Source organism: Streptomyces sp. AM8-1-1, assembly GCF_032229325.1.
GTDB classification, from domain to species: Bacteria; Actinomycetota; Actinomycetes; order Streptomycetales; family Streptomycetaceae; genus Streptomyces; species Streptomyces achmelvichensis.
In genome coordinates this window covers 7,237,777-7,295,447 of sequence record NZ_CP135086.1, presented here as the reverse complement: position 1 = coordinate 7,295,447, position 57,671 = coordinate 7,237,777, and the positions used below count along the sequence as shown (strand labels likewise).

Sequence of the window (57,671 nt, the reverse complement as noted above, 5' to 3'; positions counted from 1 at the left end):
CTCGGCGGACACGGGCAACACCGCATCGGCACCGGACTCACCGCCGCCGGCCCCGGCCGGTTAGCGGTGAGGCCGGGGGCCCTCGGCGACGGACGGCTAGCCGAGTTCGAGTGAGGTGACCCCGAACATGCGCTCCGCCCCCACCTCCGGCGCCGGCCCGTTGTACATCCGGACGGTGACCGACCGGGGTTCGAGGCCCCGTGCCGCGGCGAGCGCGACGGCATCCTTCCGGGCTTCGGGTACGTCGAGGGCGACCACCTCGTCCGGGCCGAGGTGTGCGGTGAGGGCGTCGAAAAGTGCGCCGGCGTCCTCGGTGGTGTCGGCGAACAGCGGGCCGATGCGGTGGCCTTCGAGCGCGGGACGGATCACCCCGTAGCCCGTGACGCGGCCGTCCCGCAGCCGCGCGTACGCCCGGTGGCCGGCCGCGGTCAGCCAGCGGGAGACGAAGTCCCGCCGGTCGGCGGGGAAGCACTCCCTGTCGTACGCGGCGATCGCGTCCAGGTGCTCCGGGGCCACGGAGACCACTCCCGGTGCGGGCGTGCCCGACCGGGCGGGGCGGCCGCGGTACCGGATGTTCTCGCCCACCGCGGTGAAGCCGGCGCGCCCGTAGGTGGCTTGCTGGGCGGGTACCGCGTCCAGGCCGACGACGCGGTCGCCGGCGTGCGGGAAGGCGGCCCGCCAGGTCGCGAGGCCGAGGCCCTTCCGGCGGTGCAGCGGGTGCACGAGGTAGTAGCCGAGGAAGGCGTAGCGGTCCGAGTAGGTGACGATCGAGACCGCGGAGACGATCGTGTCGCCGATCCGGCCGACGAAGAAGCCCGCCGGGTCGGTGGGGTGGTAGCAGGCGACGTCGTCGTTGCCCGGGTTCCACCCTTCGTCGGCGGCCCAGCGGGCCACCAGGTGCCAGTCCTCCAACGACGCGCCGCTGATGGCGAGTTCACCGATGCCGGGTACCGCGCCGGGTGTGCCGCTCGGGCCCGCCGAGGACGGCTGGGTGGATTCGTCGCGAGTGTTCATGGGGTTGCGCACCTTTCGTGCCGTACTTCTGCGGATCGTGCCGACGGTGGGCCGGGCGAACGGGTGGGCCGTGCGGCCCGGCGGCGGATCGGGGCCGGGTCAGATCAGGTCCATGGCGGCCACCTCGTCCGGGCTGCCGTAGCTGACCGGGCCCTGGAAACGGCGCCGTGCGGTGGCGAACCACCAGACCGTGGCGATGAGGAGGACGACCCCGAGGGCGATCGGGGCGTAGTTGAAGGTCGTCCCCGTGATCGGGGAGACCTGCGGGAGCATGAACAGCACGCTGCTGAACACGATCCAGGTCACGGCCACCCGCGCGACCGGCTTGCCCCAGCGCCCGAGGCTCCAGGGGCCGGCCTCGAACGCGTCGCCCAGACGCAGCCGCAGGAAGATGGGCACGCCGTAGGCGAGATACAGCCCGACCACATTGACGCTCACAATCGCCGTGAACGCGGTGTGCGACCACCACGCCGGAATGATCAGGACGAGCGAACACGCGGCCGCCAGCCAAACCGCCTTGACGGGCGTGCGGGTCCGCAGGGACACCGAATGCCACAGCTGCGAGCCGGGCATCGCGCCGTCCCGGGAGAAGGCGAAAATCTGCCGCGTATTGCTGGTCATGTTGGCGAGCCCGCAGAACAGCATGGCGCCGATCACGATGAGCAGGAGCAGCTTCGCCGTGCTCGCGCCGAGTCCGTCGATGAGAATCTGCACCGGTGGCGCGGAAGCACTCGCTGTAGCCGCATAATCGCGGATCGCGTACACCAGGGCGAGCATGAGGACGAGGCCGGCGACCGCCGAGCACCCGATCGCCCGCATGATGCCCCTGGGGGTGTTGACGGTCGCCTTCACTGTCTCTTCCGACATGTGGAAACTGCCGTCGAAGCCGGTGAACGTCCAACTGGTCACCAGGAGACCGAGCATTGCGGCGTACAGACCGTTGCTGAAGCCGGTGTTGTTCACGAAATGAGTGACGAACGACGGCGACTGATGGTGCGTCGGTATGAAGGCGAGACACACCACGATGACCACCATGCCGATCAGCAGCCACCACACGGAGATCCGGTTCAGGGCGGCGACGAGTTGCACGGTGTAGGTGTTCGCCAGCGCCTGGAGCAGCACGATCAGGGTGGTGATGAGCACCGTCCGCTGGCCGGTGATCTCGTAGCCCGGCCACTGCATGACGACGAATGCCTGGATGAAGGTGGCGGCCGCGTACCCCGTGGCGGCCGTGCCGCCGACCTGCCCGACGAAGTTCAGCCAGCCGGTGTACCAGGACCAGGCACCGCGGTTCCGTTTGGCGAGCTTGCCGGCCGAGAAGTACAGCGCCCCGCTCGTCGGATACGCGGACGCGATCTCGCCCATCGCGGCGCCGACGAACAGCACCATGACGGACACGCCTATCCACCCCAGGACCAGAATCCGCGGGCCGCCGGCGCCCATGCCGAATCCGAAGGCCGAGAAGATTCCGGAGATGATGTTGATGATGGTGAAGGAAATGGCGAAATTGTCGAATGCGCGGAATCGCCGCGTGAGCTTTCGCGGATAACCCATCGCATGCAGGGTCGCGTCGTCATCCAGAGCGACGGCGCCGTCGTGGCGATGACGGTTCTTCAATCGGGGTGCGGACATACGCTCGGACACAACTGCGTCCTTTCCCTGAGGGATTGGAAGAAGGAGTCGAAAAGGCGGGATCGGCCGGGAGGATTCAGGCGGCGCTCGGGACGGGGAGCCCGCAGGTGCGTCTCGCGCGGGTCAATTGCTCGCCCGGCGCTCCGAAAACGCTCCATGGCATCCGCGACGCATAGGGCCCCATCGCGGTGAGGACTTCCCGCGCCTCGAATTCACGCTGCGCCATGTAGAGGGCGTGCGCCAGATACGACAGGTCCAGGACCGGCGTGAAGCGGTAGTCGGACGTGCGGGGGAACCAGTGGTGGTAGAGCCCCATCGAGGTGGCCAGCCACTGGGGTTGACGCCAGGTGCGGTCGGCGAGCAGGGCGGCGGGGTCGTACTCCTCGACCAGAGCGACCAGCGGCAGCAGCCGCAGCGGGGATGCGGCCGGGGCGCGGTGGCTGAGGAACGAGGCGACGTCCCAGCGCGCGCTGGCCGTGCCGCCGTGCCGGGTGAAGAAGAAGGACAGGAAGCGGTGATGGGCCTCGCGGTTCCAGGGATCGAGCCGCAGTACCCGTGAGAACAGCTGCCAGGGACCGGGCGGTGCGGTCAACAGGCCCTGCGGGGCCGGGTCGAGGGGCCGGCGGATACGGGCCAGGGCCAGCTGCGCCACCCAGGGCGTGGGGTCCTCGGGCAGCAACTGCGCAGCCCGCTCGCAGGCGCCGTTCGCGATGCCCGCCAGGGTTCCGGTGCGCCGGTCCTGCGCGTCGGCCGAGCGCAGCGCGCGAAGCATCGCCACACGCGCCCACAGCAGCGCCGACTCGGGGCCCGGCTCCTCGGCGAGCCAGCGCTCGGCGAGGTCCGAGTCGGCCGCCTCGGACGCCAGCACCAGCGAACGGTGGGCGCGTACATCGAAATCGTCGCGAGCGTCCTTGAGCACCTCGTGGGCGCTGAGATAGCGGCCGGCTTTCACGTCGACGCACGCACGGGCCAGTTGACGGTCGTCGGCCGCCGGATGCCAGACGTACTGCCCCTCGAACGAACCAGCGGCCACGATCCCCCTCCGTCCCCCGCAGACGACACAGACGTACCCTCATACACATTCCGGCCAGGCGGAATTGCGCCGGTGTACGACGCGATAGATCACCGACAGCGGGCCACACCCTACTCACCATCAAGTGACGGGGAAAACACTCGTTCGGAGGAACTGGCGTGTCGCCATTCCCACCGCGCCCCGAAGGCCCGACGGCTGGCATATGCGAAACGCACTCGACGGGTGACCCGAGGGCCGAACTTGTTGAACCCTCCATCATTCATGGGATGTCGGATGCATTCCCCGTACGCCTTCCGCGCTCAGCCGAATGACCGGTACGCCCTCGTCAGGACCGCACGGACTCGCTCGTCCGTGCGATGGTGCGACACCTCGGCCGCGGACGGTCGTTCTGTTCTGCATGATCACTGCTCGACGCGCAACGCTCATTTCATCGGTCTGTATCGCTGCCGCCCTCGCGACCGGCCTGACGCCCGGCAGCGCGAGTGCTCAATTCGCTCCCGACACCGTCACCGTGGACGGGGTCGGCCTGATCGCGGAGGACGGAACGCTCACGCTGAGCGGCACCTACCGCTGTTCGTCACTGCGCACCAGCCCGATCGTCATCAGCTCCAAGGCCACCCAGGGCGACACCCAGGTCGGCATCGGGAGCACCACGGCGATCTGCGACGGCCAGGAGCGCGAGTGGCGCAACACCGGCAACCACATGGGCCTGCTGGCGCCCGGGGCCGCACAGGGCGAGGCGTCGCTCATCGAACTGGACGCCTCGCGCGGCTTCATCCCGATCCCCGTCGTCCTCACCACCCAGCGCGGCGATCTGACCCTCCAGCAGGGCTGACATCCGGTCAATTCCCCGGCGCCCCGCGTATCGCGGTGACAGCGGACGCGGGGCCTTCGCCGTGTGACCAGGGCATTCCGGAGCGTCGCCGAAGAGCGGACAGATCAGAACGCCCCACCCTCTTGACAACGATGTCAGCCAGTGGTCCAGTCCTCCAGCATCAAGGCATTGACGAGGAGGCGGCACAGCGATGGCAGTCGGAACCACATCCGCGGCGCTCCCACCCCACCGGCGCTCCCGGGGCGCACATGCCGTCGCCCTGATGCTCTCGCTCCTCGAAGGTGCCCCGGCAGTCGCCGGCAGCCCTGGCCGAGCCGCGGCCGGTCGCGACGACCTCGCGCCGCGGCTGTTCCCGCGGCCCCGTTCGGTGCAGAAGCGTCCCGAGTCCGTCCGCCTTCCGGCGGCGGTGACCGTCGTCCGCGGGGCGTCGACCGATGCCGGCGCCCTGGCCCTCGTCGAGGAGGTGCTCCACGACGCGGGCGTCCGCGCCATCGGCCGGTCGGACGACCACGCGCCCGTACGCGACCGGTTCGTCGTCCACGTCGGCGGCCACCGGGAGAACGGGGCGACGGCCGATGCGCTGAGCGCGCTCGGGATCCAGGGTGCCGAGACCATGGCCGCCGAGGGGTACGTCCTCGCCGTCGGCGCGGGCCGGGACGGTCGCCGTCATATCGTGCTGAGCGGCGCGGACCCCACGGGCACGTACTACGCGGCCCGGACGCTGCGCCGGCTGGTGCACGGGCCGAAGCTGCGGGGGACGGTGATCCGCGACTGGCCCTCGTTATCGCGGCGCGGAGTCGTCGACGTCTCGCGGAGCTCACCGTGGTCGCATCAGCGCCGCCTCGCCGACCTGGAGTGGCTGGGCGGGCACAAGGTGAACGCGTACTACTACGCGCCCGCGGACGCCCCCTGCCGGGGACCCGAGGGGCGCTCGCTGTTTCCACCGGGTGAACTCGCCCGTATCGCGGAGCTGGTGGGGCACGCCTGCGCCCACCACGTGGAGTTCGGTTACGTCCTCTCCCCCGGCCGGCCGGGGCAGTACGCCCTGGGTGAGCTGACCGCGAAGGTCGCGGCCCTGAGGAACATCGGTGTCCGCAGCTTTGTCGTCGCCTTCGAGGACCTCGGTGGCGGTCGGCGCGACGGCGCGGCGGGCACGGAGCCCAGGGCCCTGGCGCACGCTCAGGCGCGTCTGGCCAATGCCCTCCACGCGGAATGCCCAGGGCACCCCGGAGTGGCACCCCTGCAGATCGCGCCCACCGCGTGCGCAGGCCCGGGGCAGAACGACTACCTACGACGGCTCGCGCAGGAGCTCGATCCCGGCATCGCCGTCCAGTGGAGTGCCGGGAGCCCGGCGTCCCGAGGCCAACGGGCCACCGCACGCCGGGCCTTCGGCCGCCGACTGCTGGTACGGGACCCCGGACCGGAGGGCGGCACACCGGGCAGACTGTCGCTCGGGCCCTACGCCGGACACGGCCCGGGGCTCGCCGAGGAGGTGCTCGGACTGGTCACCGTCCCGCCGCCCCGGGCCTCGCGGATCGCCCTGTCCGGATTCGCCGACTACGCCTGGAACGACGGCGACTACGACCCCGAACGGTCCTGGTCGGCCGCGCTCGACGAACTGACCGGCGGGGACGAGGCCGCCACCGACGCCCTGCGCGCCTTCGCCGACGTCCACCGCACCGGGGGGACGGCCGGTCGTCAGGGCGGTGAACTCGCCGCCCTTGTCTCGGAGTTCCGCCGCGACGGCCACGCGGCTCCGCTGCGCAAAGCGCTCCGCGCGGTCCACGAAGCGCCCGCGGTGCTCCGCGGCCGCCTGCGGGACCCCGCCTTCCTCGCCGACACCGGCCCGTGGCTCGACGCCGCCGAGGCCTGCGGCGAAGCCGCTCTCGCGGCACTGGAGTCGACGACAGCGCACAGCACCCACCGCCGTGCCGGCGCCGGAGAGCCGCACCCTTCACCCGTCCCGCTCGTCGACCGTGCCCGGTCCTCCACCGAGCCGGATTCGCCCGGCGCTGTGCCGGCCGAATGCGGCCCGGTCCTCGCGGAGTTCGTGCTCGCCGCGCTGGAGAGGACCGCCCACCGTCCGGCCCCCGGCCGCACCTCCACCGAGGCCCGCCGCCCGCGTCCGGGCCGGACCGGCGAGACCCGGCCGCTCACCGACGGCGGGGTGTGAACGGGCCATTGACAGGTTTCGGACGACCATGAAAGCTTTCCCGGACCCGAATCGGACAACGTTGTCAGCAAGGGGCGCCCAGATGCGAGAGTCGGCCGTTCGGATGCGCACGAGAACCGCCCGGTTGCTGGCGGCCGTCCTGCTGGCCGGTGGGCTGTCCGGTCCGGCGGGCTCGGCCGTGGCCGCCGGGGCACCGGCCGTCGCGGACGACCCGGCCGCGCTCGTCAACCCCTTCGTGGGCACCCAGAACTTCGGCAACACCTTTCCCGGCGCGAGCGCGCCGTTCGGCATGGTGCAGGTCAGTCCGGACACCGGCGGCCAGGGCGGCTACGACTACCAGCAGAACAAGATCCACGGGTTCAGCCAGACCCATCTGTCGGGCGTGGGCTGCGGGGTGGCGGGTGAGCTGCCGATCATGCCGACCACGGGCGCTGTCGGCAGCGTGAACCCCGATGAGTACCGCTCGGAGTACTCGCACGACGACGAGCAGGCGGAGCCTGGCTACTACCGGGTGAACCTCACGTCGTACGGGATCGACGCGGAGCTCACCGCCACACAGCGGACCGGCTGGCAGCGTTATACGTTCCCGTCCACGGGCGATGCCAACGTGCTGTTCAACACCGGCAGGGCCAACCAGAAGGTGTACGACTCCGAGGTCCATGTGATCGGCGACCGGACGGTCGAGGGCCGCGTCGACGCGGGCAACTTCTGCGCGGGCAAGGACCGTCACACCGTCTACTTCACCGCCACCTTCGACCGCCCGTTCAGGGCGCAGGGCACCTGGCGCGGGTCGACCCCCACGCCGGGCGGCAGGGATGCCGCGGGCGAGGGGGGCAACGGCGCCTGGGTGACCTTCGATGCGAGCGCCGACAAGGACGTCGTGGTGAAGGTCGGCCTGTCGTACACCGGAATCGAGGGTGCCCGGAAGAACCTGGCCGCGGAGACGAAGGACTCGTACGACTTCGACGCCACGCGCGCCGCCCTGCACAGCACCTGGCAGAAGCAGCTGGGGTCTGTCCGGATCGGTGGCGGCTCGCGCGAGCGGCAGAGCGCCTTCTACACCGCGCTCTACCACGCGCAGTTGCACCCGAACGTGGCCGGCGACGTGGACGGCCGGTATGTGGGCTTCGACCGCAAGGCCCATACGGCGGAGGGCTACACGCCTTATCAGAACTTCTCCCTGTGGGACACCTACCGGCCGCAGAACCAGCTGCTGGAGCTGCTCCAACCCGGGGTGGCCCGCGATGTCGCCCTGTCCGTCGTCGCGATCGGCAGGGACGGCGGCTGGCTCCCGCGGTGGGCGCTCGCCAACAGCGAGACCAACATCATGACCGGCGATCCGGTGACACCGTTCCTCGTCGAGGCCTGGTCCAAGGGGCTCCTCGCCGGCCACGAGAAGGAGGCGTACGCGCTGTTGCGGAAGAACGCCACCACCACCCCGCCCGCCGGTTCCCCCTACAACGGCCGCTCGGGCGTGGACTTCTACGGCGAACGCGGCTACATCCCGTCCGGCCTCGGACTCGGCAAGGACTGCGCGGACAAGGGCGGCGACAACGACTGCAACCACCCCGCGTCGGCCACGCTCGAATACGCGGCGGCGGACGCCTCACTGGCCCTGATGGCGAAGGGTCTCGGACACGCCGCCGACGCGCGGATGTTCGCCGGGCGGGGGCAGTGGTACCGCAATCTGTGGGACTCCTCCATCGGCCAGTTCCGCCCCCGGACTTCGCAGGGCACCTGGGTGACCCCCTACGATCCGGTGGAAGCGGGCCATCAGTTCCACGAGGGCGGTGCCTATCAGTACCAGTGGCTGGTGCCCCAGGACCCGGCCGGGCTGATCGGGCTCATGGGCGGCAGGAAGGCCACGGAGAAGCGTCTGGACGCCTTCTTCGTCCATGACAAGCTGCTGACCGACCCGGCCGGGACCGCCCGCAGGGACTGGATCTCGCAGCCGTACGACTACTACGGCAAGCCGACCTACAACCCCAACAACGAGCCGGATCTGCACGCCCCGTACATGTATCTGTGGGCGGGCGCGCCCGCGAAGACGGCGACCGTCACCCGGGCGGCGATGACGCTGTTCACGACCGGGCCCGACGGTATGACGGGCAACGACGACCTGGGCACCATGTCGGCCTGGTACGTGTTCTCGTCGCTCGGGCTGTATCCGGTGATGAGCGGCGCCGATCATCTGGCCCTGTCCAGCCCGCAGTTCGAGTCGGCGGTGGTGACGGTCGGCCGGCACGGCCGGCGTCAGGGCGGCACGCTGAAGATCACCGCTCCGGGCGCGAGCGACGAACGCCGGTATGTGCAGACCGTGACTCTCGACGGCGCGCCGGTCAACCGGACCTGGCTGGACTGGGACGCCGTCGCGGACGGCGGCCGTCTCGACCACCGGCTCGGCACGACACCGTCCGCGTGGGGCACCACCCCGGGCGCCGAACCGCCGTCCGTCAACGCCGGGGGCGGCGCGGACCGACGCCGCCAACTGGACGCCTCGCTGCCCACCGCCGCCGATGTCGTACCGGCCGGCGGCAGCGGGCAGACGGCGCATCTGGCGGTGGACGTCCTCGCACAGTCCCCGGGCGAGGTCCGGGCGACCGTCGGTGTCCGGGCTCCCGCCGGGTGGTCCGTGAAGGGGGCATCTCGCCTCACGCTGAACTCGCGTCATCTGCCGGTGCAGAAGACGGTCCCCATCGCGGTCGGCGTACCCGCCGGAACGGCGACGGGCTCGTATCCCGTACGGATCACGGTCACCGCGCCGGGCATGGCCGCGGTCGTCCGCAGCGCCACGGTCGAGGTGCGTCCGGCCGCGTCCTGCGCGGCTGAGGGCGGGTCCACCTGCGCGGTGGATCTGACGGGGGCGCTGAACCACGACGGCACGGCGACGACGGACCAGTCCGGCCAGGGTGACTTCGACGGGGGCGGCTGGAGCTACGACGCCGGGCTGCTGCCCCCTGCCGGGCCGGTCACCTGGAGCGGCACGACCTATCGTGCGCCCGACCCGTCGGGGACCGCGCCGAACTTCGTCGAGGCCCGTGGCCAGACGCTGTTGCTGCCCTCCGGTGCCCGGTCGTCTCTGCGGCTGGTGGCCGCCTCCCACAACGGTCCGGTCACCACCTCGCTGACCGTGCGCTACACCGACGGCACTGCGGCACAACTGCCGGTGACGATCGGCGACTGGGCGGGTTCCGCGCCGGCCGGCAGCACCGTGGTCCTCGACATGCCGCACCGGATCAAGGCGGGACAGGGCGTCGACGGGCCGCCGGTACGGCTGTTCGGCGACTCGGCGGCGCTCGACAGCACCAGGTCGCCGCGCTCGGTGACGCTCCCCGACGATGCGCGGGTCGAGGTGTACGCGATCACCTTGACGTGAGCCGCGCCCCTGCCCTGTCCTCCCGCCCCCGACCCCGCACCACCGGCGTCGCCCCCCACCTCGCACCACCCGGACCGACTTCCGAGGTAGAGCACATGAGCAGCAGAGCAGCAGCGGCGGACACCGGCCGTCCCGTGCCCCCGGTTGAAGCGCCGGGCAGGCGCAGGTTCCTCGGGACCGTGGTGGCCGCGGCGGTCACCACCGCCTTACCGGCGACCGCTCACGCCGCACCCCGCGGGCCGCGCCGTCTCTTTCTGGGCACCTACACCTCCGTCGCCGGTGGTGGCGCCGGCATCGGTCTGGCGGCGTACGACGACACGACCGGGCACATCACCGCCACCGGCACCGTCACCGGCGTCGGCGACCCGTCGTTCCTGGCACTCCACCCCTCCGGCAGCACGCTCTACACGGTGAACGAGCGGCAGGACGGCGCGGTGACCGCGGTCCGGCTCTCCTCGGACGGCCGGCACCAGGTCCTCGGCAGCCGCGCCACGGGCGGCGCGGGCCCGTGCCATCTGTCCGTGCATCCGGGCGGCAACTGGCTGCTGAGCGCCAACTACACGTCCGGCAGCGTCGCCGTGCATCCGATCGAGGCGTCCGGCGCGCTGGGGGCACGCACGGCCCTCGTGACGCATTCCGCACCGCCGCCCGGCCCCGGCCAGGGGGGACCGCACGCGCACCAGATCATCACCAGCCCGGACGGCGGTCATGTCCTCGCCGTCGATCTGGGCACCGACACCGTCTACACCTATCGGCTCGACACCGCGCGCGGCACGCTCACCGCGGTGTCGCGGGCGACGGTCCGACCGGGCGCCGGGCCGCGTCACCTCACCTTCCATCCCTCGGGCCGCTACGCGTTCCTGGCCAACGAGCTGGACAACACGGTGGCGGTCTGCGGCTACGACCCGGCCACGGGCAGGCTGACCCCGGGCGCGCCGCAACCCACCGGGGCGGGCCCGGGAACGAGCTATCCGGCGCGGCTCGCGGTGACCCGCGACGGCCGGTTCGCGTTTCTCGCCAACCGTGGGCACAACAGCCTGACGCGCTATGCCGTGGAGGACGGCGGAGCGCGGCTGCGGCTGCTCGGCACCGTCCCGGTCGGCGGCGACCACCCCCGGCACATCGCCCTGTCGCCGTCGCAGAATCTGTTGTTCGCCGCCAACCAGCGCTCCAGCACGGTGTCCGTGTTCCACGTCGATCGGACGACCGGAGAACTGCGGCCTGCGGGGGGCCCCTTTCGCTTTCCGGTAGCGGTCTGCGCGCTACCGCTGTAACCCCATGCGGCAGCACGCCCCGCGCTCGCGGCGTGGGGCGTGCTGCCGCATCTGTCGCGGGTCAGTCCTGCGGGCGGGCCAGCCGGAGGGTGACGAGCTCGAAGGGGCGCAGGCTCAACCGGACTGCTCCATCGGTGAGTTCGGGCTGCGGAACGCCGGCCAGAGGCCGCTCCAGCAGATCGGTCGTGACCGCGCCGAGTGCCTCGAACTCCGTCGCGAGGCGCACGCGGACGCGACCGCCGCGCGATTCGTAGAGCCGCACGATCACATCGCCGCTGCCGTCGTCGGCCAGCTTCACCGCACTGACGACCACCCCGTCCTGATCGACCGTCACCAACGGGGCCACCGCACCCTCACCGGTGACCGTGCGCTCGGGGAGGTTGATACGGAAGCCTTCGCGGACCGCGTCAGCGATCTGCGCACCGGGCACGAGTGCGTGCCGGAACCGGTGGACGCCCTGGTCGGTCTCGGGGTCGGGGAAGCGCGGTGCCCGGAGCAGGGAGACCCGGAGCGTGGTCGTCGTGCCGCTGTCGGTGTCGGTGTCTGTGTCGCGCACGGTGCGGGTGACGTCGTGGCCGTACGTCGAGTCGTTGACGACCGCGACACCCCAGCCGGGCTCCTCCAGATGCACGAAACGGTGGTTGCACGCCTCGAACTTGGCCGCCTCCCAGCTGGTGTTGGTGTGGGTGGCCCGGTGGAAGTGCCCGAACTGCGTCTCGGAGGCGTAGCGCTCGGCATGGATGTCGAGCGGGAAGGACATCTTGAGGAACTTCTCCGTCTCGTGCCAGTCGACCTCGGTCTCGATGTCCAGGCGCTTGGCTCCGGCGGGGAGCGTCAGCACCTGGGTGACCTTCGAGTCGCCGAAGCTGCGGACGACGCGTACGGCGGCCGCGTTCTCGGAGGTCACGGCCGTGACCTCGTCGGCGCCCGTGAGATCGGTGACGGTGTTGCGGTAGAACTCGTCGACGTCCCACGCGTCCCACATGTTCGGGAAGTCGGGGTGGATCTGCAGGAGGCCGGCGGCGGTGCCCGGTGCGACCGTCTCGCGCTCGGCCCCGCTGTCGTAGGCGGAGACCACCAGGCCGCGGCCGTCGATCTCCACTTCCAGCAGGCCGTTGTGGAGGACGAAGCCGCCGTCCTCGCGCGGGGTGAGCGAGGCGCCGCCGCCGTCGGTGGGGGCGGACGCGCCTCCCGCGGGCACGCCGTGCCGCTCGTGCGGTGCGCCGTTGAAGACCAGCCGGGTGCCGGAGGCGGGATCGCCGGCGAGCGCACGCTGCGCCGCGTCGATGATGCCGTTCAGCTCATCCGCGACGGTGGCGTACGTCCGGGCGGCCTCGCGGTGCACCCAGGCGATGGAGGAGCCGGGCAGGATGTCGTGGAACTGGTGCAGCAGCACCGTCTTCCACAGCCGGTCCAACTCCTCGTAGGGGTAGGGGAAGCCGGTCCGTACGGCAGCGGTCGCGGCCCACAGCTCGGCCTCCCGCAGCAGGTGCTCACTGCGGCGGTTGCCCTGCTTGGTCTTCGCCTGGCTGGTCAGGGTGGCCCGGTGGAGCTCCAGATAGAGCTCGCCGACCCAGACCGGCGCCTGCGGATACTCCGCCTCGGCCTTGGCGAAGAACTCGGCCGGCCTTTCCCAGCTCACGGTCGCCGACCCTTCGAGACTGCGCAGCCGGGCGGCCTTGGCGACCATCTCGCGGGTGGTACCGCCGCCTCCGTCGCCCCATCCTGTCGGGGCGAGCGAGTGGTGTGCGACTCCCTTGTCCTTGAAGTTGCGCGCCGCGTGGGCGATCTCGCTGCCCTTCATGGAGCAGTTGTAGGTGTCGACCGGCGGGAAGTGCGTGAAGATGCGGGTGCCGTCGATGCCCTCCCACTGGAAGGTGTGGTGGGGGAACTTGTTCGTCTGCGACCACGAGATCTTCTGGGTGAGCAGCCACTTGGAACCGGCGGCCTTGATGATCTGCGGCAGTCCGGCGGCGAAGCCGAACGTGTCGGGGAGCCACGCCTCGTCGTTCTCGATGCCGAACTCGTCGAGGAAGAAGCGCTTTCCGTGCACGAACTGCCGGGCCATCGCCTCCGAGCCGGGCATGTTGGTGTCGGACTCCACCCACATACCGCCGGCGGGCACGAAGCGCCCGTCGGCGACGGCCGCCTTGACCTTGGCGTAGACCTCGGGGCGGTGTTCCTTGATCCAGGCGAACTGCTGTGCCTGGGACATCGCGAAGACGAAGTCGGGCTCGTCCTCCAGCAGTGCCGTCATGTTGGACGTCGTCCGGGCGACCTTGCGCACGGTCTCGCGCAGCGGCCACAGCCAGGCCGAGTCGATGTGGGCGTGCCCGACCGCGCTGATGCGGTGGGCGGACGGCTCGGCGGGCGTGGACAGGACCTCTTCGAGGCAGGCCCGTGCCTCTGCCGCCGTGCCGTTGACGTCCTGGAGGTCGACGGCGTCCAGGGCCCGGCCGACCGCGCGCAGGATCGCGTGCCGGCGCTGGCTGTCGGCGGACAGTTCCTGCATCAGCTCACCGAGGACCTCCAGGTCCAGGACGAGGTTCCACACGGTCTCGTCGAAGACGGCGAGGTCCATGCGCGCGAGCCGGTACTGCGGCTCGCTGCCCGCGGTCTCCTTGTCGCCGAGCTGCGTCGGCAGGAAGGGGTGGTAGTCGAGGATCACGGGGTTGGACGCGGCCTCGATGTGCAGCAGCACCTCCTCACCGCCCTGGACCGGCGCGCCGATACGGACCCACTGGTTGCGCGGGTTGAGGCCCTTCACCGGAGTGCCGTCGGCCCGGTAGACCAGGCCCTCGCACTGGAAGCCCGGCATGTTCTCGTCGAATCCGAGGTCGAGCAGTGCCTCGACGGTCCGTCCTGCCCACTCCTGGGGAACGGTGCCGGTCACCCGGAACCAGCTGGTCCCCCAGGGAGCACCCCACATGTCGCCGGCCTTGATCGGCACCGGTTCGGCCGCGAGTCCTTCGGCGACCGGGACGGGCTCGCCGGGTGCGTTCCACACCGCGATGTCCAGCGGAACGGACCTGGGGTGGACGGCAGGGCGTATGCGTTCGTCGAGGACCCTCCTGAGGCGGGATTCGACGAGGCTGCGGTCGTCATGCATGTGGGGTGGCTCCGAGGGTTGCGGTGGTGGTTACCAGGGGTGGGTGGCGGTCACGGGAGTCGACGCGGTGTAGAGCTCCCCCACGGCGCGCAGTTCGAACCGCGCCGCACTCTCGCCCTGTTCGGGCCGCAGGCCCGGGACGAAGTAGGCCCGCTGACAGGTGGCGCCGAGGAAGCGCCGTGTCCCGTCCGGCAGTACCCGGTGGAGGGTGTGGTGGCGTACGGCTCCGGGGGCGGGCTGCCAGGCGAAGCGCAGATCGCCGCCCGCCGCTGCGGTGATCCGCAGACCGGCGGGGGCCGACGGGTTCTGTGCCGCCTTGTCGCGTACGGCCAGGGAGCCGAGGCGCCAGGTCACCGGGCCTCCGGCGCCGGTCAGCCGGACACCCAGCGCGCGGACCTTCCCGGACAGACCGGTCAGCCGCACGGTGGTGGTCGTCCAGCCGCGGCCCGGGGCGGCGAGCGGCACATAGGTGTACGGATGCGGCTGTCCGGGTCCGGCGGGCTCGGCCGTGGCGATGGCCAGTTCGACGGTGACCCCGGCGCTCTCGCTGCGGTGGACGAGTTCGACGACGGTGTCGGCGGTGAGAGGCAGCCGGCACGCGTACAGGTCGAGGGTGGTGGGAGCGGTGAGGGCGCCGCCGACGAGGAGGCTGCTGCCGCCGTGCCAGGCGTCGCCGAAGTCGTAGGCCACCGTGGGCCGTTGTCCGGTGGTGCGCACGACCCACTGGCGCGAGGGCATGCGGTCCTGGACTCCGAGGTGGTTCCACGGCGCGTCGGACGTCACCTTGCCGCTCTCGTACCAGCGCAGTCCGTGGCCGGTGTTGAAGACGGTCGCGAACGGCAGGGTGTCGACGGTGGAGCGGTCGGCGACGGCGAGCGCCGGGGCCCGCCAGGGGTCCCCGGGTGCCGGCCGCGACGGGTCGAGGGACTGCCCGCTCCAGAACCGGTCGTCGGCGGCGTGGAACTGTGCGGGGGTGCGGCCCGCGGGCAGGTGGTTTCGGGTCCACTCCGGCCGGTAGAAGCCCAGCGAGACGACGTCCGGTGTGTTCACCGGGATGATGGCGTCCCAGTCGACGGACCGGTTCCAGCCGTTCGCCTCGACGTCGACACCGGCCCACAACGCGTAGCGGCTGCGCCCCAGTTGCTCGGCGGTGCGACCCGAGGCGGCCAGCGTGGAGCGCGACCAGCGGAAGTCGACGAACATGGAGTCGGCCGCCTGGAAAAAGGGCTTGTTGCGGTCGTTCAGCGCCCCCTGCCAGCTGACCGATCCGCTCACGGTCATCGAGTCGTACCAGCACACCCGCAGGCCCTTCGGCCTGCCGAGCGCGGTGAGTTCCTTCAGGAAGCCGGTCATGTCGGCGGCGAGCGCCCCGTCCCCGCCACCGGTCTCGGCGTTGATGAACCAGCCGTCGAAGCCGTACGCCGCCGCGACCGCGACGAGGCGCTCCGCGAGCGGGAAGCGGCCGAAGGAGTCCTTCTGGACCAGGTCCCGGGTCCAGCGCAGATCCCCGCCGTAGGCGACGGGCGGGAGGAACACGCTGCCGAGCACGGGGACACCGTGGCGGTGTGCGGCGTCCACGACGGGCGCGTTGGGCGCGAGGACCAGGCCCTCGCCGGACGAGCCGCCCCAGAAGACGAGTTCGTCGAGGTAGGACCAGTGGGTCAGGGCGTAGTGGTCGGCGGTGGCGGAGCCCTGGGAGGGGTTGCCGGCGGTGGGGGCGAAGGAGACCAGGGACTGGATGCGCGCCTGGCCGGCGCGGGCCGTGGTGTTCACCGGGACCGGCGTGAAGCGCCTCGCCAGGGGCACGGTCGCGGAGTTGAACGCCAGATCCGCGTCGTCCTCGGCGCGCCAGGCCTTGAGGCTGCGCCAGGTGATGCCGGGGCCGGGGGTCCCGGCGGGAAAGGAGTCCGGGTACCAGTAGGCGGCGTACGGCGCGCCGGAGGCGGCCTTGGTCGCGGCGGAGGCCGCACCGGGCAGGACCGCCGGCGCCACGGCCGCGGCGGCGGAGGCCAGGAGGAGGGTTCGTCTGCTGAGGTGGGGGGTCATGGTGTGCTCCGTGTCGTTGGGGGACGGCTTACGGTGCTGTGGTGGTGGCGGACCGGGTCATGAGCCGGCCTGTTCGGGGGTGACGACTTCGGTGATGCCGCGCGCGGCGAGATGGTCCCTGTCGTCGCTGCGGCTCGCGAGAACGGTGGTGGGGCGCGCACCCTGGGCGGTCAGCCGGGCGAAGGCCTCGAACACGGCGCCGCCGGGTGCGCAGACGGAGCGCCGGGGCCCGGTCTCGTCGTCACCCGCGTCGACGACGAGGGCGAGGGTCCGCGGCTCGGGCGGCTTCTTCCGGTCGCGCCGTTCCTCGACGATCCGCGCGATGGCCTGCCCGGCGGGCTTGACCTCCCGGTCGTTGGTCAACAAACCGAGGCTGTACTCGAGTTCGGGGAAGTCGGCGAGCGAACGCGACACGTCGTGGGAGCACCACCAGGTCACGCCCCAGACGTCCGGGCAGTCCAGCGCGTTCGCCACGGTGGCCTCCGTGAAGGCGGCGGCGTCGGCGGCGGGGACGAGGGGGGCGGGCGCGCCGACCTCCTGGAGCCAGACAGGGCGGTCCGGGGACGGTGCCCACGCCTTGGAGAGTTCGATCATGTAGGCGGCGTGGTGCTCGGTGGCGGTGCCGGTGGTGCCGTGGCGCTGTGCCGTGCCGTTGAAGACCCACGAGTGCACGGCGGTCATGGCGCCGAGGCGGGCGGAGTGTGCGGGGGTGAACGGGTGGTCGTCGCGGTACCAGGCCGCGTCGTACTCGGCGTGCAGATGGAGCCTGCCGGGTGCGCCCGCCTCGCACGCGTCCAGCAGCCGGGCGAGCCAACTGCCCGCCTCCGCCGGTGAGATGCGGTCGGGGTCGGGGTGCGGCCCGCCGGAGAACTGGTTGATCTCGTTGCCGATGGTCATGCCGATGAAGTTCGGCCGGTCGGCGAGCGCGGCCGCGAGGGTGCGCAGGTACTCCGCCTGCCCCGAGACGACGTCCGGATCGGTGAAGATGTTGCGCCGGTGCCAGGTCTGGGTCCAGGCGGGCAGGAAGTCGAAGCTCGACAGATGGCCCTGGAGTCCGTCCACGTTGACGTCGAGCCCGCGCTCGGCCGCCGCGTCGGCGAGCTGGACGAGCTGCTCGACGGCGCGCGGGCGGATCAGCGTGCGGTTGGGCTGGAACAGCGGCCAGAGCGGGAAGACGCGGATATGGTCCAGGCCGAGGCCGGCGATGGAGTCGAGATCGGCGCGCACGGCGTCGAGGTCGAAGTCCAGCCAGTGGTGGAACCAGCCCTGGCTGGGCGTGTAGTTGGCGCCGAAGCGCGGCACGGAAGAGCTCATACGGGAGGGGTGTCCTCGTTCTGTGGTGCGACGGCGATGGGGGGCCGGGCGGTCAGCCCTTGACGGCCCCCTCACCGACACCGCGGAAGAAGAAGCGCTGCAGACAGGCGAAAAGGATGATCAGGGGCAGCACGGCGATGATCGTTCCGGCGGCGACGAGGCGTTCGTCGTTGGCGAAGGTGCCGTGCAGATAGTTCAGGCCGATGGTGAGCGTGAAGTTCTGCGGATCGCTCAGGACGATGAGCGGCCACAGGAAGTCGTCCCAGGCGCCCATGAAGGAGAAGATCGCGACCACGGCGAGGGTGCCCTTGACCGAGGGCAGGGCGATACGCAGGAATCGCTGCCACACGTTCGCGCCGTCGACGTAGGCCGCCTCCTCCACCTCCTGCGGGAGGCCCAGGAAGGCGTTGCGCATCAGCAGGACGTTGAGCGCTCCGATGCAGCCCGGCAACAGGACGGCGACCAGGGTGTTGTTCAGCCCGAGGTCCCGCATGGTGGTGAACTGGGCGATGATGATGCCCTCGACGGGGACGAGCATCGCGAGGACGAAGGCGAGCGTCGCGGCCCGGCGTCCGCGGTAGCGCATCCGGGCGAGCGCGTAGCCCGCGAGTGCCGCGCCGACGCAGTTGGTGACTACGTTGGTCGCTGCGACCTTCAGGGAGTTGAGCGCGTAGTCCCACACCGGGATGGTGTTGGCGACGCGTGTGTAGTTGTCGAGGGTCGGGTCGCTGGGGAAGAACTTCGGCGGGGAACTGAAGATGTCCTCGTGCGGTCCCTTGAGCGAGGTGGACAACTGCCACAGGAAGGGCCCGACGGTCAGGGCCAGTACGGCGAGCAGCAGGAGGTAGCGCAGCACGAGCTGCCAGCCCGGGATCCGCCGGCCTTCGGCGTCCGTCACGCTGATCGCTTTCACGCGTCCTCCCGGCGGTCGGCGCGGAGCACGAGCAGCATCAGGGCGACGGTGACGACGAAGACGACCACCGAGATGGCGGAGGCGTAGCCGACGCGTCCGGACAGTCCGGTGCCGACGCGCTGGACGAGCATCACGAGTGTGGTGTCCTCGCCCGCGGGCCCTCCGCTGGGGCCGGCCATCAGATAGACCTCGGAGAAGACCTTGAAGGCGGCGACCGAGGAGAGGGCTCCGACGAGGACCATGGTGGAGCGGACGGCGGGGACGGTGACGGTGACGAAGCGCCGGACGGGGCCCGCCCCGTCGACCGCCGCGGCCTCGTGGAGTTCGCGGGGCACGTTCGCCAGCGCGGCCAGATAAATGATCATGTAGTAGCCGAGGCCCTTCCAGACCGTCACCGCCATGGCGCTGCCGAGCAGCAGCCACTGGTCGCTGAGGAAGCCGACCTTGCCGACGCCCACCGCCTCCAGGACGGCGTTGATCAGCCCGCGGTCGTCCAGCATCCACACCCAGATCAGACCGACGACCACGATGGAGGCGACCACCGGTGTGTAGAAGGCCGACCGGAAGAAGGTGATACCGGGGATGTGGCGCTGCACAAGCATCGCGAGCAGCAGCGGCAGGATCACCAGCGCGGGCACCACGCCGAGGACGTACAGGGTGCTGTTGCGCAGTCCGATCCAGAACATGTCGTCGTGGAGGAGTTCCTCGAAGTTGGCGAGGCCCACGAACTGTCCGGAGATCAGGGTGCGGCGGTCGGTGAAGGCGTTCACCAGCGTGCTGATGAAGGGATACAGACTGAAGGCCCCGACGATCAGCAGACCGGGTAGGGCGAACAGCCAGGGGCTGGTAGGTAGTTGGCGCCTGATCGGGCTGCCGGGACGGCCGCCGCCGGAGCGGGCCGCCCTCTTCGGCTCGACGCGCTCCGGCGGGCTCGCCGCGGCGGAGGAAACGGTGGAGGTGGTCATCGCGGTTCCGGCTCAGCTCTGCTGGAGCAGCCGGTCGCAGGCCTTGACAGCGTTGTCAAGCGCTTCCTCGGGGCTCTCCTTGCCCTGGAGCGCCCGCGCCACCGCGTTGCGCAGCTCGGTCTTCATCTGCTCGCTGAACAGCACCGGTGTGTAATTGACGGCCGTCTTCAGGGACTTGGCGGCCGCGACCCGGACGCGGGTCTCGTCGCTGCCGTCCTCCTTGGTGAAGTACGGGTCATCCAGGGAGCCCGCGGTGCTCGGGAAGATGGCGACCTTCTTGGCGAACTCCATCTGGCGGGTCGCGTCGGTCACGAAGTGCGCGAAGGCGACGGCGGCGGGCTTCTGCTGCGACCGGGAGTTCACCATCACGCCCATGACGTACATGTTGGCGTGGCCGGTGCTGCTGACCTGGTCGGTGATCCCGATGTTCTTGTACAGGCCGGGCGCCTGCTTCTTGAAGTTCCCGAGGTCCAGTGCGCTGCCCGGGTTCATGGCCACCGACTCGGTCAGGAACTTGTGGCCCGCGGACTCGGGCGTGGCCGTGAGTGCCTGCGGATCCAGCGCCTTGGCGTCGTACAACTCCTTGTACTTGGTGAGGAGTTCCACGCCCTTCGCGTCGTTGAAGGCGAAGCCGGTGCCCTCCTTGTTCATCAGCGGGACGTCGTAGCGGCCGAAGTCCTCGATGGTGGGCACATTGGCCAGGGTGGCGATCTTCCCCTTGCTCTTCTGGGCCAGCTGGAGCCCGGCGGCGAAGACCTGGTCGTACGTCTTCGGCGGCTGCGCGGCGTCGAGCCCCGCCTCGGTGAGGAGCCGCTTGTTGTAGAAGAGCGGGCCGGTGTTGAGGTACCAGGGGAAGGCGAAGGTGCCCTCCATGCCGGGTATCCGATGGCTCTGCCAGGCGCCTTCCAGATACTCCTTGCGGTACTGGGAGGCGGCCTTGTCCAGATCGAGGGCGAGCCCGGCCTTGGCGAGGGGGGCGACCAGGTCCGGCGAGACGTTGACGACGTCGGGCAGGGTGCCTCCGGCGGCATCCGCGCTGATCTTGTCGGCGTAGCCCTCGGCCGGCCGGTCGACCCACTTCACGTCGGTACCGGGGTGCTGCTTCTCGAAGTCGGCGATCAGGCCGTTGAAGTAGTCCTTGAAGTTGGCCTGGAGGTTCCAGGTCTGGAAGGTGATCCGGCCCTCGACCTTGCCGGAGGCGTCGGACGAACCGGTGTCCGATGCGCCGCCGCAGGCACTCAGCGGCAGGACGACGGCGATGACGGCGGCAGCGGCGAATGCCCTGCGGTTGATGCGCACGGTGAACGGCTCCTTTGCTCGGACCAGACGTGCGGACGCCGGAGCTGCGGCCACCGGCTGTTTCACTGCGACCAGACCCTGCAAGTGAACTGGCCTTGAAGTCAAGACATTCGCGCCAACTAATGCGTTCCGCTCTGCATTAGTCCAGGTCAGAGCCGTGCGAGCAAGCACTTGCGCGGATCAACTAAAGCGCTTTAGGGTATGCGTGCTCAAGCGCTTTAGTACGCAGTGTGAAAGGGGCCCCAGTGGCAGCGGAAACACCGCCGGGGGCGGCGGGTCCACCGTCCAGGCGGGCACCGGTACGCCGCCCCACGATGAAGGACATCGCCCGCCGTGCCGGTGTGTCGGAGAGCGCCGTGTCCTTCGCGCTGAACGACCGGCCGGGGGTCTCGGAGATCACCCGCGACCGGGTGCGCCGGGTCGCCGAGCAGCTGGGCTGGCGGCCGAGCACGGCCGCCCGTGCCCTGTCCGGCGAAGGTGCGGCGACGGTCGGGCTCGTCGTGGCACGGCCCGCGACGACGCTCGGCGTGGACTCCTTCTTCCTCCAGTTGATCTCCGGCATCCAGGAAGTGCTGGCGGAGCGTCACCTCGGTCTGCTGTTCCAGGTGGTGGAGGACGTGGCGGACGAGTGCGCCGTCTATCGCCGCTGGTGGGCCGAGCACCGCGTGGACGGTGTGCTGGTGGTGGATCCGCGGACGGACGACCCGCGCCCGGCGCTGCTGGACGAACTGGGACTGCCCGGGGTCGTCATCGGCGGGCTGCCCGACGGACACCCGAATCTCTCCCAGGTGCGGGCCGACGACACCGGCGCCATGGCGGTGATCGTCGGCCGGCTGCACGAGCTCGGCCACCGGCGGATCGTGCACATCGCGGGTCTGTCCTCGCTCGCCCACACCGACCGGCGCATCCGCTCGCTGCGTGTGGAGGCCGAGCGGCGCCATCTCGCCGAGGCCCGTTCGGTGACCACCGACTACTCCGACACCGAAGGTGCCGCGGTGACCCGGCGGGTGCTGACAGGCGAGGCGCCGCCCACCGCCCTCGTCTACGACAACGACGTAATGGCCGCCGCGGGCGCCGCCGTGACGATCGGTCTCGGACTCAACGTCCCCGGCGACGTCTCGATCGTCTCGTGGGAGGACTCCGTGCTGTGCCGGATGGCCCATCCCTGGCTGACCGCACTGTCCCGGGACACGGTCGCCTTCGGACGGCTCGCCGCCGAGGAGCTGACGGCCCTGCTGGACGGTGGCGCGGCACGGACGGTGCGGGTACCGCTCCCCCGGCTCCTCGAACGGGAGAGCACGGCGACCGCGCCGGGCGCGGGCTGAGACCTCTAGCGCGGAAGGTGACCCGGCCGGCGGGTCGCTACACCCAGCGGGTGGCGAGCAGCAGCGCGATGTCGTCGGGCCGGTCCGCCGCCTGACCGGCCTCCCGGATCAGCCGGTCCGCCGTCTCGGCCAGGGTCAGCGATCCGCATTCGGCGAACGTGGCGCACAGCCGGTCGATACCGACGTCGATGTCGCGCCCCGGCTCCTCGACCAGACCGTCGGTGAACAACGCCAGCACCGCGCCGGGTTCCAGACGCAGTTCGGTGACCGGATAGGTGGCAGCGGGGTCGACGCCGAGCACGACTCCGCCCGCCAGGTTGAGCACGTCGGTCCTGCCGTCGGGGTGCCGCAGCAGCGGCTGCGGATGACCGGCCCTTACGGCCCGCGTGATGCCGGTCGCCGGATCGACGACGATGTAGCAGCAACTGGCGAACTGGCCCGGGTCGAGGTCTATGAGCAGCCGGTTGGTACCGGTCACCACTTCCTGCGGATCGTGGCCCGCCAGCGCGAACGCCCGCAGCGCGGTGCGCAGTTGCCCCATCGTGGCCGCCGCGGACACCCCGTGCCCCTGGACGTCGCCGATGACCAGGGCGATCTTGTCACCTTGCTCGACGACGTCGTACCAGTCCCCGCCGACCTCCATGCCCTGGGTGCCGGGGAGATAGCGGCCCACGGTCGCGGCATTGCTCAGGACGGGCAGCCGGTGCGGCAGCAGAGCGTCCTGCAGTCCGCGGGCGAGCGCCGCCTCGCTGTCGTAGCGCTGGGCGCGCTCCAGCGCCTGCGCGATGAGTCCGGCGAGCGCGGTCAGGACCGTACGTTCCTCCGGGCTGAATCCGCGCGGCTGGTCGAAGCCGAGAATGCAGGAGCCCACCGGCCGGCCGGAGGCGATCAGCGGCAGGAAGGCCCGCGCGCCCACGTGGGCGTCGAGCGGAATGCCGGGATAGGCGGTCGCCAGATGCTCCATCGACTCGAAGAAGATCGGGCGGCCGGAGGTCAGGGTTTCGACTCCGGGCAGCCGCGCGTCGAGCGCCACGCCGTCGAAGCGGTCCAGGAACCCCTGCGGGAAGCCGGTCTCCCAGGCCAGGTAGAGGTGTCTTTCGTTGAGCAGATAGATCGCCAGCTGCCTGCCACCGAAGGCCGGGAGCAGTTCCTCGGTGACGACGGCGGATACCTGACGTGCCGTGACGGCCTCGGTCAGGGCGATGGCCAGCGCGACCGGACGGTAGAGCGCCGAGGCGCGGTCGGCCGGTGAGCCGAGGCCGGTGCCGGGGGTGATCACCGAACCCGGGGCGTACGACGGCTCGTCCGCGGGCATGAGGCTCGCGGTCAGACCGTCATGGCCGGGGAAGAGGGAGACGGACAGCCACTCGTCCTCGGTCCGCCGGGCCATGAAGTGCACGGCGGTGTGGGACATCATCGCGGCCCGGTAGTGGTCCTCGTAGGCGGGGTTGCCGAGCCAGGGCACCACATCCCACAGGATGCGCCCGGTCAGTTCGGGCGCGCCGCGCTCGAACATCCTCTCGGCGCGCTGGTTGAGGTAGGTGATCCGGCCGAGCCGGTCGAGCGAGAAGATCCCGCGGGGCAGCCGCTCCGTCGCCTCGGAGATGATCGGCCCGGTGCCGAGGTCCACCAGGAATCCGGTCAGACGGTCCCCCTGTCCGGCTTCCGGCGGGTCGGCGCGGCGGCCCGTGAGCTCGAGCAGGTGCGGCCGGCCGTCGGGTCCGCGCAGCCGCATTCGCCGGGCCACCGGCCGGCTGGAGTCGAGCGCCTGCCGCGCGACGGCCCACAGGCCGAACATGTCCTCCGGCGACAGCCGTTCGGTCAGCGCCTCGATCGTGCCCGGGAACCCCTTCGGATCAGCGCCGAGGATCGTGCACATGTCCTCGTCCGCCGTGACGGTGCCGCTGCTCAGCTCCCACTCGAAGTGGCCGATGCGTACGGGGGGTGTGGTGAGGGCAGGCAGCTGGACGGGGACGGGCTCGCCCTCCCAGGCGACGGGCGAGCCCCGGGCGCTCAGTGCGGCGAGCGCGGCTCCGAGCCGCCGGGCGGCGTTGTGGATCCGGTGGCGGTCGCTGTTGTCGACGGGCTGCCCGACGGTGGCCCGCCGCAGGACCACCAGAACGCCGAATCTTTCGCTGTCGGCGACGACGGGAACGTAGAGCGATCCGAAGGGGAAGGGCAGGCCCGCCATGAGCTGCGGGAAGCGGCGCATCGCTTCCTCGGCGTCCGCCAAGTGGACGGCACGTCCCGATCTGTAGGCCTCGGCGACGGGGAACGGCCTGTTCACATGCATGCGCCACCAGGGCCGGAACAGGCGCTGCGGCAGCCCGGCGAGCACGGCCAGCCTCAGGAGTCCCTCGGATTCGGACCGCAGATAGACGCCACCGGCGAACCCCCCGACCGCTTCGATGGCGCTCACGGAGGCTTGAGCGAGTACGAGCTCCAGTTCGTCGGGAACTCGGCCGTCGCTCTTCCCTGTCCCGGCCGTGACCCCGCGCCGATCCTGCGGAGTGTGCCCGGCCGCGGCGTACCAGGTCACACAGTAAGAATGCCCTCCCCCAGCCGTATCGCGCATCTCTGTCGACACAGATCGTGCGCCCCGGCGACTGCCGGGCGTCCCGGCGCGCGTCTCAGAATCCGAGCTCCGAGAGTCCGGGATGGTCGTCGGGGCGGCGGCCGAGCGGCCAGTGGTAGGCGCGGTCGGACTCCTGGATCGGTGCGTCGTTGATGCTCGCGTGCCGCACCCGCATCAGACCGCTCTCGTCGAACTCCCAGTTCTCGTTGCCGTACGAGCGGTACCACTGGCCGGAGTCGTCGTGCCATTCGTAGGCGAAGCGCACGGCGATACGGTCACCGCCGTACGCCCACAGCTCCTTGATCAGGCGATAGTCCAGCTCCCTGGCCCACTTGCGGGTCAGGAAGGCGACGATCCGGTCGCGTCCGGCGAACCGTTCGGCGCGGTTGCGCCAGCGGGAGTCCTCCGTATAGGCGAGGGCGACCTTTTCGGGGGTGCGGCTGTTCCAGCCGTCCTCGGCGAGGCGGACCTTGTCGACGGCGCTCTCGCGGGTGAAGGGCGGGACGGGAGGACGGAACGACATGACGTCTCCTTCGGTGCCGGAGGTGACTCCCCTTGCGGGCTCCACCAGCGGAGAACGAGCGTTCTCCGCATGGCGATGTAGGTTAGGAGAACGATGATTCTCGCGCAACTGGAGCACCGGTGGACCTGACGGAAGCGCGTATGAAACTGCTCGACGCGGCCGAGGAGCTGTTCTACGAACGAGGCGTCCAGGCCGTCGGCATGGACGAGATCCGTTCCGCGTCCGGCGTCTCCCTCAAGCGCCTCTACCAGGTCTTCCCCTCCAAGGCGGAGCTGCTGCGGGCCTACCTCGAACGGCGCGACATCCGCTGGCGCACGCAGGTCATGGAGTACGCCGACAGCCGGGCGGACGGGGAGGAACGCATCCTCGCCGTCTACGACTGGCTCCGGGACTGGTTCGCGCAGCCGGACTTCCGGGGCTGCGCCTTCATCAACTCCTACGGCGAGCTCGGCGCCGTCGACCCGGCAGTCGCCGAGGCGGCCCGCCACCACAAGAGCGCCTTCGGGGCCTACGTGGCGAGCCTGGTGAAGGACGCGGGCCGCCCCGCGGAACTCGCCGGCCCGCTCGTCCTGCTCGCCGAGGGCGCGATGGCCACGGCGGCCATCACCCGCTCCGCCGACGCGGCCGGGCAGGCACGGCAGGGCGCCTCGATGCTGCTGCGGGCAACGGAGCCGGCGTCCACGCGAGCATCCGGAATATGAGACGACGGGTCCCACACCTGCCGGAAGTCTCCCTGCCGACCCGGGCGACTGAGCTATCTTGAGCGAAAGTGGGACGAGAAGGAGTGACACCGGTGCCATCAGGGCAGCAGGCACGCGCACAGGCGTCTGCGATCACGCCGGGGAGACTTTCTCCCGACGCGGAGCCGGCCCCAACAGACAGGGTTCTCGCCCTTTTCGGCGGCCATCGGCTCTCGCCGGGACAGCGGCGGATCGCGCAGTACATCACCGACCACCTCACCGAGGCGGCGTTCCTGTCGATCACGGATCTCGCGGAGCGGGTGGGGGTCAGCCAGCCCTCGGTGACCCGGTTCGCCTCGTCGGTCGGCTTCAGCGGCTATCCCGCGCTCCGCGAGGCGCTTCAGCCCATCGCGCTCAGCGCCGTCGCGGGCTCGCCCGACTCGCGCGAACAGATCCGCCGCAACGAACTGCAGGCCGCCGTGGACGCCGAGATCGAGAACCTCGAGAATCTGCGCCGGGTGCTGGCCGACACCGACCAGGTGCTGGACGTCGGCCGTGAACTCGCCCGGTCGGTTCCGCTCACCGTTCTCGGACTGCGGATCTCCGTCTCGCTCGCGGAGTACTTCGCCTATGCCGCGCGCCGGATCCATCCCGATGTGCGCACGGTGACCCGCGGCGGCAGCGTCGCGTACGACGCACTCCTTCAGTCACGGGCCGCCGGCGGCACCTGGGTGCTGGCGTTCGCGATGCCACGGCATGCGAACGAGACCCTCGCGGCGATGCGCGCGGCCCGCAGCACGGGGCTGCGCGTCGCGCTGATCACCGACCTGTCACTCGGCCCCATCGTGGACGAGGCCGATGTGGCCCTGACCGCCGCCACCGGGTCACGGCTCGTCTTCGACTCCTACGCGGCGCCGGGCGTCCTGTCCGCCGCGCTGCTCCAGGCGATGGCCGACGCCGATCCGCAGCGCACGCAGAGCCGGCTCGAAAGCTACGAGCAGGCCGCCGAACAGCACGATTTCTTCCTCGAGGACTGATCCGCGGGCGCATCACCGGTGGAATCGATCGGGACGTTTCATGCCTCATCGTGCATGAAATTTTTCATACCCTTGCGTACTCAACGGTATATATATTTACTGCCCTGGTGGCCCCGGTTCCTCCGGATCCCAGGCCGGCCCGCACCGTCGCCCAGGAAAGTCGGCACCGCCCCATGCACACCTCGCCACGCCCCGCCGCACACGGCGCACTCCGCAGAGATCCGCCGGGGCCGAAACGGCTCACGGGTGTCATCGGTGCGGGCGACCACGGCGATCCGGTACGAGCCCCCTAGCACGGACACCGAGGTATGACGCTCTCCTCCTCGCGTCCCGCCCCTCGGTGTTCCGTCCGGGCACCCTCCGCCCCCTGCGGATGTGCCCACCCGGCGGCCCCGGTCAACCCCTGGGCCGGGGCCGCCAGAGACTCCCCAGGCCAGCGACCCTGTGCCGATCCGCCCCATCCGGAAGCGACGACGATGTCCCAGACCTTCACCCCGATCGACTCGGACTGGCCGGTACAGGTCAAGACCCCCGGCAGCCACGACTGGGAGCGCACGGCGGCGCGCTGGTTGCGCGATCTCCTGCCGGCCCGCTACGCCGGCTACTCGACGCTGACCCGTCATCACATCCTGCTGGCCCGCCATGCGCAGTTGCAGCTCCAGCACGAAATGCGGACCGTACGCGTCGCCCTGCAGACCTGCCGGGCCGAACTCCCCACGCTGGGCGTCTCCGACCAGATCATCGAGAGCACGATCCGGCTCTACGCCGTCGAGTTGGAGCAGCTGAACCGGCTGGCGCGGGGCGTGCGGCTCATCACGGAGGCGCTTCTCGCGGGCAGTCACGCCCAGCGCAGGCGCTCCGCCGTGTAGGACGTCGTGGTGCGCGCCATGCGCCGGCTCTCAGGCGCGCGTCTCAATCCTGCCGGCGGGCGACGATGATCGCCGCCACGGCGTCGGCGATATGGCCCTCTGCCGCGGCCTTGTCGACGCCGGCCGTGGTGAGCACGCCCGCGCCGTCCTCGAACTCCAGCAGGGCAAGCACCATGTGCTCGGTGCCGATGTAGTTGTGGCCCAGGCGCAGCGCCTCACGGAAGGTCAGTTCCAGGACCTTGCGCGACGACGCGTCGTACGGGACCAGGTCGGGCACCTCGTCGGCCGCGGGCGGCAATGCCGCGGTCGCGGCCCGGCGGACGGTGTCCAGCGGCACACCCTGCGCGACGATCGCACGGGCGGCGAGCGCGTCCGGCTCGGCGAGCAGCCCGAGAACGAGATGCGCCGGCCCGATCGTGGTGTTCCGTGCGGTGTGGGCCTCGTTGTGCGCCGCCATCAGGCAGTTCCTGGCCCGCTCGGTGAACCTGCTGAAACCCTGGCTGGGGTCGAGATCCGACTCGGCGCTGCCCTTGGGGACGAATCGCTTCTGAGCCGCCTGGCGGGTGACGCCCATGCTCTTGCCGATCTCCGTCCACGAGGCACCGGAACGCCGGGCCTGGTCCACGAAGTGACCGATCAGATGGTCGGCCACGTCCCCGAGGTGATCGGCGGCGATGACCGCGTCCGACAGCTGGTCGAGTTCGTTGGAATGGACCTTCTTGATGGCCTCGATGAGGTCGTCGAGCCGTACGGGATGGGTCATGCGGCCGGGATTCTCCATGCGTCAACCGTAGGTTGACACCTCGAGGGTGTCAACCTTGGGTTGTCAATGCCTCCTGCCGGCCCGGCCTCCGTCGGACTCGGTCCACGCCGCCCGGCGGCGCGGTGAACCGTGGGCCGCCCTCCCACGTATGGAAGGAGGGCTCCTGGTGTCCGGGTGCCCTCGGCGTTCGGAGCGGCGTCGCGCAACGACCAAGGGGCCAGGGATGACGCACGCACGACGCAGACTGCAGCGGATCGCACGGCTTGCCGCCGTGGGAGGACTGCTCTGCGGAGGGCTGATGGTCACGGACGCCGTGGCAGGTGAGACCCCCGGAGCGGGCGGGACACCGGCCAATGACGTGGGCACCCGGCTCGTGTCGGAGCTCGGCACGTCGCGCACCGCGGGCACCTGGATGGGCGACGACGGGCGCGAGGTCGTGGCGGTGACCGACGAGCAGGCGGCCGAGGAGGTCGAGCGTGCGGGCGCGCGCGCCAAGGTCGTGCGGTACAGCATGAGCCAACTGCGGTCGGCGACTGATGCGTTGGGCCAGGCTCCGCGGGTGCCGGGCACCGCGTGGTCACTGGACTATGCGACCAACACGGTGTCGGTGCAGGCCGACAGCACGGTGTCGGCGGCCGACTGGGACCGGCTGTCCGCCGTCGCCGAGAAGATCGGCGCGTCCGTACGGATGGAACGCACGGCCGGGTCGTTCACCACCAGGATCAACGGCGCCGAGCCGATTCTCGCCGGCGAGGGCCGCTGTTCCGCCGGTTTCAACGTCACCGACGGCCGGGCCAACTTCGTCCTCACGGCGGGCCATTGCGGACCCGCGGGCACCACCTGGTTCCAGGACAACAGCGGCAGCAAGCCGGTGGGCAACATGACAGTGAGCAGGTTCCCCGGCAACGACTTCGCGCTCGTGCAGTACCAGAACGGCGAGATCCCCGGTGGGCCCAATGTGGTGAACATCGGGGGAGGCCAGGCCGTCCAGATCAACGGGGCCGCCGAACCCTTCGTCGGCCAGCAGGTGTTCCGCAGCGGCAGTACGACCGGGCTGCGCACCGGACAGGTCACCGGACTGAACGCGACCGTGAACTACCCCGAGGGCACGGTCGTCGGCCTCATCAAGACGACGGTGTGCGCCGAACCCGGTGACAGCGGGGGCCCGTTGTTCGCGGAGGGTCTGGCGCTCGGCGTGACGTCGGGCGGCAACGGCGACTGCACCAGGGGCGGCGTCACCTACTTCCAGCCGGCGACCAAGGCGATGGCGGCCCTCGGCGTACGTCTCACCGGTGGCGGCGCCGCCGCGAACGGCGCGGCCCAGGCACCGCTCAACCCCGACCTCCCGCCGCCGAACACCGCGGGCGGCAACGCCCCCCTCAACCCGGGCGGGGGCGAGGGACGGACGGTCACCAACATCCTCGGTCCCGAGGCTGTCGCTCCGGGGCTGATCGTCATCACGGTGAGTCTGCTCGGGCTGATCGCCACCCGGTCGATCTGGTCGGCGCAGGACCGCCGGGACTTCCGCAGCCACTACACGCAGAGCTGGGGCTGACGCCGCTCCCGGCAGCTACGGGCTGTCGGGGTTGTCGGCGCCGGCACCGCAAGGGCGTTCAGTACCGCTGGGCCTTGGCCACCGTGGGCGTGAGGTTCAGATCGGCGGGCTTCCTGCTGATGGCCAGCGGCTGGGCGCTTTTGCCCGGCGCGAGGTCCTGAGCGCCGACCACGCGGCTCTCCACGACCTTGCCGGAGGAGTCCCTGAAGTCGACCTGCACGGCGTACGAAGCCTCTTCGTCCGTGCTGTTGGTGATGTTCACGATGACGGCCCGCAGACCACCGGTCTCGGCCACGGGCTTGCCCCGGAGCGTGACGTCGGCCCGGGCGTTGCCGCCCCCCTTCACGTCCTTCAGCTCCTCGGCGGCTTCCTGGTTCGCCCGCCCCACCTCGGCCGAGATCGACGACTCGAGGGCGGAGGCCGCGGCGGACGCCGACGACGCGGCGGCCGAGGCGGCCGCACGGGCCGAGGCCGCGTCGGAGGCCAGGGCGGACGGCACGTCACCGGAGAAGGAGGCGGTCTCCGGGGGTGTGGGGCGGGGACTGGGATACGAACTGCTCGTGGAGCCGTTGTAGTCGCCGCCGCACGAGACGAGCCCGGTAACGCCCACCGCCACCATGACCACGGTCGCCGCCGCGGCAACGGGCCGCCGCATACTCGACCGGCGTGGGGATGCTGCGCTCATCGGAGATCCTTTCCTGCTCACCGCGCTCAGTAGCGCAGGGAACTCGCGATTCCGCCGACGTCGGCCAGCGTGCCGTCGGGGACGAACCGCACCTCGGCGCCGGTGTCCAGCGACCGTTCGACGATGTCGTCGACGATGTCGTCGAGGGCGTCCAGATCGCCCGGTTCCGCGGGATTGAGGTGCTCTCCCGTGTCCCGCACGGTCTCCCGGTAGTTCTCCTCGACCGCGAGAAGTGCCACTCGGCCCGTCGCGACGTTCTGCCGGATCTCGTCCACGCCGGCGGCGAACGCCCGGCGCCCGCGGGCCCGGTCCAGCTCCGCCAGCACATCGGCGACGTCCTGCTCGGCGCCGGCCTCGGCGAACGGCCGCACGGCCTGCCACACCGCGTCGGCGGGTCCCCTGGCGAGGCCTCCGTGCGGAATGCGGGCCGCGGCCTTCGCGGCCACGCTGCCGACGTCGCCGAGAAGGGCGAGCGCCGCCGCTTCCCCGGCCACGTACAGCGGCCGGGGGTGGGACGCCAGGACGGCGTTCATCGCGGAGTCCGCGTCGCGCAGGAACTGACGGGTGAGTTCGTCGCTGAAGGTGCTGGGCAGATCGCCGATCCGCTCCTTGCGCTCTGCGTCAGGGTCCTCGAGGCTGCGAGTCAGCGGGAACGACCCGGCCTCCTCCTCGGTGACGCGGTCCGTCGTGCCGCTCCACAGACTGGCGCGGTCGGCAGAGACGGCCAGCACCCAGAACGGCCGCTCGGCAGCATGCGCCGAGACGAGATTGCGGGTCAGGAAGGTGTCCGAGAGCACCACCCGTTCGGGAACGGTCCGGCCGAGCGACCAGACCTGGTGCTCCCCCGGCGCGGCGAAGACCACGAGCCCGTCCTCGGCATGTGCCAGGTCGACTTCGGCCAGTGCGCGGTCCAGCTGTTCGGTGACCTCGCTACGGGTCTCCCGGGTGACAGCGGGATCGGCCTGGAGCTGTTCCTTCGCCGCGGCCATGAGATTGCGCAGCCGGACGGGATCCTGCGCGTTGTCCGGTTCGCGACGGTGCGTGGGCATCAGGACCGTAACTGCCGGATAGGGACGCTGCTGACGCAGCTGGGCCAGGGCAGCAGAGCTGAGTGCGGGGCGCATGTGAACCCTTTCCAGGCTTGTCGCCACATCAACAGATGAACCATATGTCCGTTTGCAGCGACCGGCAGAAGATGGACCGCGACCCTGCGGAAACGCGGGCTTCGGCGACGGTCGAGCGCTGGCGCATGGGGGGTCCACTCACCACCGGCGACTGAAGTATGGTGTCCCACCACATGTGCCGGTGACCTGCGTGTTTCTACGGTGTGGCGACATCGCAACGTCCCCGTCCCCCGCCCGGAAGTGGTGACCATGGCTGCCTCGGCAACCGCTCCCCCAGCTCCAGCCCGTCTGCGCCGCATCGTCGCCGCGAGCCTCATCGGCACCACCATCGAGTGGTACGACTTCTTCCTCTACGGATCCGCCGCCGCGCTCGTCTTCAACAAGCTGTTCTTCCCGGGCTCCGACCCGCTCGTCGGCACCCTGCTCTCCTTCCTCACCTACGCCGTCGGCTTCGCTGCCCGTCCTCTCGGGGCGCTGGTCTTCGGCCACTACGGTGACCGGCTCGGCCGCAAGAAGCTGCTGGTGCTGAGCCTGCTGCTGATGGGTGGTGCGACCTTCGCGATCGGACTGCTGCCGACGCACGCCACCATCGGCACGGCGGCGCCCGTACTGCTCACCGTGCTGAGGCTCGTGCAGGGCTTCGCGCTCGGCGGTGAGTGGGGCGGGGCCGTGCTGCTGGTCTCCGAACACGGCGACGCCCGACGCCGCGGTTTCTGGGCGTCCTGGCCGCAAACGGGCGCGCCCGCGGGCCAGTTGCTGGCCACCGGTGTGCTGTCCGCGCTCACGGCGCTGCTGTCGGACGCGGCGTTCACGTCGTGGGGCTGGCGCATTCCCTTCCTGCTCTCCGGGGTCCTGGTGATCGTCGGCTTGTGGATTCGTCTCTCTGTCGATGAATCCCCGGTGTTCAAGGCCGCGTTGGCCCATGCCGAGCAGCGCAAGGCGAGTGCCGCGGGAGCCGAGAAGATGCCGCTCGTCGCCGTGCTGCGGCACCACTGGCGGGACGTGCTGGTGGCGATGGGCGCGCGCATGGCCGAGAACATCAGCTACTACGTGATCACCGCCTTCATCCTGGTGTATGCCACGACAGCGGTGGACCTGAGCAAACAGACCGCGCTCAACGCCGTACTCATCGCCTCCGCCGTGCACTTCGCGGTGATCCCCCTGTGGGGCGCGCTGTCGGACCGCATCGGGCGCAGGCCCGTCTATCTGATCGGCGCGATCGGGGTCGGGGCGTGGATGTTCCCGTTCTTCGCGCTCATCGACACGGCGAGCTTCGGGGCCCTGCTGCTCGCCGTCACCGTGGGGCTGGTGTTCCACGGCGCGATGTACGCACCCCAGGCGGCCTTCTTCTCCGAGATGTTCGCGACACGTATGCGCTACTCCGGGGCCTCGATCGGCGCGCAGTTCTCCTCGGTGGCCGCCGGTGCGCCCGCCCCGCTCATCGCGACCGCGCTGCTCGCCGACTTCGACTCGTCGACACCGATCGCCCTGTATGTGATCGCCGCCGCGCTGATCACTGTCGTGGCCATCGCCTGCGCCCAGGAGACCCGGCACCGGGACCTGGCGGACGTCGACGCGGCGCGGCCCGGGGGCAGCGGCACCGGCATCAAGGAGTCGGGCGGGGCGGTCGAGGCTCCCGCCGATGGCACCCCGGCGGACGCGCGGACCACTGCCTGACACGCATCCGCAGGCCGGCAACTCCGGCCCTGCGCCGCCGCGCGGGCTCCCTCCCCGGAGCCCGCGCGGCGGCACGTTCGGCGGGCAGCGGTGGTGCGGTACGGGTGGTGGCGCTTTCGCCGGGCGACAGTGCCGGAGTACGGGTGGTCGCGTGTTCACCCGGCAGCGGTGCCGGAGCACGAGGACGCACCCGGCGGACAGCAGGCAACCGCGCCGGCTCCCGTCCCGCGGGCGCCCCTGGCAGGCAGCGACCTCTGAGCCCACGCCGTAGGCGCATGCAGCGCAAGCAACGGCCTCCGGATCACGCGCCGGACGCACCCAGCGGGCTGCAGGGCACGGCGCCGAGACCGTCCCGCGGGCGCCACCTCGCCGGGCAACGGCCTCGGAGCCCCCGCCGTAGGCGCACGCGGCAGGCAACGGCCTGCGGATCACGCGTCGGACGCACCCAGCGAGCAGCAGGGCACGGCGCCGAGACCGTCCCGCGGGCGCCACCTCGCCGGGCAACGGCCAGCCATGCCGCAGGGCCCGGCCCCCCGCCTCCGCCCCGACCAGGACGACGAAGTCCGCGCGGCAGCGCGTCTAGCGCGCCACCGCCTCCGACATCGCGTGCAGCCGCAGCGCCAGTTGGATCTCCAGCGCTCTGCCGGGCGACTGCCAGTCGGGACCGAGGAGCCGGCCGATGCGCTCCAAACGTTGGGCCACCGTGTTCACATGGACATGCAGCTCGTCCTTCGTCCGGGCCGGGCTCATCCCGCTCGCGAAGTACGCGTCCATGGTCCGCACCAGATCGGTGCCCCGTCGGCGGTCGTAGGCGACGACCTCGCCCATCGTGCGCCCGACGAAGCCGTCGATGTCCCCGGGATCGGCGAGGAGCAGTCCGAGGAAGCCGAGGTCCTGCGCCGCGGCACCCTGGCCGGCCCGGCCGAGCAGCCGCAGTGCGTCCAGGCAGCGCCGCGCCTGGTCGTACGCCCCGGCTATCGGACTCGGGGCGTCCGCCGGCACGGCGACCGAAGCGGACGCCCCGACGGTGACCGACTCCCGCAGTGCGCCGCCCAGTTGACGGGCGGTGCGGCGGGCCAGCTCGGAGGCGTCGTCGTCGGGGCCGAGCGGCAGGAGCAGGACCGCGCCCCCGTCCCGTGCAGCGGCCAGGCCCGAGCGGGTCGCCGCCAGATGCGAGGCGGCTGCCCACAGCCGCTGGCGGTCGGCGCTCTCGCGCTCCACCGCGGTGCCCGCACCCCGTCCGCCGGCGCCCCGGGCACTCGCGCCGCGGCCCGCGCTCTCCTGTTCGGGCACGCCGGAGTCCGGCCCCTCCATCCGCGCGGCCAGCACCACATGGGGAACGTCGAGATCCGCCCCCAGCCGGGCCGCACGCTCCCGCAGCAGTCGGGGGTCGCGGTCCGGGGCATCGAGGAGGTCGTCGAGCAGTTCGCCCCGTACGCGCTGTTCGGCCTCGTGGGCCGAGCGGCGGGCGAGCAGCAGCAGGGAGGTCACCATCGCACCGCGCTCCAGGGTGCGCCGGTCGACGGGATCGAGGTCGGCATGGCCGGCCAGCACCAGGGCGCCGAGGTCCTCACCGCCGGCCGAGACGGCCGCCACCCACTCCTGCTCCCGTCGTACCGCGCGCCCGTCCGCGCCGGGTGCGTCGGGGTGGCTGTCGGTGAACCGGACGGTGCCGTCGAGGACTTCGGAGAGGGCGGCGGCCACATCGTCGACGCCGCCGCCGCGCAGCACCACCTCGGTCAGCCGGTCATGCACCTCGGACGCGCGCTCGATGACGCCGCTGCGGTCCCGGATGATCTCGTTGGCCTTCTCCAGTTCGGCGAGAGCCGAGCGGGTCTCGGCGAGCAGGTTCGCGGTGTCGATGGCGACGGCCGCATGGGCGGCGAAGGAGGCCAGCAGCGCGACCTGTTCCCGCTCGAAGACTCGCGCCCGGCGGTCGGCGGCGAACAGCACGCCGATGACCTGGCTGCCGAGCATCAGCGGCACACCGAGGATCGCGACGAGGCCTTCGTCCCGTACGGCCGTGTCGATGGACGGTGTGTGCTCGAAGCGGGCGTCGTCGAAGTAGCTGTCGGTGACATAGGGGCGGGCGGTCTGGGCGACGAGACCGCCGAGGCCCTCTCCCATACCGAGCCGCACCTGCTGGAAGCGGGCCGAGACCGACCCCTCGGTGACCCGCATATAGGTGTCTCCGGCCGACGGGTCGTTGAGACTGAGATAGGCCACTTCCGTGCCGAGCAGCGAGCGGGCCCGCTGCACGATCGCGCGGAGCACGGCGTCGAGGTCGCGCAGTCCGGCGAGGTCGTGCGCGGTTTCGAACAGCGCCGAGAGCTCGGCCTCGCGTCGGCGCCGGCCCTCCAGCTCGGCGCGCACCCGCAGCGCGAGCTGCTTGGCGTGTTCGAGGGCGGCGAGCTTCTCCGGTCCGGCGCCGCTCGCACGGGCGAGCAGTGCCGGCCGGTCGTACGCCTCCGCGGCGGCGCCGCGTGCGAGGAGCTCCAGGTAGTCGGCTTGATCGTGGGACATGGACACAGGATTACCTGCCGTACGGGAGGTGGCACCAGCCCTGTGGACGAGCGGGCCGTTGGGGACAACCGGGTCACCCGTCAGTGCGCGGTCCAGCCGCCGTCGAGGGCGATCGAGGTGCCGGTGATGAACGCGGCCTGCGGCGTGCAGAGATACAGCACCGCCTCGGCCACTTCCTCGGGCTCCACCAGGCGCTTGACGGCGGAGTCCTTGAGCAGGACGTCGGCGAGCACCTGATCCTCGGGCAGGGAGTGGGCCGCCGCCTGATCGGCGATCTGCCGCTCGACGAGCGGGGTGCGCACATAGCCGGGGTTCACACAGACCGATGTCACACCATGGGGGGCGCCTTCCAGGGCCGCCGTTTTGGAGAGCCCTTCGAGACCGTGTTTCGCGGCCACATACGCGGACTTGAAGGCGGAGGCGCGCAGCCCGTGCACGGAGGAGATGTTGACGATGCGCCCCCAGCCCTGCGCGTACATGTGCGGCAGGGCGCCCCTGATCAGGCGGAACGGCGCCTCCAGCATCACGGTGAGCACCGTGTGGAAGACGTCCGGCGGAAAGGCCTCGATGGGCCGGACCAGCTGGAGACCGGCGTTGTTGACCAGGATGTCGGCGCCCGCGGCCGCCGCCTCCGCCGCGTCGAGGTCGGTGAGATCCAGGACCTGGGGCTCCACGGCTCCGCCGGCTTCCGTGCCGAGCGCGGCGAGCGTCTCCAGTCCGTCGGCGTCCCGGTCGACGGCCCTGACCTTCGCCCCCGCGGCCGCGAGCCGCAGCGCGCAGGCGCGGCCGATGCCGCTCGCTGCCCCGGTGACAAGTGCGGTGCGGCCGCCGAGATCGAGGTCGACCACGGTAGGAGGAACGCCAGGTGTGGTGGGGGACGTCATGCTGCGAACCCTAGGCAGCGATCATTCCCCGACCGATGTGGTCACCACCCATACTTCACTGCTCGTGCATAGGCTGGAACCATGCCGGTCCCTCGGCCAGGGCCTGCTTGATCCGGAAGTGCGCGAATTCCTTGAGCTCCGGCAGCGCATCCACGGTGAACCAGCCGACCTCGAGCGACTCGTCGTCGTTGACACAGGCCACGCCGCCCACCGCCCGGCAGCGGAAGGTGATGTCCATGAACTGGCACCGGTCCCCGTTGGGATAGGTGACCGGCTCCGGCAGCGCCTGGACGAGCACGACCCGTTCGGCGACACAGCGCACCGCGGTCTCCTCGTACACCTCGCGCACGGCGGTCGCGGCCGGCTCCTCGCCGGGCTCGGGGATCCCGCCGATCACGGACCACCGGCCGTTGTCCGCGCGCCGTCCCAGCAGCACACGCCCCTCGTCGTCGAAGACGATCGCGCTGACGCCGGGCAGAAGGAGCAGCTGGTTCCCGGCGGTGGCCCGGATGTCGCGGATGAAGTCGGGGGTAGCCATGGCTTCGACCTTACGGCCCGCCGGGCCGCAGCTCGGTCTATCCGGCGTCGCCGGTGCCCGGTGCGACCGGCTCGCCCGGCGTCGCCCGCTCACGCCGCCGCCGTACGCCCCGCACGGACACCACGCCGACGCCGCCTGCCGCGATCAGCAGCAGCGCGATCTCGGGCCAGGTCCCGAGACGCGTCGCCGGGGTGAGCGAGGAACGCAGCGGCACCTCCGCGACCAGAGCGTCCGGTGTGAACATCTCCGTCCGCTGGACGATCTTTCCGTCCGGCATGATGACGGCGCTGACGCCGCTGGTCACGGGGACGACGACGGAGCGACCGTGCTCGACGGCCCGCACGCGCGACATGGCCAGCTGCTGATACGTCATCTCGCTGCGGCCGAAGGTCGCGTTGTTGCTGGGCACGGAGATGAGCTGGGCGCCGTGCGTCACGGTGTCCCGTGCCGCGTCGTCGAACGCGGCCTCGAAGCAGGTGACGAGACCGACCTTCGTGCCGGCCAGGTCGAAGACACCGACCTTGTCGCCGGGGCCGAAGTCGCGGCGGACCCGGTCCACGTCCGAACTGAACAGCCGCACGACGGAGCGCATCGGGATGTACTCGCCGAACGGCTGCACATGGCGCTTGTCGTAGGTGTTCACCGGACCGCGGACGGGATCCCACTCGATCAGGGTGTTACGGAGCTTTCCGGTGTCCGGGGTGACCACCGCTCCGACGACCGTCGGCACCCCGATGGCCTTCACGGCCTCGTCGATGACGAGACGTGCGTCGGCGTTGCGGTACGGGTCGAGATCCGAGGAGTTCTCGGGCCACAGCACGAAGTCCGGCTTGGCCACCTTCCCCGCCTTGACCTCCGCGGCGAGCTCCTCGGTACGGCGCACATGGTTGTCGAGCACCGCGCGCCGCTGGGAGTTGAAGTCGAGTCCGAGGCGGGGCACATTGCCCTGGATCGCGGCCACGGTGGCGGTGCCGTCCTCGGCCGTGTCGTCGACGAGCGGCAGCGCCGCGAGCGCCGCCGTCACCGGGACCAGCACGGTGAGCAGTGCGGCGGCCAGGGGACCGCGCGGCAGCACGCCGGTACGCCGGAAGTCGATCACCCGCCTGACCGTCTCGTACAGCCCGAGGCCGCACAGCGCCACCGCGAAGCCGAGCAGCGGTGTGCCGCCCACCGCGGCGAGCGGCAGGAAGACGCTGTCCGCCTGGCCGAACGCGATCTTGCCCCAGGGGAAGCCGCCGAACGGCACCCTGGCGCGAGCCGCCTCACCGGCGATCCACACCGCCGCGCCCCACACGGGCCAGGCCGGAAGCCGGCTGACCGCGGCCATGCCCATACAGGCGACCGCGACGAAGACCGCCTCGATCGCCGCCAGCGCGATCCACGGCAGGGGGCCCACCTCTTCGCCGGTCCAGCTGAGCAACGGCAGCAGGAAGCCGAGACCGGTCAGATAGCCGAGACCGAACGCGGGCCGCAGCCGGCGCCCGTACAGGGACCAGCCGAGCAGGGCGAAGGCGGGAAGCGCCAGCCACCACAGGGGCCTGGGCGGGAAGCTCAGGAAGAGCAGCACTCCGGCCAGAGCCGCGGCCCCGGGCCGGACGAACCGGCGCAGCAGCGGCCGGAGCCCGGAGGGGGCGGACGGTGGAGTGTCGAGGGCGGTGACGGTGGCGCTCACCTGGCGGAGTCTACGGCGGCAGGCGGTGCGGGCGGCATTCCGGTCCGGCGACCGCCCGTGGCAGCGGAAGCAACGTTCCTGCGCAAGCCATCCACAAAACCGTGTCTCTGCCGTTACCGTGTGCGCCAGCCGTGCCGCCGGACGCGGTCGGCTGCTGCGGCGGGGGCTGCCACGGGTCCGGGGGGTCGGCGGAATGCATGCACCGTACGACCGGTCGGCGACGCGCCAACGCGGCGTCGCGACCGATGTCGCCGGTGTCGTCGTCCTCGGCGCGTGCGCGGCCTGGTCACTGATCAGCGCGACCGGCCGGGAGGCCAGACCGGAAGGCGTGCTGCTGGCGGTGTTCGCCGTCGCCGCCGGATACGCCTTCGGCCGCATCTGCGGCACGCTGCTGCCGGTCGCCGCGGCTTCGGCCGTCTCCCTCGCCGCCCTCGGACTGGCGATGGCCTCACCGGAGGGCGTACCCGGCGCGGGCGCGGGCGACCCCCTTCAGCCCGGGCACACCGGAGCGGCCGCCGCCCTGCTGGTCCTGGCCGCGGGCGCCGCCTCCTGCGGAGCCTGCGCAGCCCGGCCTCCGGTGCTGCGGCTGGCGCTTCGGGGACTGGCGCTGGCGGTCGCGTGCACCGCGCTGTGGCTCGGATCGGTGGCCGGATTCGCTGCCGCGACCGCTGTGCTGCTCTGCTCGCTGGCGGCCGCGCGTATGCACCGCCGGACAGCACCTCTCGGAGCGCTTGCCCTGGTGACGGGCCTGTTGGTCGCCACATCGTGGGGAGTCGCCGAGGACGCCCTGCCGGACGGGCTCACGGTGTCCCTGGAGGGGCAGCTGACGCAGAACCGGGTCGCGCTCTGGCACGACGCGGTCGAGCTCGCCGAGGACGATCCCCTGCGCGGAGTCGGACCGGACCGCTTCGGCCTGCTCAGTCCCACGGCACAGCAGGTGGCGGGCTCGGACGGCAAACCGCACTCCGCCTCGCTGCAACAGGCCGCCGAGCAGGGCGTGGTGGGCGTGGTGCTGCTGGGCGCGGCCTTCGGCTGGATGCTGTACGGGCTGTGGCGTTCACCCCGCTCCACCCCGGTGGTCCTGAGCGCGGGTGCGGCGCTCACGGCCCTCGCGGCGCTGGCGAGCCTGGGCAACGCACTGAGCTTCGCGCCGGTCACGGTCGGTGCGGGGCTGCTGGCGGGCCTGGCGACCGCGCGGGTGGCCGGCGGTGATCCGGCGGAGACGGGCGACGACCCGGCCCCGGCGGCAGTGCGCGCACGCTGACGGACGCGCGCTGACGGTCAAGGACATGTCGGAGGCCGGTCGGAGCGGGACGGCACCCGCACATCACGCGCACCTCGGCCGAGCGACGGGCGGAGCGTCAGGCCTTGGCCGCCGTGCCCGTGCCCCTGCGCAGCCCGTCGCGAATGGCCAGGACGGCGGCTTCCGCATCATCGACCGTCACCGTGAACACTCTGCCGTCGCCCAGAGTGACGACGATGCCCTCACCGCGCCGTACGACGACCGCGGTGCCCTTCTCCGGGCGCCAGCGGTAACCCCAGCCGCCCCACTGCCTCGGGGTGACCTTGGCGGCGACTTCCGCGCCGACGACGTGCGACAGCGGAATCCGCCGGCGCGGCAGGCCCATGTGACCGCAGCGCACCTCGACGGCGTCGCTGTCCACCTTCACCGCCACATGGACGAACGCGAGGGTGCCGTACAGGATCAGCAGACCGGCGGCGACACAGCCGATCACCGACATCAGCAGAGGGGCGATACCGGAGGTCCACTGGGAGGCAACCGCCAGCTCCACACCCAGTGCGACAAAGGCGGCACCCGCCGCGGCGAGCAGCCACTGCATACGGTTCGTCGCTCGGCCGGTCCACACAGCGGGGGCGGGCTCCGCGGACGCATAAGAATCTCGGGCGAGGTCCTTCATGGAAGGAGAGTACCCAGCAACTGCCGCCGCAGCATGGGGTCCGTCACGAGGATCACGCCGACGTGCCGCACCAGCAGGCGGGGCTCACCGTCGGTACGCGGATCTCACGTTCAGTGCGCGGAGCTCACTGTCCGCAGCAGCCGGCCCTCCGCGTAGTGCGCCGCCTGGGCCGGCAGGACCTCGTCGCGGCCGCTGAGCAGCACCGTCAGCCGGCTGCTCGGGGCGGCGTCGGGGGCCGGGAGCTCGCCGAGGCGCCGGAGCGCCTGCGCGGCGACCGCGTCGGCCGAGCCGTGCAGGGTCACGGGCCGTCCCACGGCCGCGCGGATGCGCTCAGCGACCAGTTCGTAGTGCGTGCAGCCGAGGACGACGGCGCGGACATCGCGTGGCGTGAGAGCGGCCGCCGCGGCCACCGCCCGGTCGATGGCATCCTCGTCGGCCTGCTGCACCGCGTCGGCGAGTCCGGGACACGGGACCTCCGTGACCGCGACGGAGTCGGCGAAGTCCCGGATGAGCGCGCGCTGGTAAGGGCTGCCGGTGGTGGCCGGCGTCGCCCAGATCGCGACCGGTCCCCCGCCCGCCGACGCGGGCTTGATGGCCGGGACCGTACCGATGACGGGGATCGCCGGCTCCAGCTCGGCGCGCAGCGCCGGGAGTGCGTGCACGGACGCGGTGTTGCAGGCGATGATCAGGGCGTCCGGTGCATGGGCGACGGCCGCCCGGGCGACCGTGAGCGCCCGTTGGGTCACATCGTCCGGTGTGCGCGGCCCCCATGGCATGTTGTCGGGGTCCGAGGAGAGGACGAGATCCGCGTCCGGCCTCAGCCGGCGCACCGCGGCGGCCGCCGGGAGGAGGCCGATTCCGGAGTCCATGAGCGCGATCTTCACCCGGTCACCATAGTCGACCACCCTTGCGGGGCCGGTCCGGTGGGGCAGACTGCGGCACATGAGCGCCGTTGCCTGGATCGCCCTCGGATCGCTGGCCGCCTGGGGATGGCTCCTGCTGGGCCAGGGCTTCTTCTGGGTCACGGACCAGCGGTTGCCGCGCCGCGAGGACCTCGCGGCCTGGCCGGATGTCGCCGTCGTCGTGCCCGCGCGCGACGAGGCCGGGTCCCTTCCCGCGAGCCTGCCCTCCCTGCTGGCCCAGGACTACCCGGGACGGGCGCAGATCGTTCTGGTCGACGACGGAAGCACGGACGGCACCGGAGAGGTGGCGCTCGCTCTGGCCGAGCGGTACGGCGGGCTGCCGCTGCGCGTCGTGACCCCCGGCGAACCGGAGCCCGGCTGGACGGGGAAGCTGTGGGCCCTGCGGCACGGCATCGCCCTGGCGAAGGAGCACGAGCCGGAGTATCTGCTGCTCACCGACGCCGACATCGCCCACGCGCCGGACAGTCTGCGGGAGTTGGTGGCCGCGGCCCGCACCGGCGGACTCGATCTCGTCTCCCAGATGGCACGTCTGCGGATCGCGACCGGCTGGGAACGCCTCGTGGTGCCCGCCTTCGTCTACTTCTTCTCCCAGCTCTATCCGTTCCGGTGGGTCAACCGGCCGGGTGCGCGCACCGCGGCAGCGGCCGGCGGCTGTGTGCTCCTGCGCACCGAGGCCGCCGAGCGCGCGGGCGTACCGGTCACGATCCGGCATGCGGTGATCGATGACGTGTCCCTGGCGCGCGCGGTGCAGCGGTCCGGCGGGCGCATCTGGCTGGGGCTCGCCGAGAAGGTGGACAGTGTACGGCCCTATCCGCGCCTGGCGGATCTGTGGCGGATGGTGTCGCGCAGCGCGTACGCCCAACTCCTGCACAGTCCCCTGCTGCTGGCGGGCACGGTCGTCGGGCTCACGCTGGTGTACCTCGTGCCGCCCGTCGCGCTGTGCGCCGGGATCCTCCGGCACGACCCCGCGGCCGGCTGGGCCGGGGGTCTGGCCTGGGCGGTGATGGCGGCGACGTATCTGCCGATGCTGCGCTACTACCGGCAGACGCCGCTGCTCGCCGCGGCGCTGCCCTTCACCGCGCTGCTCTATCTGCTGATGACGGTCGATTCGGCGGTGCAGCACTACCGTGGCCGGGGTGCGGCGTGGAAGGGGCGTACCTACGCTCGCCCCAGTGCCACACCGGAGTCCTGACCGCCGAACCGGCCGGCGCCCGTCACTTCCGGCCGGGCGTCCAGTTCATGCCCCACCCGTAGGTGTAGTCGACGGTGCGCTGCGGGCTGACGCCGCGCTCCGGGACGAGGAAGCGGGCCTCGCGCTGGACGACGAGGTCCGAGCCCGTGTTGGTGATCAGCGCGAGCGAGCAGACGGTGGAGGGAACGGTGCACTCACCGAGCGAGAAGTCGATGGGTGCTCCGTGCTGCGGCTGGAGCGTGACCGTCGCGTCGAGGTCGGCGAAGCTGCGGGCGCCTTCGTAGATGGTCACGAAGATGACGACGCGGCGGATCTGGTCCTTGTGGTCCAGGTTGATGGTGAGGTTCTCGCCGGACGTGCCGCCGGTGCGGTCGTCGCCGTCGAGGTGGATGAACGGAGGCTGGTGCAGCGCGCCGAAGGCGTTGCCGAGGGCCTGTACGACTCCCTTGCGCCCGTCGGTGAGTTCGTAGAGCGCGCACAGGTCGAGGTCGAGGTCTCCGTGCATGGCGACGGCACGGCCGAGCTTGGCTCCCCACCCCTTGAACTGCTTACGCACCTGCCAGCTGAGGTTGACCCGCATGGCGCCCGATGTGCCGCCCTGCTTGGTGAGCGAGACGGACGGAGCGTCCTTCGTCAGCGTGACCTTGGTCAGCCGTACGGGAGCCGGGGCCTGCGGGGCGGCCGGCGGGGTGGGCGGCGCGACGGGCGCGGGTGCGACAGGAGCGGGAGGAGGCGTGAGTGGGGCGGGAGCCGGCGGGACCGGCGCCGCCTGCGGCTCGTCGACCGAGATGCCGAAGTCCGTGGCCAGACCCGCGAGTCCGGTGCTGTAGCCCTGACCGACCGCGCGGAACTTCCACGCCCCTTGGCGCCGGTAGAACTCACCGAGCACGAAGGCCGTCTCGACGGACGCGTCCTGGCTGTCGTAGCGCGCGATCTCCGCGCCGCTGGACGCGTCCACCACCCGGATGTAGAGCCCGGGGACCTGGCCGAAGCTGCCGCCGTCCGCGGAGGCCGCCAGCACGATCTTCTCGATCGCCCCCTCCACCTGCCCCAGGTCCACCCACATCAGGTCCGTCACACCGCCGGACCCGTTCTGCTTCCCTTCGTGGCGTACCGCCCCCGAGGCGTGCGAGGCCTGGTTGTAGAAGACGAAGTCCGCGTCGGAGCGGACCTTGCCCGAGCCGGTGGCAAGAAGCAGCGCCGAGGCGTCGACATCCGGTACGCCAGGACTTGAACGCCAACCCAATTCGACGCGCACCTGCTGCGCCGCCACCGGAGTATTGGCTCCTTTAAGCATGGACATGCTCGCCCCCATCGCGAGTCGGAGTGTCCGGAAAAGTTCACTGGGCGCCAACCTAATCCTCACAGGGCCTCCAGCGCCCGTGCCGACCCGTGGGTAACCCGCTCTCAGCTTGCCCTTTACAAGGCCGATGCTCTGCCGCGCGACCGATTTTCCCGGGTTCGCTCGCATTGGGGATCCGTGGCCACTCGCATCTCCCGAAACAACCCTCTTATCGGACTCCCCAACCAGCACATCGTGGGCTTAACTTATGGCCATGACCTCCCCCCGCTCCACCTACGGCGGCGGTTACTACTCCGCTCCGTCGTTCCCCGACACCCCCATCTACGACTCCCTCGTCGCAGAGCGGGGCACGCCTCAGATCGCCCCGATCCGAGTGCCCTCCGCGTACGACGGTCCGAGCAGCTATCTGCCGGCCCTCCCCTCGGCGCTGCCCGCCCTCCCGGCGGCTCCGTCCCCGTCTCCGTCCTACGGTTATCCGCAGCAGATGCAGCAGCCGATGCCTCTGCAGCAGGCGACCGCGTACATCCCCCAGCAGCCGTCCGTGCCGCGCGGCTACCCGGGACCGCAGCAGCCCCAGCAGCAGCGTCCGGTGCCGAGCGGGTACGAGGCGATGCGCCCGGCCGCGGCCAGGCCCGTGCAGGCCCAGCCGGTCTACAACGACCCGTACAACCGCCCGTACCAGGGCGGCGGGTACTGATCGCGCCGTAGTCCTCACGTCCACCCCGGTCACATCGGTGGCGGGGTCCACACCCGGCGAGGCGGCCATCGCGCCGCAGGGGCTCGCCGGGGACCGTCGGTGGATGCACCACCCTGTCCGGTCCTCGGCTCTTCTGTACTGAAGAGCCGTTCTATGGGAACCCTGTGCCGTGGCACGCGCGTTGAGCGGTCGACGGGAGCGCCGCGGCGAAGGGGTGATGTTCCTCTCTCTTCGCGCATCCCGTGCGTATGCCGTGCCGTTGGTGGCTATCACGGACGCGGAAGGGGGTGCAGGTCATGCGATCAGCCACGGGAGTCTGGCGTTGGCGGCGCAATACCCTGCGCCGGGCGACCGACCTCGCCGAGGCATGGGTGGCGTTGATCGCCGCCCTCCTTCTCCTCACCGCGACCCCGGTGGTCGGCTGGATCGCGGGGTCCCTCGCCGACACGTCGTTGAGGCAGTCGGCGCGCACGCAGCTCGAGAACCGCCACCAGGTCACCGCGACGGTGCTCCGTGACGCCCCGCCGGCCAGGGCGTCGGCCTACGACCCCGAGTCCGCCGCCCGCGACAAGGGCCGGGCGGTCGTGGCCCGCTGGACCGCGGCGGACGGCAGCAAGCACACGGGCCGGATATCCACCGTGCTCCCCGACCCGAGGCCGGGCGACGCGCTCACCATCTGGACCGACGAGCGGGGTCAGCCGGCCGGCCGTCCCCTGGACGCGGAGACGGCCCAGGTGCACGCCGTACTGGCGGGCGTGGTCGGGGCGTTCGCCTGCGTGGGAGTGATCGAATCCGCCAGACGACTGATCACCTGGCGGCTCCTGCGGCGCCGGTACGACCGGCTCGACCGGGCCTGGGCCGTCGTCGGTCCCGACTGGGGCCGCGCCGGAGCGGGCAGCTGACCTCCCGACTCGTCAACTCCGGCCCGTCCCGCGCGCTACGGTGGTGCGACCCCCTCGCGGGGTCCGGGGGGCGCCCCCCTCTTCAGGGCGCGGCGGAGCAATGTCACGAGGTGGGGGCAGAGCAGCACCATGGCACAGGGCACGGTCCAGGTGACGCACACCGGCACATCACGGTGGCGGCGCCGCACGGGTGAGTACGCCTCTCTCGCCGCGGCCCTGGAGGCCGCGGGGGACGGCGACATCCTCACCGTGGCCCCGGGGACGTACCGCGAGAATCTCGTGCTCCAGCGGGCGGTCACCCTGCGCGGTGCCGAAGGAGCGGTCGGCTCGGTGCGCATCGCGCCCGCCGACGGAGTGCCGCTGACCGTGCGCGCCTCGGCGACGGTCCAGGATCTGCACGTCGAGGGGCAGGATTCGGCTGCGCCCGCGCTGCTGGTGGAGGACGGCACACCCGAGCTGATCGATCTGCGGATCGTCACACGCTCGGCGGCGGGCCTGGAGGTGCGCGGCGCGGCCCGTCCCACCGTCCGCCGGTGCACGGTGGACAATCCCGCCGGTATCGGTATCGCCGTACTGGAGGGCGCGGGCGGGGTGTTCGAGGAGTGCGAGGTCGTGGCGGCCGGGCAGTCGGGCGTCTCCGTCCGTGGCGGCGCGCATCCGCGCCTGGAGCGCTGCCGCATCCATCACGCCTCGGGCGCGGGCCTGAGCGTCACAGGCGAGGGCACCGGTCTGGAGGCACTCGGCTGCGAGATCTACGAGATCAAGGGCAGCGGTGTGCAGGTCGCCTCACGCGCCACGGCCCATCTCACGGACTCCAGCGTGCACCGCACCTCGGCCGACGGGATCACGCTGGACACCGACGCCGTACTCACGCTCTCCGACTGCGACATCCACGACATTCCGGAGAACGCGGTCGATCTGCGGTCCCGCTCGGTGCTGACCCTGACCCGTTCCACGGTGCGCCGCTTCGGGCGCAACGGGCTGTCGGTCTGGGACCCGGGCACCCGGGTGGACGCCAACCAGTGCGAGATACACGACAGTACGGGCGACTATCCGGCCGTATGGGTCAGCGACGGGGCCACGGCCGTCCTCGAATCGTGCCGCGTCCACGACGTGCCGGACGCTCTGTTCGTCCTGGACCGCGGTTCGCGGGTGGACGTCGTCGACAGCGATCTCACACAGGTGCGGAACACCGCGGTGTCGGTGAGCGACGGGGCGAGCGCGCAGCTCGACGACTGCCGGATCCGCGAGGTGTCGACCGGGGCGTGGTTCCGCGACCACGGCAGCGGGGGCACGCTCAGCGGCTGCACCATCGACGCCGCGCAGACCGGGGTGATCGTCACCAAGGGCGCCGATCCGCTGATCGAGCGGTGCACGGTCACCTCGCCCGCCGAGGCGGGGTTCTATGTCTCGGCGGAGGGCCGGGGCACTTTCCGCGGCTGCCGGGTGACGGGCAGCGGAGGGTACGGCTTCCATGTGATGGACGGCTGCCGCACGACGCTGAACCGCTGCCGCACGGAGCGGTGTGCCCGCGGAGGCTACGAGTTCGCGGAGCCGGACGGTCCGGTCGTCGAGGACTGCACGAGCGACGAGAGCGCGGTGCGGCCGCAGACGGAGCCGACTCCCGCCGTGGTGACGGCGACCCAGACGGCCGGTCTGCTCGGGGCGGTCCCCGCACAGCCCGCCCAGCCGACGGAGCCCGCGCCGCCGGCCGAGCCGGTGCGCACCTCGGGTGCCGTGCTCGGCGAACTGGACGGGCTGGTCGGCCTGGACAGTGTCAAGCGCGAGGTCCGCACGCTCACCAACATGATCGAGGTGGGCAGGCGCCGCCAGGAGGCGGGGCTGAAGGCCGCCTCGGTGCGCCGGCATCTGGTGTTCACCGGCTCCCCCGGCACCGGCAAGACGACCGTGGCCCGGCTGTACGGGGAGATCCTGGCCTCGCTGGGTGTGCTGGAGCGCGGTCATCTCGTCGAGGTGTCCCGGGTGGACCTGGTCGGTGAGCACATCGGCTCCACGGCGATCCGTACGCAGGAGGCGTTCGACCGGGCTCGCGGCGGGGTGCTGTTCATCGACGAGGCCTACGCCCTGTCGCCCGAGGACTCGGGGCGTGACTTCGGCAAGGAGGCCATCGACACCCTGGTGAAGCTGATGGAGGACCACCGGGAGGCGGTGGTGGTCATCGTCGCGGGCTACACCGCGGAGATGGAGCGCTTCCTGTCGGTCAACCCCGGTGTGGCGTCCCGTTTCTCACGGACCATCACCTTCCAGGACTACGAGGCCGACGAGCTCCTGCGGATCGTGGAGCAGCAGGCAGAGGACCACGAGTACCGGCTCGCGGAGGGCACGGACGACGCGCTGCTGAAGTACTTCACGGCGCTGCCCAAGGGGCCCGCGTTCGGCAACGGCCGTACCGCGCGGCAGACGTTCGAGTCGATGGTGGAGCGGCACGCGGGCCGGGTCGCCGAGCTCACCGAGATGAACACCGACGACCTGACCCTGCTCTACCCGGACGACCTGCCCGAACTGCCCTGAGCCTGGCGGGGGACGGCCGCGCCGATCCGGTCGAGCAGTTCCTGGCGCTCGGTGCGGAAAGCCGGATCGGCCTGGTAGTCGGAGTGGCCCAGAATCGGTTCGGGCAACGGGTGCCGGCGTGAACGGCCGTATATCAGCGGGTCCTTGAGCGCCGCCCGGTCGACATCGGGGTGGTCGCCCCCGGCCGGCACGCGGACGGGCCCGCCGATCGGGTCGGTGACCCGCCAGAGGTTGCGCCAGCAGTCCAGTTCGCCGCGCAGCTCGCGCAGCGCCGTGGGTCCGAAGTAGGCGGGGAACCAGCGGCCGTAGAGCCGCTCCAGCGGGGATCCGTACGTCAGCAGGGCGACCCGGCGGCGGGTCTCCGGCGGGAGCTGCCAGACGGCCGAGGCCGCCAGCACACTGCCCTGGGAGTGGCCGGAGATGACGAGCCGTCCGCCGGTCCGTTCGGTCCAGGTGCACATGCGCCAGGTGAGGTCGGGAACGGCTCGCTCCGCGTAGCACGGTGGCGCGAAGGGGTGTGCGGCGCGCGGCCAGAAGGTGCCGACGTCCCACAGGATGCCGATGGTGCGCCGGGCGGAGGCGTCGCGGTAGGCACGGCGGCCCCAGGTCACGAACAGTATGAAACCGAAGCCGATCAGCCAGGAGCCCAGGGACTGCGCGGTGTCGGCGACGGACTCGACGAACCCGCCGCTGCCGGCGAACGCCTCTCCCGGCACGGCTCCCCCGGCCCACGCTCCGGCGACGGCCCCGGCACCGAGCAGCAGGGTGGCGCCGGAGACGATGCCGACGAGCCAGGGGGCGTCGTCGGTCAGGCCCGCCCGGGCCCGGGTGCCGGCGATCCGCCGCGTCCGTACGGCGTCGGGGCGCTCCGCGTCGTACTCCGACTCGACGCCCTCGGCGATGCGGCGGCCGGTCAGCCAGGTCCGGACGCCGAGGACGGCCGCCGGGACGAGGAGGAGCACCAGCAGCACGGGGATGACGGACGCCTGCCAGCTGAGCAGCACGGGCGGTCCGGGGATGGTGCCCTCGCCGTCCATGCCGGGGGTGCCCGGGCCGTCCAGCCAGTCGGCGACCCGCTGGGCGACGCCTCCGGTCATCACCCCGCCGAGCGCGCAGGCGAGCATCGCGACGGCGGGGCCGCCGAGACCGTGCAGGACGGTCCGGGCGTCGCGCGCGTGCCGGTGGAGCGCCCGGGCCGCGACGGCGAGGGCGACGACCAGTGCGCCCTGGGCGACGGTGATGACCCCGAAGGTGACATCGCCGGGGAGGGTGCCGCTCGACCTCCACCCGGGCCGGGACCAGCAGGCGTACAGCAGGGATAGCGCGAACAGGGCGAGTGCGGCGCCGGGCAGCACGCTGACGGTGACGCGGTCCAGCCGGGCGTCCATCCGGCGCTCGCTGCGGCCCCGGCGGAAGACGACCCGCAGCACGGCCAGGAGCCCGACGGCGAGTGCGGCCTCGATCAGCCATCCGCAGACCGCGAGCGGGGTGCTGCCGGCTCCCCGGTCGTGCCGGGCGGCGGCTCCGGCGACGGCGGCGGAGACGGTGAGGAAACCGGCCGCGGTGTGCGCGGCACGCAGCCGGGCGACGAGCCGTCGGCCGTACCAGAAGCCGGGCCTGCCGAGCGCGGGACGCAGGGCCGGGCCTTTGGTGTGTCCCTCGTCGTCCTTCGGCCCGGCCTCGCCCTCCGGCACGTCCTGGCCGCTCGGCGGCCGCTGCGACTCGTACGCGCTCCAGGTGCGGTTGGACAGATACCAGAGCAGGCCCACCAGCGCGGCCGGGAGCAGGGAGGCGAGCGCGAGCCGGCGGCCGGGCTGCGACCACCAGCCGCCCTGGGCGCTCGAGATGAATCCGAGCCACGACCGGTCGGCTGCGCAGGCGGCCGAGCCCGCGCACTGCCAGGCGACGAGGTCGAGTGCCACCTCGCAGGCGGCGGCGGTGAGCAGCACGGTGAGGCTGAGGGCGAGGAGCCGCACCAGGACCCCGTAGGTCCGGGTCGTCCGCCGGCGGCCCCGGGCGCGCGGCCGCATCCAGTGCGCGAGGTTGACGACCATGAACGGCAGCAGGAGGAGCCACAGGGCCCGTGCGCTGTTGCCCGAGGTGAGGTTGGACCAGCAGTACGCCTCGGGGATGGGCCGGTCGGCGTACAGCTCGGGCCGGTGTTCCGCCTCCTCGTCCTCGGTACGGCGGAAGACGGCGGCCTTCTCGTCGCCGGAGACCCGCACCGTGCGGGGGTCGCCGAGCATGTCCTGCGGGGTCGCACCGCCGACGCCGTGGACCAGCAGCTCGAGCGCGGGCCCTCCGTACTGCGGTACCGGAGTGGCAGGGGACACTTCTGTGACTCGCTCTCTCGGTGGGAGGATCGATCCGTGCGCGACCGCGCAGTGTTCATGCCCCAGAATCCGGGATCTCAGCTGTTCACCGCACCGCTCTCACCGAATCTCCGCGAGCCCGGGGCGTGCGGGCCGTGCGAGGATGAGAAACCTTGACCTCGGACGCTCACGACGACGTGAAAGGACCGGCCCCGGCAGTGACGGACAACCAGAACCTGCTCGCGGAGCAGCGGCGTGCTCTGATCCTCGACGAGGTACGCAGGCGCGGCGGGGTTCGGGTCAACGAACTCACCCGCAAGCTCAATGTCTCCGACATGACCGTGCGCCGGGACCTGGATGCGCTGGCCCGCCAGGGAGTCGTGGAGAAGGTCCACGGCGGTGCGGTGCCGGTGGTCGAGGCGAGCACCCACGAGCCGGGGTTCGAGGCCAAGTCGGCGCTGGAGCTGAGCGCCAAGGAGGACATCGCGCGGGCTGCGGCGCAGATGGCGGTGCCCGGCAGCGCGATCGCCCTGTCCGGCGGGACCACCACGTACGCGCTCGCGCATCATCTGCTGGATGTGCCGGATCTGACGGTGGTGACCAACTCGGTGCGGGTGGCGGACGTGTTCCACGCCGCGCAGCGCGCGGGAGCGACCGCCGGTCCGCGGCCGGGCGGCGCGACGGTGGTCCTGACCGGTGGTGTGCGTACGCCGTCGGACTCGCTGGTGGGTCCCGTCGCCGACCAGGCGATCCGCTCGCTCCACTTCGATGTGCTGTTCCTCGGGGTGCACGGGATCTCGGTGGAAGCGGGGCTGTCCACGCCGAACCTGGCGGAGGCGGAGACGAACCGCCGCTTCGTACAGGCCGCGCGGCGGGTGGTGGTGGTCGCCGACCACACCAAGTGGGGGACGGTGGGCCTGAGTTCGTTTGCCGCCCTTGCGGAGATCGACACGCTGGTCACGGACGCCGGGCTGTCCGCGGAGGCGCGCGAGGAGATCGCGGAGCATCTGCCGGGTCTGGTGGTGGCGGGCGGTCCGGAGAGTTCCGGGCAGGACGGACAGGAGGGCTGACCCCGGTGACGGCGTTCCGGCTGACGCGAGCGGTGACACTGACCGCGGACGAGGCGTGGAGCCGGGTCACCGACTGGCGCTCCCATGCGGCGCAGGTGCCGCTCACTCGGCTGTCCTCGGTCTCCGGGGTGCCCACCGGCGAGGGCACGCTGTTCGTCGTGCGCTCAGGGGTGGGACGGGTCGGCTTCGACGATCCGATGGAGGTCGTGCGCTGGGTCCCGCCGGATGGGGATGGCACGGCCCGCTGCCGGCTGGAGAAGCGGGGCCGGGTGATCACCGGTTGGGCGGAGATCGAGGTGGAGCCGCAGGGCGCGGGGGCGGTGGTGGTGTGGACCGAGGAGCTGCGGATCCGGCTGCTGCCGCGGGTCCTGGATCCGCTGGTCGTCCGCGTGGGGCGGGTGGTGTTCGGCCGGGCGCTGGACGGGCTGTTGCGGGGACGCGAGCGCTGAACGGGGCCGGGCCCGCGGGAGCGGGCGCCGCACGGGCAGTTGCGGGTCGCGGCCACTGAGCGGGACCGGGCCCGTAGGAACGAGCGCGCTGGACGGACTGTTGCGGAGGCACGGACACTGAGCGAGGCCCGGCCCGCAGGAGCAGGCGCCGGACGGGCAGTTGCGGGTCGCGGCCACTGAGCGGGACCGGCCCCAAAGGAACGAGCGCTGGACGGGCAGTTGCCGGTCGCGGCCACTGAGCGATTGCCGCGCCGGGACCGGGCCGGCGTCTCCACTACACCGAGCCGGCCGCCTCGAAAGCACCCGGGCGGCGCAGCCCGAACGCACCCGGGCGGCGCAGCCCGAACGCACCCCCTCCGGGAGTCCCGAGCAGGCCCGTGCGTGCCCTCGCGACACGCCGCCTGTGTGACCGTCGCACGATTTTGTCGTTTGACGTGGCGAATGAGAGCGCACCGCACATCCGGAAGGCCCAGCACCGATGCCGACACGCCAACAGCCGCCCGCAGGCGCCGTAGCTGCCGGGCTTCCCGGGATCGACGAGGCGGAAGCAACCCTCATCGAGCACTATCCCCGGCTCGTCCGTCTCGCCTATCTGACACTGCCCGCGTCGCTGGGCCGCCACCGGCGGGTTCTCGCCGCGCACTCCACGGTCCAGCGGGCACTGCCCCGCGCCCACCGCTCGCAGCGCACGCCGCGGCTCCCCGCTCAGCGCGGCACGGAGGCGTCCACCTATCTCTGGGTGCGTGCCCGGGTGCTGCGGGCCGCCCTGCGCCACGAGCGGCGGCCGCGCTGGTGGCCCGCCCGCGCCGCGGGTTCCACGCTGCGGTGGCCCGGACTGCCCCTCGTGGTGGGTCTGCGCCTGTTTCCGAGCGCCGGCGGGGCCGAGGAACTCGCCCTCGACCAGGCGCTGTCGGCGCTGGCCGCACCCGCGCGAGCGGCGTTCGCGCTGACCGTGCTGGAGGGCCTGTCCGAGCAGGAGGTCCTGGCACTGCTGAAGGAGGCGGGGGCGGCCGATCCGGAGGAGGCGCTGTGGTCCGCCGCACGGCTGCGGCGTGCCGGCAACGGCCGTACCGAATCGCTCCTGCGCAGCGCGGAGTTCGATCCCTGCGCCGTCCAGACGCGCCCCACGGATCTGCTCCGCCGCCGGCAGCGTGCCCGTTCGGTCGCCGCCGGCGCGGCGTTCGTCGTGATCGCCGCCGCGGTGGTGGCGGTGTCCGACGAGGCGAACCGCGATGCCGGCCCGGTGTCGGCCATGGACGCGCGGGAGGTGGCCCTGGCCCGGGCGCTTGACCCGGAGTTGCTCGAACACGCCCCGCGCGACGAGTGGGCGGACACCTCCCGGATCGACTTCTCGGTCTGGCCGGCCCGCGGGGACCGGGTGAACGACACGGCGCTGCTGGAACGGGCTCTGCGCGCGTGGGCCCGGCCGGACGCGGAGCTGAAGGTCTCGGCCACCGCGGACACGGCCAAGGTCCCTCCGGCGAAACCACCCCGGCTGCTGTTCGCGGGCGACTGGGACGGAGCGGCCGTGGTACTGCTCCACGAGGGCGAGCGGGTCGTGCGCTATGCCGAGCCGGTGTTCGGCGACGGCCCCGCGGCGCTCGACTTCGCCCGTACGGACAACGCCGATGTGACGACCGCCGCCGCATTGGTCGTGAGCCGTACCGCGTCCGGTGCCCGCTATCTGCTGGCGCCGTGGATCGCGCAGACCACCACGCGTGATCTGCTGGCGCCCGACAGCCCCGCACGGGATCTCGGCGTCTCCGCCGACGGGGTCACCGCGATGGTGCCGAGCCCGGCGCCCGGCGGCTCGTGTTCCTCGTGGCCCGTGCTGCAACTGCGGTCGTCGGAGCGGATCGTGGAGAACCACGCGTTCCTGGTGACCGACCTCGGGGATCTCGCTCCGGTCCATCTCACCCACACCCCGCCGCCGTCGTCCGGCGCTCCGGCGCGGCAGCCGCGCGAGGCGACCGGTGGTCCCGCGCTGACCGGCTGGGCGCGTGGCGCCTGTCTGCTCGCCACGCTGCGCGGGTCCGGCGTACGGGCCGTCAACAACTGGACGTACGCAGAGCAGGAGTTGCCCGACAAGGGCGGACGGGCGGCCTGGGTGTGCACCCGTGCCGACACCTGGCGCGGGCGCGGCCGGGTGCTGGTGCAGTTCCAGCCGCCGGCCGGGTCGGCGACCGCGCCGGGGGTCGTGGTGGCCGAGGCGAAGGACTCGGCGGCCTGCAGCAGGTTCGGGCAGCATGTGCTGGCGGGCACGCACTGGCGGTCTCCGTCGGGCAGATGGTTCCTGCTGGCGGCCGGCAGTCGGGCGGTCACGCGGATCTCCGCGTCCGGAGCAGTGACGGCCGGAGCCGCGGGTCCGACGATGGCCGTGCCCGCGCCCCGGGACGCTCGGGTGACGCTGTCGGGCCGGATGCGGGGCGGGGAGAGCCTCTCCGCGCTCGGGGGCTGACGCCGACCGCTCTGTGGGGGCGGACAATTGACAAGTTGTCAGTTACGGTGTGGGCCCCGCTCCCTGCACCGGAGGTACGGTCCATGCCCCGCCGACTCCACCCCGTGGAACTCGACTTCCCCGAGTCCGCCCCCGTACGTCTGGTCTTCACCGGCGACGTCTCCGCCTCCCCGGAGGCGGTGTACCGGGCGCTCGCCGAGGACGTGACGGACTGGCCGGCCTGGTTCGACGCGGTGTCCTCGGCCGTCCCCACCCGCGACGGCGCGGGCCGGGACGTGAAGCTCAAGGGCGGCGTCTTCTTCAGCGAGACGGTCATGGCGACGGACCCCCATGAGCGTTACGCGTACCGGGTGGACACGACCAACGCACCTGGTCTGCGGGCCCTGTTGGAGGAATGGGTGATCACTCCGACGGCACAGGGCAGCCGCGTGCGGTGGACCTTCGCCGTGGACGGTCCGGCGCCGGTGCGCGCCCTGCTGCGGCTGAGCCGAGCGGGCCTCGGCACGTCCTTCCGGCGTGCGATACGCCGGCTGGACCGCAGGCTCGCCCGGTCCGCCACATCCTGACCGCCCACTTGGGGCCGCGTCAGTCGGGCCAGACGCCCGTCGACAGGAAGCGCTCCAGGGTCGCGGTGTACGGAGCGATGTCCAGACCCTGTCCTGCCAGCCACGCGTCGGAGTAGTACTTGTCCAGATAGCGGTCGCCCGGGTCGCAGAGCAGGGTGACGACACTCCCCCGCTGTCCGTCCGCCACCATCTCCGCGATGATCCTCAGCGCGCTCCACAGACCGGTGCCGGTGGAGCCGCCCGCCTTGCGCCCGATGGCCGCGTCCAGTGCCCTTACGGCCGCGACGCTGGCCGCGTCGGGCACCTTCATCATCCGGTCGATGGCTCCGGGCACGAAGCTCGGCTCCATGCGCGGCCGGCCGATGCCTTCGATACGGGAACCGCAGTCGGTGCTGGCCTGCGGGTCGCTCTGGGTCCACCCCTCGAAGAAACAGGAGTTCTCCGGGTCTGGGACACAGATGCGGGTGTCGTACTGCATGTAGTGCACATAGCGGGCCACGGTCGCGGAGGTGCCGCCCGTGCCGGCCGTGGCGACGATCCACGTGGGGCAGGGGTACCGCTCGAGCCGCAGTTGCTGGTAGATCGACTCTGCGATGTTGTTGTTGCCGCGCCAGTCGGTGGCTCGCTCGGCGTAGGTGAACTGGTCCATGTAATGGCCGCCGGTCCGCTCGGCGAGTGCCGCCGACTCCTCGTACATCCTGCGGGAGTCGTCCACGAAGTGGCACCGGCCGCCGTGGAACTCGATCAGCCGGATCTTTTCGGTACTGGTGGTGCGCGGCATCACCGCGACGAAGGGGACGCCGATCAGCTTGGCGAAGTACGCCTCGGAGACGGCCGTGGAGCCGCTGGACGCCTCGATGACGGGCTTGCCAGGCCGGATCCAGCCATTACAGAGGCCGTAGAGGAAGAGGGAACGGGCCAGCCGGTGCTTGAGGCTGCCGGTGGGGTGGGTGGACTCGTCCTTGAGGTAGAGGTCGATGCCCCACTCCTCGGGCAACGGGAATCTGAGCAGGTGCGTGTCCGCCGAACGATTGGCGTCCGCCTGGACCTTGCGGACCGCCTCCTTCAGCCAGGCCCGGTACTGCGGGTCGCTTCGGTCGACGTCGGCGGTCGCCGTCGCCCCGTCCGTCACACGCTTCTCGTCCGTGCTCATGAGCGTCGCCCCTCGCCTTGGCCAGTACTGCATCCCTCCTGCCACAGTAAGCCCCTCACCTGCACAAACGTTGACTTTGGGCATCCATAGGAGTCGCTTGTGGGCCGGGACGTGCGCTACCTGCGGACACGTACTGGTGCACGCGGCCGGAGTTGTGCAGACTGCCAGGAGATGACCTGACGAAGGGGGCGGTGGGCCGATGGCGATGGCGGAGCCCGAGTTCCGGGCCACGGGCGTACGGATCGAACGATGGCCGCGCTCACTCACCAAGGCCGGACAGGTATTGATCAAGGACGGCAAGGTGGCCTTGCTGACGAGTTACGGCCGGGTGATCGACAGCGCCCCCGTCCGCGCGGTCAGCGCGGGCCGGCCCTGGTTCGCCGACGAGGCGAGCACGGCGGTCACGGTGAACGGCAAGCGGTACCGGCTGACCATGGGTCAGCGCAATCACCGGCCCGAAGCCCGGGCACTGGCCGGGCGTTTCCTGGACGCGGTGCGCGGCGCGGGCGGCCGCAGGGACTGAGATTCCCCACCCGGGTGCTGCCAGGTTGCGGGACCGTCGTCATTGGTTCACGCTGGTCTCACATCACTCAGGGTGCACCGGCGGTAACGCTGTGATCCAGCCCGCCGGACAAATCAGCAGCCAGCCAACTGCTGGATCCGATCCTCCGTTCTCTTCCGGACCTCATTCGGGGAGTCGCAGCCGTGATCAGCCAGCCAAGCAGGCACTGCACGGTGGAGCTCCAAGCCCTGCCGTCGCGGATCGGACAGGTCCGCAGAAT

Annotated in this window: 45 protein-coding genes (2 of these 45 only partly in view); 22 read left to right on the top strand and 23 right to left on the bottom strand. The window is 71.5% G+C overall.

The window, feature by feature from the left end:
• Positions 1-64, top strand: the final stretch of a protein-coding gene (locus RPQ07_RS32600) for a DUF6777 domain-containing protein (protein ID WP_313947819.1). 1,214 nt of this gene lie to the left of the window's left edge; the window shows 64 of its 1,278 coding nt (coding positions 1,215-1,278); its start codon lies beyond the left edge, outside the window; the stop codon is at positions 62-64.
• A gap of 32 nt (positions 65-96) precedes the next feature.
• Here the strand turns inward: RPQ07_RS32600 and RPQ07_RS32595 are convergent, their stop codons facing one another.
• From RPQ07_RS32595 to RPQ07_RS32585, 3 genes are all read right to left on the bottom strand, one after another.
• Positions 97-1,014, bottom strand: coding sequence for a GNAT family N-acetyltransferase (locus RPQ07_RS32595; RefSeq protein WP_313947818.1), 918 nt, complete (start codon positions 1,012-1,014; stop codon positions 97-99).
• 99 nt (positions 1,015-1,113) lie between these two features.
• Positions 1,114-2,658, bottom strand: coding sequence for an amino acid permease (locus RPQ07_RS32590; protein ID WP_413777797.1), 1,545 nt, complete (start codon positions 2,656-2,658; stop codon positions 1,114-1,116).
• Between the two features lie 64 nt (positions 2,659-2,722).
• Positions 2,723-3,679 carry a hypothetical protein gene (locus RPQ07_RS32585; RefSeq protein WP_313947817.1) on the bottom strand — a complete coding sequence of 319 codons (957 nt, stop codon included), beginning with the start codon at positions 3,677-3,679 and terminating at the stop codon, positions 2,723-2,725.
• 397 nt (positions 3,680-4,076) lie between these two features.
• Between RPQ07_RS32585 and RPQ07_RS32580 the strand changes: the two genes are divergently transcribed.
• The 4 genes from RPQ07_RS32580 to RPQ07_RS32565 all read left to right on the top strand — a co-directional run bounded on the left by RPQ07_RS32580 (position 4,077) and on the right by RPQ07_RS32565 (position 11,337).
• Entirely contained in the window at positions 4,077-4,514 is a 438-nt protein-coding gene (locus tag RPQ07_RS32580; protein ID WP_313947816.1) for a DUF6299 family protein, read from the top strand.
• Between the two features lie 190 nt (positions 4,515-4,704).
• Positions 4,705-6,687, top strand: coding sequence for a beta-N-acetylglucosaminidase domain-containing protein (locus RPQ07_RS32575; protein ID WP_313947815.1), 1,983 nt, complete (start codon positions 4,705-4,707; stop codon positions 6,685-6,687).
• A 103-nt stretch (positions 6,688-6,790) separates the two neighbouring features.
• Complete coding sequence (locus tag RPQ07_RS32570) at positions 6,791-10,063, top strand: GH92 family glycosyl hydrolase (protein ID WP_313947814.1); 3,273 nt, start codon at positions 6,791-6,793, stop codon at positions 10,061-10,063.
• A 95-nt stretch (positions 10,064-10,158) separates the two neighbouring features.
• On the top strand, positions 10,159-11,337 hold the full coding sequence (locus RPQ07_RS32565) for a lactonase family protein (RefSeq protein ID WP_313947813.1): 1,179 nt from the start codon (positions 10,159-10,161) through the stop codon (positions 11,335-11,337).
• Between the two features lie 61 nt (positions 11,338-11,398).
• Here RPQ07_RS32565 and RPQ07_RS32560 read toward each other — a convergent pair whose 3' ends face one another.
• The 6 genes from RPQ07_RS32560 to RPQ07_RS32535 are packed head-to-tail and all read right to left on the bottom strand — an operon-like array spanning position 11,399 to position 20,983.
• Positions 11,399-14,446 carry an alpha-mannosidase gene (locus RPQ07_RS32560; RefSeq protein WP_313947812.1) on the bottom strand — a complete coding sequence of 1,016 codons (3,048 nt, stop codon included), beginning with the start codon at positions 14,444-14,446 and terminating at the stop codon, positions 11,399-11,401.
• A 30-nt stretch (positions 14,447-14,476) separates the two neighbouring features.
• Positions 14,477-16,492, bottom strand: coding sequence for an endo-beta-N-acetylglucosaminidase (locus tag RPQ07_RS32555; protein ID WP_313947811.1), 2,016 nt, complete (start codon positions 16,490-16,492; stop codon positions 14,477-14,479).
• Positions 16,493-16,549: 57 nt separating this feature from the next.
• Entirely contained in the window at positions 16,550-17,806 is a 1,257-nt protein-coding gene (locus RPQ07_RS32550) for a glycosyl hydrolase (protein WP_313947810.1), read from the bottom strand.
• Positions 17,807-17,858: 52 nt separating this feature from the next.
• On the bottom strand, positions 17,859-18,719 hold the full coding sequence (locus tag RPQ07_RS32545) for a carbohydrate ABC transporter permease (protein ID WP_313947809.1): 861 nt from the start codon (positions 18,717-18,719) through the stop codon (positions 17,859-17,861).
• A complete protein-coding gene (locus RPQ07_RS32540) occupies positions 18,716-19,684 on the bottom strand; it encodes a sugar ABC transporter permease (RefSeq protein WP_313947808.1) in 969 nt (322 codons plus the stop codon). The genes RPQ07_RS32545 and RPQ07_RS32540 overlap by 4 nt, the downstream gene beginning before the upstream one ends.
• A 12-nt stretch (positions 19,685-19,696) precedes the next feature.
• Positions 19,697-20,983 carry a sugar ABC transporter substrate-binding protein gene (locus RPQ07_RS32535; protein ID WP_313947807.1) on the bottom strand — a complete coding sequence of 429 codons (1,287 nt, stop codon included), beginning with the start codon at positions 20,981-20,983 and terminating at the stop codon, positions 19,697-19,699.
• 314 nt (positions 20,984-21,297) lie between these two features.
• Here RPQ07_RS32535 and RPQ07_RS32530 point away from each other — a divergent pair, with 314 nt between their 5' ends.
• Positions 21,298-22,308, top strand: coding sequence for a LacI family DNA-binding transcriptional regulator (locus RPQ07_RS32530; protein ID WP_313947806.1), 1,011 nt, complete (start codon positions 21,298-21,300; stop codon positions 22,306-22,308).
• A gap of 37 nt (positions 22,309-22,345) precedes the next feature.
• On the opposite strand, the gene RPQ07_RS32525 is transcribed toward RPQ07_RS32530, so the two are convergent.
• Positions 22,346-24,883, bottom strand: a complete 2,538-nt coding sequence (locus RPQ07_RS32525) for a SpoIIE family protein phosphatase (protein ID WP_313947805.1) — start codon at positions 24,881-24,883, stop codon at positions 22,346-22,348.
• Positions 24,884-24,938: 55 nt separating this feature from the next.
• Positions 24,939-25,406: a nuclear transport factor 2 family protein gene (locus RPQ07_RS32520; protein ID WP_313947804.1), complete on the bottom strand. Its 468-nt coding sequence runs from the start codon at positions 25,404-25,406 to the stop codon at positions 24,939-24,941.
• Positions 25,407-25,546: 140 nt separating this feature from the next.
• Here RPQ07_RS32520 and RPQ07_RS32515 point away from each other — a divergent pair, with 140 nt between their 5' ends.
• From RPQ07_RS32515 to RPQ07_RS32505, 3 genes are all read left to right on the top strand, one after another.
• A complete protein-coding gene (locus tag RPQ07_RS32515) occupies positions 25,547-26,107 on the top strand; it encodes a TetR/AcrR family transcriptional regulator (RefSeq protein ID WP_313947803.1) in 561 nt (186 codons plus the stop codon).
• A gap of 92 nt (positions 26,108-26,199) precedes the next feature.
• Entirely contained in the window at positions 26,200-27,123 is a 924-nt protein-coding gene (locus tag RPQ07_RS32510; RefSeq protein ID WP_313947802.1) for a MurR/RpiR family transcriptional regulator, read from the top strand.
• A 476-nt stretch (positions 27,124-27,599) separates the two neighbouring features.
• Positions 27,600-27,992 (top strand): hypothetical protein, encoded by a 393-nt coding sequence (locus tag RPQ07_RS32505; RefSeq protein ID WP_313947801.1) that lies wholly within the window; start codon positions 27,600-27,602, stop codon positions 27,990-27,992.
• A gap of 43 nt (positions 27,993-28,035) precedes the next feature.
• Here RPQ07_RS32505 and RPQ07_RS32500 read toward each other — a convergent pair whose 3' ends face one another.
• On the bottom strand, positions 28,036-28,773 hold the full coding sequence (locus RPQ07_RS32500; RefSeq protein ID WP_313947800.1) for a Clp protease N-terminal domain-containing protein: 738 nt from the start codon (positions 28,771-28,773) through the stop codon (positions 28,036-28,038).
• Between the two features lie 205 nt (positions 28,774-28,978).
• On the opposite strand from RPQ07_RS32500, the gene RPQ07_RS32495 reads away from it, so the two are divergent.
• On the top strand, positions 28,979-30,310 hold the full coding sequence (locus tag RPQ07_RS32495; RefSeq protein ID WP_313947799.1) for a S1 family peptidase: 1,332 nt from the start codon (positions 28,979-28,981) through the stop codon (positions 30,308-30,310).
• Between the two features lie 58 nt (positions 30,311-30,368).
• Here the strand turns inward: RPQ07_RS32495 and RPQ07_RS32490 are convergent, their stop codons facing one another.
• Positions 30,369-30,995: a hypothetical protein gene (locus RPQ07_RS32490; RefSeq protein ID WP_313947798.1), complete on the bottom strand. Its 627-nt coding sequence runs from the start codon at positions 30,993-30,995 to the stop codon at positions 30,369-30,371.
• 26 nt (positions 30,996-31,021) lie between these two features.
• Complete coding sequence (locus tag RPQ07_RS32485; protein WP_313947797.1) at positions 31,022-32,119, bottom strand: chemotaxis protein; 1,098 nt, start codon at positions 32,117-32,119, stop codon at positions 31,022-31,024.
• Between the two features lie 249 nt (positions 32,120-32,368).
• Here RPQ07_RS32485 and RPQ07_RS32480 point away from each other — a divergent pair, with 249 nt between their 5' ends.
• Positions 32,369-33,796, top strand: coding sequence for an MFS transporter (locus RPQ07_RS32480; RefSeq protein WP_313947796.1), 1,428 nt, complete (start codon positions 32,369-32,371; stop codon positions 33,794-33,796).
• A 579-nt stretch (positions 33,797-34,375) separates the two neighbouring features.
• Here the strand turns inward: RPQ07_RS32480 and RPQ07_RS32475 are convergent.
• The 4 genes from RPQ07_RS32475 to lnt form a co-directional block, all read right to left on the bottom strand.
• On the bottom strand, positions 34,376-36,319 hold the full coding sequence (locus RPQ07_RS32475; protein ID WP_313947795.1) for a helix-turn-helix domain-containing protein: 1,944 nt from the start codon (positions 36,317-36,319) through the stop codon (positions 34,376-34,378).
• 80 nt (positions 36,320-36,399) lie between these two features.
• Complete coding sequence (locus tag RPQ07_RS32470; protein WP_313947794.1) at positions 36,400-37,203, bottom strand: 3-hydroxybutyrate dehydrogenase; 804 nt, start codon at positions 37,201-37,203, stop codon at positions 36,400-36,402.
• A gap of 55 nt (positions 37,204-37,258) precedes the next feature.
• A complete protein-coding gene (locus RPQ07_RS32465; protein ID WP_313947793.1) occupies positions 37,259-37,741 on the bottom strand; it encodes an NUDIX domain-containing protein in 483 nt (160 codons plus the stop codon).
• Between the two features lie 37 nt (positions 37,742-37,778).
• Complete coding sequence (lnt, locus tag RPQ07_RS32460; RefSeq protein ID WP_313947792.1) at positions 37,779-39,413, bottom strand: apolipoprotein N-acyltransferase; 1,635 nt, start codon at positions 39,411-39,413, stop codon at positions 37,779-37,781.
• Between the two features lie 193 nt (positions 39,414-39,606).
• Between lnt and RPQ07_RS32455 the strand changes: the two genes are divergently transcribed.
• Positions 39,607-40,677, top strand: a complete 1,071-nt coding sequence (locus RPQ07_RS32455; RefSeq protein WP_313947791.1) for an O-antigen ligase family protein — start codon at positions 39,607-39,609, stop codon at positions 40,675-40,677.
• 97 nt (positions 40,678-40,774) lie between these two features.
• Here RPQ07_RS32455 and RPQ07_RS32450 read toward each other — a convergent pair whose 3' ends face one another.
• A complete protein-coding gene (locus RPQ07_RS32450; RefSeq protein WP_313947790.1) occupies positions 40,775-41,332 on the bottom strand; it encodes a hypothetical protein in 558 nt (185 codons plus the stop codon).
• A 110-nt stretch (positions 41,333-41,442) separates the two neighbouring features.
• Positions 41,443-42,276, bottom strand: coding sequence for a glutamate racemase (locus RPQ07_RS32445; RefSeq protein ID WP_313947789.1), 834 nt, complete (start codon positions 42,274-42,276; stop codon positions 41,443-41,445).
• Here RPQ07_RS32445 and RPQ07_RS32440 point away from each other — a divergent pair.
• Complete coding sequence (locus tag RPQ07_RS32440; protein ID WP_313947788.1) at positions 42,275-43,447, top strand: glycosyltransferase; 1,173 nt, start codon at positions 42,275-42,277, stop codon at positions 43,445-43,447. The two genes, RPQ07_RS32445 and RPQ07_RS32440, sit on opposite strands and share 2 nt — an antisense overlap.
• Before the next feature lie 22 nt (positions 43,448-43,469).
• Here the strand turns inward: RPQ07_RS32440 and RPQ07_RS32435 are convergent, their stop codons facing one another.
• Positions 43,470-44,750 carry a TerD family protein gene (locus RPQ07_RS32435; RefSeq protein ID WP_313947787.1) on the bottom strand — a complete coding sequence of 427 codons (1,281 nt, stop codon included), beginning with the start codon at positions 44,748-44,750 and terminating at the stop codon, positions 43,470-43,472.
• 253 nt (positions 44,751-45,003) lie between these two features.
• Here RPQ07_RS32435 and RPQ07_RS32430 point away from each other — a divergent pair, with 253 nt between their 5' ends.
• From RPQ07_RS32430 to RPQ07_RS32420, 3 genes are all read left to right on the top strand, one after another.
• Positions 45,004-45,447 carry a DUF6643 family protein gene (locus RPQ07_RS32430; protein ID WP_313947786.1) on the top strand — a complete coding sequence of 148 codons (444 nt, stop codon included), beginning with the start codon at positions 45,004-45,006 and terminating at the stop codon, positions 45,445-45,447.
• Positions 45,448-45,743: 296 nt separating this feature from the next.
• Complete coding sequence (locus RPQ07_RS32425) at positions 45,744-46,349, top strand: hypothetical protein (protein ID WP_313947785.1); 606 nt, start codon at positions 45,744-45,746, stop codon at positions 46,347-46,349.
• Between the two features lie 129 nt (positions 46,350-46,478).
• Complete coding sequence (locus tag RPQ07_RS32420; RefSeq protein WP_313947783.1) at positions 46,479-48,881, top strand: right-handed parallel beta-helix repeat-containing protein; 2,403 nt, start codon at positions 46,479-46,481, stop codon at positions 48,879-48,881.
• Here RPQ07_RS32420 and RPQ07_RS32415 read toward each other — a convergent pair.
• On the bottom strand, positions 48,851-51,214 hold the full coding sequence (locus RPQ07_RS32415) for a hypothetical protein (RefSeq protein WP_313947782.1): 2,364 nt from the start codon (positions 51,212-51,214) through the stop codon (positions 48,851-48,853). The genes RPQ07_RS32420 and RPQ07_RS32415 overlap by 31 nt on opposite strands.
• A 197-nt stretch (positions 51,215-51,411) precedes the next feature.
• Here RPQ07_RS32415 and RPQ07_RS32410 point away from each other — a divergent pair, with 197 nt between their 5' ends.
• From RPQ07_RS32410 to RPQ07_RS32395, 4 genes are all read left to right on the top strand, one after another.
• Positions 51,412-52,263, top strand: a complete 852-nt coding sequence (locus RPQ07_RS32410) for a DeoR/GlpR family DNA-binding transcription regulator (RefSeq protein WP_313947781.1) — start codon at positions 51,412-51,414, stop codon at positions 52,261-52,263.
• Positions 52,264-52,268: 5 nt separating this feature from the next.
• Positions 52,269-52,712, top strand: a complete 444-nt coding sequence (locus RPQ07_RS32405) for an SRPBCC family protein (protein ID WP_313947780.1) — start codon at positions 52,269-52,271, stop codon at positions 52,710-52,712.
• Positions 52,713-53,190: 478 nt separating this feature from the next.
• Positions 53,191-55,170 carry a hypothetical protein gene (locus RPQ07_RS32400; protein WP_313947779.1) on the top strand — a complete coding sequence of 660 codons (1,980 nt, stop codon included), beginning with the start codon at positions 53,191-53,193 and terminating at the stop codon, positions 55,168-55,170.
• 83 nt (positions 55,171-55,253) lie between these two features.
• Entirely contained in the window at positions 55,254-55,736 is a 483-nt protein-coding gene (locus RPQ07_RS32395; protein ID WP_313947778.1) for an SRPBCC family protein, read from the top strand.
• Between the two features lie 19 nt (positions 55,737-55,755).
• Here the strand turns inward: RPQ07_RS32395 and RPQ07_RS32390 are convergent, their stop codons facing one another.
• Positions 55,756-56,889: a PLP-dependent cysteine synthase family protein gene (locus tag RPQ07_RS32390; RefSeq protein ID WP_313947777.1), complete on the bottom strand. Its 1,134-nt coding sequence runs from the start codon at positions 56,887-56,889 to the stop codon at positions 55,756-55,758.
• 199 nt (positions 56,890-57,088) lie between these two features.
• Here RPQ07_RS32390 and RPQ07_RS32385 point away from each other — a divergent pair, with 199 nt between their 5' ends.
• Both RPQ07_RS32385 and RPQ07_RS32380 read left to right on the top strand, forming a co-directional pair.
• Positions 57,089-57,412, top strand: a complete 324-nt coding sequence (locus RPQ07_RS32385) for a hypothetical protein (protein WP_313947776.1) — start codon at positions 57,089-57,091, stop codon at positions 57,410-57,412.
• 182 nt (positions 57,413-57,594) lie between these two features.
• A protein-coding gene (locus RPQ07_RS32380) for an ATP-binding protein (protein WP_313947775.1) crosses the window boundary here: on the top strand, positions 57,595-57,671 show its beginning. 439 nt of this gene lie beyond the right edge of the window; only the first 77 of its 516 coding nucleotides appear in the window; its start codon is at positions 57,595-57,597; its stop codon lies beyond the right edge, outside the window.

Bases quoted from the DNA above. Each gene is read 5' to 3' on its own strand.
- RPQ07_RS32595 (WP_313947818.1), bottom strand. From the start codon at position 1,014: ATGAACACTCGCGACGAATCCACCCAGCCGTCCTCGGCGGGCCCGAGC.
- RPQ07_RS32580 (WP_313947816.1), top strand. From the start codon at position 4,077: ATGATCACTGCTCGACGCGCAACGCTCATTTCATCGGTCTGTATCGCT.
- RPQ07_RS32575 (WP_313947815.1), top strand. From the start codon at position 4,705: ATGGCAGTCGGAACCACATCCGCGGCGCTCCCACCCCACCGGCGCTCC.
- RPQ07_RS32570 (WP_313947814.1), top strand. From the start codon at position 6,791: ATGCGCACGAGAACCGCCCGGTTGCTGGCGGCCGTCCTGCTGGCCGGT.
- RPQ07_RS32565 (WP_313947813.1), top strand. From the start codon at position 10,159: ATGAGCAGCAGAGCAGCAGCGGCGGACACCGGCCGTCCCGTGCCCCCG.
- RPQ07_RS32560 (WP_313947812.1), bottom strand. From the start codon at position 14,446: ATGCATGACGACCGCAGCCTCGTCGAATCCCGCCTCAGGAGGGTCCTC.
- RPQ07_RS32555 (WP_313947811.1), bottom strand. From the start codon at position 16,492: ATGACCCCCCACCTCAGCAGACGAACCCTCCTCCTGGCCTCCGCCGCC.
- RPQ07_RS32550 (WP_313947810.1), bottom strand. From the start codon at position 17,806: ATGAGCTCTTCCGTGCCGCGCTTCGGCGCCAACTACACGCCCAGCCAG.
- RPQ07_RS32540 (WP_313947808.1), bottom strand. From the start codon at position 19,684: ATGACCACCTCCACCGTTTCCTCCGCCGCGGCGAGCCCGCCGGAGCGC.
- RPQ07_RS32530 (WP_313947806.1), top strand. From the start codon at position 21,298: ATGAAGGACATCGCCCGCCGTGCCGGTGTGTCGGAGAGCGCCGTGTCC.
- RPQ07_RS32525 (WP_313947805.1), bottom strand. From the start codon at position 24,883: ATGCGCGATACGGCTGGGGGAGGGCATTCTTACTGTGTGACCTGGTAC.
- RPQ07_RS32520 (WP_313947804.1), bottom strand. From the start codon at position 25,406: ATGTCGTTCCGTCCTCCCGTCCCGCCCTTCACCCGCGAGAGCGCCGTC.
- RPQ07_RS32515 (WP_313947803.1), top strand. From the start codon at position 25,547: ATGAAACTGCTCGACGCGGCCGAGGAGCTGTTCTACGAACGAGGCGTC.
- RPQ07_RS32505 (WP_313947801.1), top strand. From the start codon at position 27,600: ATGTCCCAGACCTTCACCCCGATCGACTCGGACTGGCCGGTACAGGTC.
- RPQ07_RS32500 (WP_313947800.1), bottom strand. From the start codon at position 28,773: ATGGAGAATCCCGGCCGCATGACCCATCCCGTACGGCTCGACGACCTC.
- RPQ07_RS32495 (WP_313947799.1), top strand. From the start codon at position 28,979: ATGACGCACGCACGACGCAGACTGCAGCGGATCGCACGGCTTGCCGCC.
- RPQ07_RS32490 (WP_313947798.1), bottom strand. From the start codon at position 30,995: ATGAGCGCAGCATCCCCACGCCGGTCGAGTATGCGGCGGCCCGTTGCC.
- RPQ07_RS32485 (WP_313947797.1), bottom strand. From the start codon at position 32,119: ATGCGCCCCGCACTCAGCTCTGCTGCCCTGGCCCAGCTGCGTCAGCAG.
- RPQ07_RS32480 (WP_313947796.1), top strand. From the start codon at position 32,369: ATGGCTGCCTCGGCAACCGCTCCCCCAGCTCCAGCCCGTCTGCGCCGC.
- RPQ07_RS32475 (WP_313947795.1), bottom strand. From the start codon at position 36,319: ATGTCCCACGATCAAGCCGACTACCTGGAGCTCCTCGCACGCGGCGCC.
- RPQ07_RS32470 (WP_313947794.1), bottom strand. From the start codon at position 37,203: ATGACGTCCCCCACCACACCTGGCGTTCCTCCTACCGTGGTCGACCTC.
- RPQ07_RS32465 (WP_313947793.1), bottom strand. From the start codon at position 37,741: ATGGCTACCCCCGACTTCATCCGCGACATCCGGGCCACCGCCGGGAAC.
- RPQ07_RS32455 (WP_313947791.1), top strand. From the start codon at position 39,607: ATGCATGCACCGTACGACCGGTCGGCGACGCGCCAACGCGGCGTCGCG.
- RPQ07_RS32450 (WP_313947790.1), bottom strand. From the start codon at position 41,332: ATGAAGGACCTCGCCCGAGATTCTTATGCGTCCGCGGAGCCCGCCCCC.
- RPQ07_RS32440 (WP_313947788.1), top strand. From the start codon at position 42,275: ATGAGCGCCGTTGCCTGGATCGCCCTCGGATCGCTGGCCGCCTGGGGA.
- RPQ07_RS32445 (WP_313947789.1), bottom strand. From the start codon at position 42,276: ATGTGCCGCAGTCTGCCCCACCGGACCGGCCCCGCAAGGGTGGTCGAC.
- RPQ07_RS32435 (WP_313947787.1), bottom strand. From the start codon at position 44,750: ATGTCCATGCTTAAAGGAGCCAATACTCCGGTGGCGGCGCAGCAGGTG.
- RPQ07_RS32430 (WP_313947786.1), top strand. From the start codon at position 45,004: ATGACCTCCCCCCGCTCCACCTACGGCGGCGGTTACTACTCCGCTCCG.
- RPQ07_RS32425 (WP_313947785.1), top strand. From the start codon at position 45,744: ATGCGATCAGCCACGGGAGTCTGGCGTTGGCGGCGCAATACCCTGCGC.
- RPQ07_RS32420 (WP_313947783.1), top strand. From the start codon at position 46,479: ATGGCACAGGGCACGGTCCAGGTGACGCACACCGGCACATCACGGTGG.
- RPQ07_RS32400 (WP_313947779.1), top strand. From the start codon at position 53,191: ATGCCGACACGCCAACAGCCGCCCGCAGGCGCCGTAGCTGCCGGGCTT.
- RPQ07_RS32395 (WP_313947778.1), top strand. From the start codon at position 55,254: ATGCCCCGCCGACTCCACCCCGTGGAACTCGACTTCCCCGAGTCCGCC.
- RPQ07_RS32390 (WP_313947777.1), bottom strand. From the start codon at position 56,889: ATGAGCACGGACGAGAAGCGTGTGACGGACGGGGCGACGGCGACCGCC.
- RPQ07_RS32385 (WP_313947776.1), top strand. From the start codon at position 57,089: ATGGCGATGGCGGAGCCCGAGTTCCGGGCCACGGGCGTACGGATCGAA.